Origin of the sequence: Pseudomonas sp. NCHU5216, from assembly GCF_052156495.1 — a bacterium.
Classification (GTDB): Bacteria; Pseudomonadota; Gammaproteobacteria; order Pseudomonadales; family Pseudomonadaceae; genus Aquipseudomonas.
Genome location: NZ_JBQLIX010000007.1, coordinates 1 through 57,671, shown reverse-complemented (window position 1 = coordinate 57,671; position 57,671 = coordinate 1). Strand labels below are relative to the sequence as shown.

Sequence of the window (57,671 nt, the reverse complement as noted above, 5' to 3'; positions counted from 1 at the left end):
CTTCAAGAAATGCTTGCGGTAATGCTGCAGCTCGGCAATGGACTCGCGGATGTCATCCAGCGCCTGGTGGGTGGCAGTCTTCTGGAAGCTGTCCTTGACCTCCGGCGCCCACATGCCAGCAAGGATCTTCAGGGTGGAGACATCCAGGTAGCGGTAGTGGAAGTAGGCTTCCAGCGCCGGCATGTACTTGTACAGAAAGCGCCGATCCTGGCCGATGCTGTTACCGCAGATCGGCGACTTGCCCTTGGGCACCCATTGCTCGAGAAAGGCGATGGTCTGCGCCTCGGCCGTGGCGGTGTCGATGCGGCTTTCACGCACGCGCTGGGTCAGGCCGCTCTGGCCATGGGTGCGAGTGTTCCACTCGTCCATGCCAGCCAGGGTCTCGTCGCTCTGGTGAATGGCGATCACCGGGCCTTCGGCCAGCACGTTGAGTTCGCTGTCGGTGACGATGGTGGCCATCTCGATGATCACGTCGCGCTCCGGCTCCAGGCCGGTCATTTCCAGGTCGATCCAGATCAGGTTGTTGGGGTTCTGCATGATAGAGGGCTCCTTGGCTCAGACGCGCAGTCTAACAGGCCGTTGAAAAACTACCTGCTAACGGATATCGGCAGCCTTGATCTGCCACAGCAGCAACTGGGTCTGCCGCCCCTCGTTGATTGCCAACAGCCGCTCGGCCGGCACACCGGGAATCTCGAAGCTGTTGCTGATCAACCAGCTCCCCGGGCGCATCTCGGCCTGCGCCTTGGCCCACAGGCGCGGCATGGGCACGGGGGAGAGGAAGCAGTAGACGACATCGAAATCGGCCAGATCCACCTGCCATAAGTTCAAGTAGCGAATGCTACAGTTGCCCTGCAACAGGCAACGCAGCCAGGCGCAGAGAAACACCAGCGGCGCCGTCTCGACGCCGACGAACTGGCCACGCGGAAAACGCCGCGCCAACTGCAGCAGGGTGCCGGCCGTGCCGCAGCCCAGGTCGATGAAACGCAATGGCGGCTCGCGCTCGCCCAGCAAGTCCTGCAGATGCTGCTGTGCACGCCGCCCGCTGAGGTACAAGGGCACCTGTTCGCGCAGGCTGTTCCAGTTGACCAGCAGCAACACCACGAAGCCCAGCAGATAGACCCAGCCGGGCAGCCCGAAGCGCTGCATGACCAGCAGCGCCGGCACGAAGGCCAAGTTGATCCAGCCCCACCAGCGCGACAAGCCCAGACGCCAGCCGATCAGCGCAGCCAGCGCCCCCTGCAGCACGGCCACCGACAGCCACGACAGGCGCCAGGGCCACAGCGCCAGCAGATAGACCAGCACCACCACCAGTGCGACAGCGACGCCCTGCGCCAGCAAGGCTCGCATCACCGGCAGGTGTACCAGGCTCATCCGCTCATCTGTCTGCATTGCACATCCTCGATCAAGGCGACCGAATCGGCGCCAGAGCGCCATGCTAAACTCGCCGCGACCGACACTCCACCACCCGGACGCTCCATGGCCAAACGCCAACTCAACCGCCGCCAGAGCTGGCGTATCGAAAAGATCCAGGGCGAACGCGCCGCCCGCGCCGCCAAGCGCGAATCTCGTGCCGTAGAAGCCCTGGAAGGCGGCGATCTGGGCCCCGAGCAGACCGGCCTGGTAATCGCCCACTTCGGCGTACAGGTGGAAGTCGAGGCGCTGCAGGGCGAAAGCAGCGGTCAGGTGTTTCGCTGCCACCTGCGCGCCAACCTGCCAGCCCTGGTGACCGGCGATCAGGTGGTGTGGCGCCCTGGCAACCAGGGTGACGGCGTGATCGTCGCGCAACTGCCGAGAAACAGCGAGCTGTGCCGCCCGGACATGCGCGGCCAGCTCAAGCCGGTGGCGGCCAACGTCGACCAGATCGTCATCGTCTTCGCGCCCCTGCCCGAGCCCCATGCCAACCTGATCGACCGCTATCTGGTAGCCGCCGAACATGCCGGCATTCAACCCTTGCTGCTGCTGAACAAGGCCGACCTGATCGACGCCGGCAACAGCGAAACACTAGGCGCCCTGCTCGAGGTCTATCGCCAGTTGGGCTACCCGCTGCTGGAGGTGTCGGCGCGCCAGGGCGGCGGCATGGAGCGACTGCAGGAGCGCCTGAACGGCCATGTCAGCGTCTTCGTCGGCCAGTCCGGGGTGGGCAAGTCATCGCTGGTCAACAGCCTGCTGCCGGGCGTCGACACCCGCGTCGGCGCGCTGTCCGAGCTGACCGGCAAGGGCACCCACACCACCACCACGGCACGCCTGTTCCACTTCCCCGGCGGCGGTCAGTTGATCGACTCCCCCGGCATCCGCGAATTCGGCCTCGGCCATGTCAGCCGCGACGACGTGGAGGCAGGTTTCATCGAGTTCCACGATCTGCTCGGGCGCTGCCGCTTCCGCGACTGCAAGCATGATCGCGAACCGGGCTGTGCGCTGCTGCAGGCCCTGGAAGACGGGCGCATCCAGCCGCAACGCATGGCCAGCTACCGCCACATCATCGCCAGCCTGCCGCAGGACGATTACTGACGGTTGAGCTGGTCGAGCGAAGTGCCGCCGCTGTCGAAGATATTCAGACGCTGACGTAGCTGGTCGGCGGGCAATGCGTCAGCCTCGGGAGCGCCCTTGGCGCCGTTGGCCGGCGCACTGCCAGGTGCGTCTGCTGGCGCTGCTCCCTCTGGTGCAGGCGCAGCCTCACTACCCTGCTCACCCTCGATATCGCGCTGGGCACGCTTGGTCAGCACGACGATATCGATGCGCCGATTGACCGGATTGAACGGATCTTCCCGGTCGAACAGCGCCGACGAGGCATAGCCCACCACCCGCGCCACCTGGTCGTCCGGGTAGCCACCGGCGACCAGGGTACGCCGCGCCGCATTGGCGCGGTTGGCCGACAGCTCCCAGTTGCCGAAGTCGCCGCGCCCGGCGAAGGGCTTGGCGTCGGTATGGCCGCTGATGCTGATCTTGTTCGGCACGGCCTTGATGGTGTCGGCCATGGCCAGCAGGATGTCCTCGAAGTAGGGCTGCAACTCGGCACTGCCAAGGGCGAACATCGGCCGGTTCGCGGCATCCATGATCTGGATGCGCAGGCCGTCCTGGGTGATCTCGAACAGGATCTGATCCTTGAAGCGTTGCAGCTCGGGGTTCTCCTCCACCTTGTTCTGCAACTCCTGCAGCAACAGCTCCAGCCGCTCGCGCTCCATCTTGTCGGCCAGGGTCTCGACCTGATCGGCGCTGACGCTGGTTTCATCCGGCTGGCTTTCTGGCGTTTCGGAGATGTCCGGATTGAGGGTGCGCTCGGGGGCCGGCGTCGGCGTGCCGCCCAGGTCGATGGCGTAGGGGCTGGCGCTTTCGGTGAAGCCGATGGGATCCTGGAAATAACCGGAGATGGCCTTCTTCTGCTCGGGCGTGGCCGAGGTCATCAGCCACATCACCAGGAAGAACGCCATCATGGCGGTGGCGAAGTCGGCGAAAGCGATCTTCCAGGCACCGCCATGGTGCCCGCCAGCGGTTTTCTTGACCCGCTTGACGATGATGGGTTGGTTGTTCTCCATCGCTTAGCTGCCGCGCATGGCCTGCTCGAGCTCGCTGAAGCTCGGGCGATGCGCCGGGTACAGCACCTTGCGACCGAACTCCACCGCCAGCGTCGGCGGCATGCCGGAAGCAGAAGCGACCAGGCTCGCCTTGATCGCCTCGTAGAGATTCACCTCTTCCTTGGCATCATGCTCGAGCGCGTTGGAAAGCGGGCCGAAGAAACCGTAGGAGGCGAGAATGCCGAGGAAGGTCCCCACCAGTGCCGTACCCACCTTCTCACCGATCTGCGCGTTGTCCGCCTCGGCCAGGATCGACATGGTGATCACGATACCCAGTACCGCCGCCACGATACCCATGGCCGGCATGCCGTCGGCCACCTTGGCCACGGCATGGGCCGGGTGTTCGAGTTCTTCCTTGAGGCTGGCCAGTTCCATGTCGAACAGCCCCTCCAGCTCGTGCGGCGCCATGTTGCCGGACGACATGATGCGCAGGTAGTCGCAGATGAACGCGGTCATGCGCGCATCCTTGATCACTCCGGGGTACTTGCTGAAGATCGCGCTGGCGCTGGGATCCTCGATATCGGCCTCGATGGCCATCATGCCTTCGCGGCGGCTCTTGTTGAGAATCTCGTAGAGCAGCTTGAGCACTTCGAGGTAATAGGTATGGGTGAAGCGGCTGCCGAACATGCTCAGGGATTTCTTGAACACCAACATGAACATGTTGCCGGGGTTGGATTGCAGGAACGCCCCCAGTGCCGCACCGCCGATGATCAGAACCTCGAACGGGTGGATCAATGCCATGAACTTCCCGCCCGAAAGTATGAAGCCACCGAGCACGCAGCCAAAAACGACAATGATGCCTATGATTTTTACCATGGAATAAACGCTTGCAGAGCCTAGTGGACGGGTTATTGAAAACAACCCTTCTAATTATCGGAACTTATACGCCAGACTATAGCCAGTTAAGGTCAAAAGCCAGTTTGGCTCACGTTGAAGATGCCGACCCCCAAACCCATGCCGCGCAGTCTCGATGCCTGGTTGCAGCTACTGGGCCCTTTACGCCTGCCTCTCGAGCAGACGCAGCATGCGCATCTGTGCCGCACCCTGGCCGACAGCCGCAAGACCTGGCGCGACATGGCCGACCAGATAGAGCTTAGCCCAACCTTCGCCCTGCTGATATTGCGTGAGGCCAACCAGTCCGGCAGCAGCCTGAGCGAGCCGGTCGACAGCCTGGAAGCCGCCCTCGCCCGCCTCGGGCTTGGCCGCTGCGAGGCCCTGCTCAAGCAGACGCCCTCGGTGCCGGAAGCGGAAACCCCCCAGTCCCTGCGCCAGCTCCTGCTGATCAGCCAGCATGCCAGCCAACAGGCGCGCGGCCTGTTCGGCACGCGCCTGGCCCGGCTATGGAATGAGCTGCATGGTTGCAGCCTGCTGTTTCTCGCACCGCTGTGGCCCCTGCTCAGCAGCTACCCGCACCTGTTCACCACCTGGGAGCAGCGCGTGCTGGTCAAGGGCGAGCCGGCCAGCAAGGTCGAACACGAGCTTCTGGGTGTTTCGCTGATCCAGCTCTGCTTGAAGCTGGCCGAGCGCTGGCGCCTGCCGGAATGGATAGTGCGCAGCTACCAGCTGCTGGCCCGCGATCGCCGGCAACTGGTCAAGGCCCTGCATATCGCCCGTGACAACGAACATCCTCTGCATCAGCAGCAGATGCTCGACGCCGACATTCCCCTGCGCCACTGGCTGACCCAGCCCAGCAATTGCGTGCTGCTGGCCAACGGCCTGGCCGTGTCGGCGCACCATGCCTGGAACACCGATCACAGCCTGCGCTGGCAGCGCCTGGTCGGGCTCTACCTGCAGATACCGCTGAGCGACGTGCAGCAGCAGGTACACCAGCACGCGGTCAGCAGCGCCAGAACCGGGCATGACCCCAGCCTCTGGCACCCGGCGCAAGCCCTGCTGTGGCCCTGGCAGGCACGCCATCTGGTGGCGGCCGAGCCGCGCGCGGGCGCGAGCATGACCAAGCAAGCCGTGCCCGAGACCTGGCGCCAGCAGTGCATGCGCCTGATTCGCGAGCCCAGCGACTTCAGCAACTCGCAACAATTGATCGCCTGCGCTCGCGACGCCCTGCAGGCCTGTGGTCTGCAGCGCATCCTCCTGCTCCTCGCCGACCGCCAACATACGCGCCTGCAAGCGCAACAGAGCGCTGGCCTGGACAAGGCCGCGCAAGGGCTCAACCTCGACCCGGCGAAGAGCCAGATCCTGCGCCGCCTGCTCAGCCAGCCAGGGCAGTTGCGCCTGACCCCGGACAATGCCGCGCAGTATTCGGCCCTGCTACCCGGTGAACTCAAGGCGCTGTTCGTGGGCGAGCACCTGCTGCTGCGCTCACTTGCCAACAATGGTCGAGTGGTCATGCTGCTGCTCGCCGACCAGGGCGGGCAGCCGTTCACCGAGAGTGGCCTGCAGGCCTTCGCCAAGACGGTGCAGTGCATCGAGCGCGCCCTGAGCAACTTCAGCAAACGTTCACGCTGAGGGCAAAGCCCACAAGCCTGGCAACCTTTCCGCTACAATCGGCCTCTTTCCATTGCGGGAGGCCCCATGTCCCCCTTCGCCGATCTGCCGCTGGTCATCGAACCCGCCGAGCTCGCCGCGCGCCTAGATGCGCCAGACCTGATCCTGGTCGATCTCAGCAACGCCGCGCGCTATGCCGAAGGGCATATTCCCGGCGCGCGCTGGGTCGATAGCAAGCGCACCCAGCTCGGCCAGCCCCCGGCCCCTGGGCTGGTCCCGGAGCTGGCGCAGTTGCAAGCGCTGTTCAGCGAGCTGGGCCATCGTCCGGAGGCTACCTACGTGGTCTATGACGATGAAGGCGGCGGCTGGGCCGGCCGCTTCATCTGGCTGCTGGACGTCATCGGTCATCCCCGCCAGCACTTTCTCAACGGTGGCTTGCGTGCCTGGATCGGCGAGGGCCGCCCGCTCAGCCAGAGCGTGCCCCAGCCCGGCAATGCGCCCGTGCAACTGAGCCTCAGCACAGCCCCGACAGCCACGCGCGACTACCTCCAGTCGCGCCTGGGTGCAGCCGATCTGGCCATCTGGGATGCGCGCAGCGCCGAGGAATACCGCGGCGACAAGCTCAACTCGGCAAGGGGCGGGCATGTTCCCGGCGCGATCAACTTCGAGTGGACGGCCGGCATGGATGCCCAGCGTGATCTGCGCATCCGCACGGACATGGCCGAGGTGCTCGGCGCACTCGGCATCACCCCGGACAAGGAAGTGATCACCCACTGCCAGACCCACCGCCGCTCCGGCTTCACCTATGTGGTTGCCAAGGCGCTCGGTTACCCACGAGTCAAGGCCTATGCCGGCTCATGGTCGGAATGGGGCAACCTGCCCGATACGCCGATCGAACGCTGAACCTTCAAGGACACACGATGAAACAACGCCTGTTCATTCTCAGCCAGTACCTGCTGCCTCATCACCTGCTCTCGCGCCTGATCGGCTGCGTGGCCGAATGCCGCATCGGCTGGCTGAAGAATCCGCTGATCGACTGGTTCGCCAAGCAGTACCGCGTCGACATGAGCGAGGCCCAGGTCGAAGACCTGCATGCCTACGCGCATTTCAACGCCTTCTTCACCCGCGCCCTGAAAGAGGGTGCGCGCCCATTGGACGAGACGCCGGGCGCCGTTCTCTGCCCGGCCGATGGTGCCATCAGCCAGCTCGGCGCCGTCGAGCATGGCCGCATCTTCCAGGCCAAGGGGCACAGCTTCAGCGCCGTGGAACTGCTCGGTGGCGACACCGAGCGCGCCGCCCCCTTCATGGGCGGCCAGTTCGCCACCGTCTACCTGTCGCCCAAGGACTACCACCGCGTCCATATGCCGCTGGCCGGCACGCTGAAGGAAATGGTCTACGTGCCGGGGCGCCTGTTCTCGGTCAACCAGACCACGGCAGAGAACGTGCCCGAGCTGTTCGCCCGCAACGAGCGCGTGGTCTGCCTGTTCGACACCGAGCGCGGCCCGATGGCCGTGGTGCTGGTAGGCGCGATGATCGTCGCCAGCATCGAAACCGTTTGGGCCGGCCTGGTCACACCGCCCAAGCGTGAACTCCGGAGCACCCGTTACGACGCCGAGGCACGCGCCCCGATCGAGCTGGCCAAGGGGGCCGAGCTGGGTCGCTTCAAACTCGGCTCCACCGCCATCGTCCTGTTCGGCCCGCAGCAGGTGCAGTGGGCCGAGGCCCTGGGCGCTGGCAGCAACGTGCGCATGGGGCAACGGCTGGGCCAGGCACACGACGCTACCTGACGAAACGGCGTCTGCGCCGGGCAATCCCACGTCAGCCCATCACCCAACCCAGGATAGGGCGCCTCTAAAAACGTAGGCGAGGCAGTCAGCACCAGGCAAAAACAAGCGAAAAAGCGGAGTTTACGAGTTGTAAATGAGCATTTTGAGCTTGTTTTTAACGCAGTGATGGCAACGCAGGTAGTTTTTGGAGGTGCCTGGTATGGGCTGCCATGAGCGACAGATGCTGCTAGAGTGCAGGGAAACATGAGGTCGCCGAACCTCGAAGCCGCTCGCCTTTTTCAGTGGCCTGGAGCATCCAAGCTTTATGGATAGACAGAGTCCTCACCTGCTTTCATTACGCGTGCCGACCCCAAGCAAAGAGCGCCTGGGGTTCTGCGACGGGACACCGCGCGACCTGAAACGCTGGATCGCTGGTCTACCCAAGGCCAACATCGGTGAAACGGCACGCCAGCTCTATCAGAGCCTGGTGGAGATCAATCAGCTTCTGACGCCCTCCGAGAACCGCCTGCAACTGCTGGAACTGCTGCGTCCGGAAATCTACTTCGTCTGCCAGCATCTGGAGCGTCACTTCCTCAACCAGGCCATCGTCCTCGACGAGCGTCCACGCAAGGTGGCGAACCTCTGCCAGGCCCTGCAAAACCACCTGGCCATCGGTTACAAGCTGATCATCACCCGCACCATCAATCGTAGCGGCAAGGAGCGCGAACAACTGCTGGCCGTGGCCCTGCAGCGCGCCATGCATAGCCTGTACAGCCCACTGATCCGCGCTAGCCAGCTCTATTGCCCGGTGCCGGAAGGGCTGTGGCTGGAGCTGCACCAGCTCTATCAGATTGCGCTCGAGCAACGCATGCAGAGCCTGGTCATCCGCGACCCACTGGCACGCCAGACGCAAGGCCTGAGCACCCAGCAGACGTACAGCATGGCCCTGCTGCTGGGCTGCGCGCGCACCAACCAGATGCGCCAGAGCGGCATCGCCCGCCTGGCCGAAGCGCTGGAGCCTTGGAGCGCACTGGTACGCCTGCAACCTGGCGATCAACCCAGCAGCCTGTTCGTGCTGGCACCACAGGTCGACGGCCCGCCGCGTTACAAATCGCTCTATCAAAGTGGCGAGTTGCCCAAGCTGCTGGGCATCGATCCGCAGCCGCTGGTCGACACCATCAAGGATTACCTGACGCAACCCGAAGAGGAGCGCAAGAAGTCGCTTCTGCCAATGCCCGAAGGTATCAGCCTGGATCTGCTGCAACATGTCGCAGCCGCCTGGGGCGATATCGCCGAGCGCACCTTCCAGCGCACGCCCGGCCAGGGCAACCTGACGCTGTGCATCGGCATGACCGCCCTGCACTTCTTCCTCTCCGGGCAGCGCTCGTTCGCCGAAGTGCTCAGGCGCCCGGTGGAAGTCGGGGCTGCCGTGTTCAAGCCCAGCACGGGCGAGCCGGATATCTGGTCGAATGCCTTCGATGCCCAGCGCACGGCCAGCGACGAGATCCACTTCGAGGAAATCCAGTACAGCAAGACCACCCCCGGCGAGCAGGAGCCAGCGGCCAGCGTCGAGGAAGGCTACCCCACCTACCCGCTGCTGATCGTCAACCACAGCCCGGGCGGCTACTGCCTGTCCTGGGTCAAGGACGTGCCCAGCCAGCTTCAGGCTGGCGAGTTGCTCGGCGTCCAGGACAACCCCAGCCAGGGCTGGAGCGTGGCCATCGTGCGCTGGATTCGCCAGGTGCGTGGCGGCGGCACGCAAATGGGCATCGAGCTGATCGCGCCGCATGCGCAACCTTGCGGCCTGCAATTGCTGCGCAAGACCGAGCAGAACAGCCAATACCTGCGCGCCTTGCTGCTGCCGGAGATCGCCGCCATTTCCCGCCCGGCCAGCCTGATCACACCCCGCCTGCCCTTCCAGGAAGGCAGCAAGGTGCTGATCAACAACCAGGGCGTGGAGCATCGCGCCACCTTGACTCGGCGCCAGCTCAGCACCGGCAGTTTCAGCCAGTTCGAGTACCACCGCGCCAATCAGGAAGAGGCCATGGGCGGGACTCCCGTCACAGCCTCGCAAAGCCAGACGCCTGCTGGAGAGGAAGATTTTGACTCGCTCTGGAAGTCGCTGTAGGCTGCCGAAACTTCACCATTCGTCGCCTTTTCGCGCCCGTTCGGCGCGGTATTGACCCTCCCCTATGGCCATCGACAAGAAAACCATCCGCCTGCTGATCCTTGAGGATTCGCAGAACGAGGCTGAGCGCCTGGTCAGCCTGTTCCGCAACGCCGGCCATGCCACCCGCGTGCACCGCCTGGTCTCCAGCGATGACCTGGCCGAAGCCTTGCAGAACACCTGGGATCTGCTGATCTGTGCGCCAAGCAGCGAACTGCTGGAGCCCAGCGAAGCGATCACCGCCATTCGCCGCCTGGCCAAGGACATTCCGGTGATTCAGCTCGTCGCCGACAACGAGTCCGAAGCCATTACCGAGGCCATGATGTTCGGCGCTCAGGATGCGCTGCCCCAGGGCGAGGACGAACGCCTGGTGCTGGTGGCCAAGCGTGAGCTGGCCAACCTGGCGGAACGCCGTGCCCGCCGCGCGGCCGAACTGGCCCTGCGCGAGGCGGAGAAACGCTGCCAGTTGCTGCTGGAAAGCTCGGTGGACGCCATCACCTACGTGCACGACGGCATGCACATCTATGCCAACCGTGCTTATCTCGAGCTGTTCGGCTACAGCGATGCCGACGAGCTGGAAGGCATGCCGATGATCGACCTGATCGCCAGTGCCGACCACGGAGCGTTCAAGGACTTCCTCAAGCATTACCAGAACGACGAAGGCGCCGCCGACCTCAGTTGCCACGGCGTGCGCGCCGACGGCAGCAGCTTTGCCGCGCAGATGAGCTTCTCCCCTGCCACCTACGATGGCGAACCCTGCATTCAGGCAGTCATCCGCGCAGAAACCTCGAATGCCGAGCTGGAGGAAAAACTGCGCGAGATCAGTAGCCAGGATCTGGTGACCGGCCTGTTCAACCGCATGCACTTCATCGAGCTGATGGATGCCGCCGCCGAACGCGCGGTCAAGGGCGAACAGCCGGCCACGCTGGCCTATATCCGCGTCGACCGTTATGCCAGCCTGCAGGGTGATATCGGCCTGGCCGGCATCGACCTGCTGCTGACCGATCTCGCCGGCCTGCTGCGCACGCACTTCTCGGTGGAAACCCAGCTGGCTCGCTTCGGCGACGATGTGTTCGCGGCGCTGCTACCCGGAAAAACGCCGGAACAATGCACGCCAGTACTCAAGGAGCTGCTGAAGAAGGTCGAAGGGCACCTCTTCGACATCAGTGGGCGCACGGCGCAAACCACGCTGTCTATCGGTGTCGCCGGCCTCAGCGAGAAGACCGCCAAGGCGCAGGAAGTCATCGAGCGCGCCCATCGCTGCGCCGATGAGCTGAGCGACGGCAATGCCATCAAGATCTTCAACCCCGCCGAGGAACTGGCCGCCGCCGCCAACCGTGGCAACCTGCAGGCCATGGTGCAGCAGGCGTTGGAGAACAACAGCTTCCGCCTGCTGTTCCAGCCCATCATCAGCCTGCGTGGCGACGCCCACGAACACTACGAAGTGCTGCTACGTCTGCTCAACCCACAAGGTGAGGAGGTGCCGCCGCCCCAGTTCATGGCCGCTGCCCGCGATGCCGGCCTGGGCGAGAAGATCGACCGCTGGGTGATCCTCAACTCGATCAAGATACTCGCCAGCCATCGTGCCAAGGGCCACAACACCCGCCTGTTCGTGCACCTGTCCACCTCCAGCCTGCAGGATCAGACCTTGCTGCCCTGGCTCAGCGTGGCGCTCAAGGCCGCCCGCCTGCCATCCGACTGCCTGGTGTTCCAGTTCAGCGAACCCGATGCCATCGCCTACCTCAAGCAGGCCAAGGCGCTCACCCAGGGCCTGGCCGAGCTGCACTGCAAGGTCGCGCTGAGCCAGTTCGGCTGCGCGATCAACCCGTTCAATGCGCTCAAGCACCTGCATATCGACTTCGTCAAGGTGGATGGCTCCTTCACTCAGGATCTGGGCAAGGCGGAGAATCAGGAGGCGCTCAAGACGCTGCTCGCCAGCCTGCATTCCCAGGCCAAGCTGACCATCGTGCCCTTCGTCGAGAGCGCCAGCATGCTGGCGACCCTGTGGCAGGCCGGGGTCAACTTCATCCAGGGCTACTACCTGCAGGGCCCCAGCCAATCCATGGATTACGACTTTTCTGCCGGCGACGAATAGCGCTGTTGCTCACGCAGAAAAAAGCCGCGCAATGCGCGGCTTGGTGAACTGTGCTGAACAACGGCTCAGGCGGAGTTGCGCGACTCCTCGAGCTGATTGGCCAACAACTGCACCAGTTGTTTCTGGTGTACCAGCTCGGCCTCGCAATCGACCGACCGCTCCAGGCGGAAGACGATTTCGCTATTCATGCTGCGATAGTTGTATTCAGCTTTCTCGTGTATCTGATTACGTAGCTGCTCGGGCATTCGTAGTACGAACTTGTCAGTGATTTTGGGCATAGAGACTCCATTATGAGTGTCGTTACCGACTGCTGAGCGGCAACGAAAGACCCCTTGCGGATTCGCTATGGTCTCTCCACCTAGCACCTCTCCGCGCATGAAATTCGGCTCGGCCGATCATCCACTCGGCAGCCAAGGTTTATTTCTCTTGTCTATACAGTCGAGTGCTCAAATACCCAGGGGTTCAGTAAAAATTCGTGCCAGACACCATCGACACCCCTGCTCGAAGCCCTGTATCTGGGCTGTTCAAGGGTTCTTGCCGGCTGGATTTTAGCGGTGCCGCGCGGCTGTATAGACGCCCAACCTCGGGCCATACAGCCAAGCCAAGGAGGGACGCACAGGGCAGCATTGACCGCACCTCTGGCAGACGCGGTAATGCCGCTGGTCTTTACACCGCATACCCCAGCACGCGCGGCAGCCACAGGGCGATTTCCGGGAAGATCGCCACCAGCAGCAAAGCGCTGGCCATCACCACGACGAACAGCGCGGCCCACCCCACCGTCTGCTCCAGGCGGATCTTGGCGACTTCCGCCGTGACCATCAGGTTGATCGCCACCGGCGGGGTGAACTGGCCGATGGCGATGTTCATCGCCAGCAGGATGCCGAACCACACCGGGTTCCAGCCAAAATGCTGCATCACCGGAATCAGGATCGGCATCAGGATCAGGTAGATGGAAATGGCATCGAGCAGCATGCCGGCCAGCAACACGGCGAGCATCACCAGCGCCAGCAGCACCCAGCCGTTGTCCGACAGCGAGATCAGCCATTCGGCCAGGTGGCGGAAGGTGCCGAGCAGGGTGCCGGCCCAGGCGAAGATACCGGCCAGGGCGATGATCAGCATGACCACGCCGGAGATTACCGCCGCCTCGCCGCACAGGCGCCAGAGGCTGCGCCAATCCAGCTCACGGGTGACGAACAGGCCGATCGCCACGCCATAGGCCACGCCGACCACGGCGGCTTCGGTGGGGGTGAACAGGCCACTGCGCAGGCCGCCAAGGATCAGCACCGGGGCGAACAACGCCGGCAGCGCCTGCCTGAAGCTTTCGCCGATGGCCGGACGCTCGCCCTGCTCCGGGGACTCCCAACCATAACGACGCGACAGCAGCCAGGCCGGCAGCAACAGCACCAGGCCGGCAATGATGCCGGGGAACAAGCCGGCAGCGAACAGCGCGCGCAGATCGACGCCCGGCACCACGATGGAATAGAGAATCAGGGCAATGGACGGCGGAATCAGGATCGCGGTCGAGGCGGAGGCCGCGATCAGCGTGGCCGAGAACGGCTTGGGGTAGCCCGCCTTGGTCATGCTCGGCAGCATCACCATGGCCACGGCGGCGGCGTCGGCCGGCCCGGAACCGCTCATGCCGCCCATGATCAGGCACACCAGCACCGCGACCAGGGCCAGGCCGCCATGCCGTGGGCCGATCAGCGCCTGGGCGAAGCGCACCAATCTGAGCGCCACGCCGGCCTTCTCGAACACCAGGCCGGTGAGGATGAACAGCGGAATGGCGATCAGCGGGTACTTGGCCACGCCGTTGTAGGTGTTGGTGCCCAGCGTGGCGAGCATGTCCGGCGACAGGCCGGCGATGATGCCGATGGCGCCGGACAGGCCGAGGGCGAAGGCCACCGGCACACCCAGCGCCAGCAGCACGACGAAGCTGAGGATCAGCCAGAGATCAGGGCTCATCGCTGATCCTCCCGCGCAGGCGATCCAGGGTCATCTGGGTCAGGCGCACGAACACCAGCAGCGCCAGGATCGGCAGCCAGATCACGTACCACCAGTTGGGCAGACCGAGACCCGGCGATTCGGAATCCCACTGGAATTCCTCCCAGGCGAACTGGCCGCCATACCAGCACACCAGAGCCAGCACCAGCACGCCGGCCAGCCACTGCAGCAGGATCAGCGGCGTGCGCAGGCGCGGGAACATCCGCTCCAGCAGGCCGATACGGATGTGTCGGTTGCTGCGCATGGCCACCGCAGCACCGGCGAAGGTGAGGATGACCAGCAGGAACACCGAGATCTCCTCGGTGAAGGCGAAGGATGCATCGGTGAAATAGCGCACCACGACGTTGGCCAGGCTGATCAGGCTGATGATCACCAGGGCCAGGGTGGCGAGCACGCGCTCCAGTGGCGCGTCGACTTGCTTGCTCATAAGAACCTCAGTGGCCAGGGCAGTTGCGCCCTGGCCATACAACGGATCGCGAATGAATTCGCGCCTACACGATCCACATCGGCGTGGTCATGCCTGACGAATCAGGGCTGGGCCACGGCCTTGCGTGCGGCGTCCATCAGCGCGTCGCCGATGCGCGGCGCCCACTTCTGCTGCACGCTGGCCGTGGCCTCGACAAAGGCGGCGCGCTCGGCGTCGCTCAGCTCGATCACCTCCACGCCACGCTCGCGGATGTCGGCCAGGCGCTTGGCCTGGGCACCGCGCGATAGCTCGATTTCCCATTTGCCGGCATCGCGTGCCGCCTGGCTGAGCAGTTCGCGATCGGCCTCGGGCAGGGATTTCCACACGCGCTGGTTGACCGCGAAGATCAGCGGATCGGCCATGTAGTCCCAGAGGGTCAGGTACTTCTGGCCGACCTGGTCGATACGCGCCACGTCGAATACCGACAGCGGGTTTTCCTGGCCGTCCACCGCGCCAGTGGTCAGCGCCGGCTTGGCATCGGCCCAGCTCATTTGCGTGGGGTTGGCACCGAGGGCGGTGAAGGTGTCCTGGAACAGCGGCGAGCCGACCACACGGATCTTCAGGCCGGCCAGGTCGGCCGGGCTGCGCACCGGCTTGGCCGAGTTGGAGAGCTGGCGGAAGCCGTTCTCGCCCCAGGCCAGCGGCACGATGCCGCGCTGCTCGATGGCGGCGAAGGCCAGCTTGCCGGCTTCGCCCTGAGTGATGGCGTCGAGGTCGGCGTCGTTCTTCATCAGGAACGGCAGGGAAAACAGGTTGAGCTCCGGCACCTGCGGTGACCAGTTGATGGTCGAACCCACGGCCATGTCGATCAGGCCCGAGCGCATGGCGGAGAATTCCTTGGTCTGGTCGCCGGCGACCAGTTGCGCGTTGGGGTACACGCGCAGGGTGATGCGCCCTTCAGAGCGCTCCTTGACCAGGTCGGCCCACTTCTGCGCGGCCTGCCCCCAGGGGAAGGCGTCCGACAGTACGGTGGAAACGGAGTATTCACGCGCCTGCGCGGTGGCGCACAGGGCGGTCAGCGCAGCGCCGGCGACGAGCGCGGAGAAGAGTCGCTTGAGTTTCATGGGGCGTCCTTGTGTGGATCTTGGTGTTGTCGTTGTGGCACCGGCACAGCGGTGCGGATCCAGCGGCGGGCGGATGGCTCGCCAGGCATGCCCGGTCGGCACGCGAAAGGGACACGGCAGGTGTCTCGACTGCCGGGCAGGCCTTGTGGGCATTCGGCAGGCGCCGGCGGGTTACGCGCAGCCGCCCAACTATTCCAGAAGCGCGCGGCGATTGCCATTGTCCGATGTCCGCGGACATTGCCCGGCCTGATCGGCGCTGCCCATAATCACCGGCATCTCACTGACGGACATTCGCCCATGGCCATCTCCCGCGACGACCTCGACCAGCACGGCCTGATCATCGGCGTGTCGCCCGAGCGCTTCCGCGCGGTGGCCATGCCGCTGCTGTTCGATCACCTCGATGCCCAGTGCGAGGGCACCATCGCGGTCAATCGCCAGGCGCGCATCGTCTGGATCAACGACAAGTACGCGCAGAAGGTGGGCATCGCCGACGCGCGCACCGCGCTGGGCAAGGAGATCGAGGAGGTGCTGCCGGCCAGCCGCCTGCGCGAGGTGGTGGAAAGCGGCCAGCCGAGCATGCTCGACCTGATGGCCTTCGGTGACGAACACTTCGTGGTCACCCGTATTCCACTGCGCGACGAGGACGGCACCCTGGTCGGCGCGCTGGGCTTCGTGCTGTTCGACCGCGCCCGCCATCTCAAACCGCTGATGGCCAAGTACGCCAACCTGCAGAGCCAATTGCTGGCTACCCAGCACGAACTGGCCAAGGCGCGCCGTGCGCGCTACACCATCGCTGGGTTCATTGGCGCCAGCGCTGCAGCCAGCGAGGTCAAGCGCCAGGCGAGACGCGCGGCGCAGCTCGACGCCACCGTACTGATTCGCGGCGAGACCGGCACCGGCAAGGAGCTGCTGGCGCAGGGTATCCACAACCTGTCGCCACGGGCCAATGGGCCGTTCGTCGCGGTCAACGTTGCGGCGATCCCGGAAACCCTGGTCGAGGCCGAACTGTTCGGCACCGCACCGGGCGCCTTTACCGGCGCCGAACGCAAGGGGCGCATCGGCAAGTTCGAGGTGGCCAACGGCGGCACGCTGTTTCTCGACGAGATCGGCGACCTGCCGCTGCCGTTGCAGGCCAAGCTGCTACGTGTGCTGCAGGAACAGGAGGTGGAGCCGCTCGGTTCCAACCAGGTCAAGCCGCTCAATGTGCGGGTGATCGCGGCGACGCATATTGACCTGGAAGCCAAGGTGGCGGCCGGGCAATTTCGTGACGACCTTTACTACCGCCTCAACGTGCTGGCCCTGCGCGTGCCGCCGCTGCGTGAACGGGCCAGCGACATTCCGGCGCTGATCGAACACCTGCTGGACGACCTGGCCAACCGCTCCGGCCTGGCGCCCATGGAGCTGACAGAAGACGCCCTCGCCCTGCTCTGCGCGCAGCCGTGGAAGGGCAACGTGCGTGAGCTGCGCAACCTGCTGGAGCGGGCACAACTGGCGGTCGATGGGCGGCTGGATGGTGAGGTCTTGCGTGGTTTGCTGGTCGATCCGGTCGCACCGAGTGAGCCACTACCGGCTGCGCCAGTGATGGCGAGTACGACGCAGACATTGGCCGCACAACTGGCGCAGGCCGAGCGCCAGGCGCTGCAGGCGGCATTGGCGGCGTGCGACGGCAATCGCCAGTTGGCCGCCGAACGCCTGGGGATTTCCCGCGCCGGTTTCTACGCCAAGTTGGCGCAGCATGGGCTGGGGCGCAGGGGCTGATGCTGGCGAGTCGCGGCTAAAGCCCCCTCCCACCAAAAGCGTGGTGGGCCGCAATCGTAACCCAGATGAAATCCGGGGATCAGCCTCGACAAAAGCCCCGGATTGCATCCGGGCTACGCGTCCAGATTTCTGGAATCACGCACAAGAAGAATCTAAAAACCTGGACTAAATCCAGAAAACTGGACAGCTACCCATATCCGGTCTGACTGCTCTGCGCTCGGCATAAACGGCTGAAATCCGCTGTCCACAAGCCTTCCCGCCCTATCGGCCAAGATCTCAACCCACCCTGGCACGACTCTCGCTCTATATCCGGCAAAGGTGCGCCGCCGCATCCGCGCCTTCCCGATAAAACGGCCACGAGCCACTAGAACAACAACAAAAGGAATCACCCATGGGTACCCTCGGTATTCTGCTGTCCCTCGCCTTGTTGATGTACCTCGCCTATCGCGGCATCAACGTGCTGATCCTCGCCCCGCTGCTGGCCTTGCTGGCGCTGCTGTTCGCCGGTGACATCGGCCTGCTGCTGCCCACCTACACCCAGGTGTTCATGAAGGCCATGGGCGGCTACGTGATCCAGTTCTTCCCGCTGTTCCTACTCGGCGCGCTGTTCGGCAAGCTGATGGACGATTCGGGATCGGCCCGTGCGATTGCCCACGGCATCGTCGCCAAGGTCGGCAGCGAGCGCGCCATCCTGGCCATCGTGCTGGCCTGCGGCATCCTCACCTATGGCGGCGTGTCGTTGTTCGTGGTGGCCTTCGCTGTGTATCCGATCGGCGCCGCGCTGTTCCGTGAAGCCGGCATTCCCAAGCGCCTGATCCCCGGCGCCATCGCCCTTGGCTCGTTCACCTTCACCATGACCGCGCTGCCCGGCACCCCGGCGATCCAGAACGCCATCCCCAACCCCTTCTTTGGCACCGACGCTTTCGCCGCGCCAGGCCTGGGCGTGATTGCCGGGCTGATCATGTTCGGCCTCGGCACCTGGTGGCTCACCGCGCAGTCGCGCAAGCTGATGGCCGCAGGCGAAGGCTACGGCGAGCACCGCGATGACCCAGTTGTCGAAGAGCGCCGCGACATTCCCGGCTTCTGGCTGGCACTGCTGCCGATCTTCGTGGTGATCGGCCTGAATTTCCTGATGGCCAAGCAGATTCTGCCGGCGGTGGACACCGGCTACCTGGCCAAGCCGGAATACGGCGGCCTGCAGGATGCCAAGTCGCTGATCGGCATCTGGTCGATCATCGCTGCCCTGGGCACGGCCATCGTGCTGCTGATCGCCCTGCACTGGAAGCGCTGGATGGATCTGAAGAAGAGCGTCAACGACGGTGCCTTCGGCTCCATGCTGCCAATCCTCAATACCGCCGCCGAGGTGGGTTACGGCACAGTGATCGCCTCGCTGGCCGGCTTCGTCGTCATCCGTGACCTGGTGCTGGGTGTGTCCAGCAACCCGCTGGTTTCCGAAGCGGTGGCGGTGAATATCCTCGCCGGCATCACCGGCTCGGCCTCGGGCGGCATGTCCATCGCGCTGAAGACCCTCGGCGAACAGTACCTGACCATGGCCAACGCCGCCGGCATCAGCCCCGAACTGCTGCACCGCGTCGCCGCCATGGCCTCGGGCTGCATGGACACCCTGCCGCACAACGGCGCGGTGATCTCGCTGCTGGCGATCTGCAAGCTCACTCACCGCCAGTCGTACAAGTTCATCTTCGTCAACACAGTCGCTTTCCCGATGGTGGCGCTGGCAGTGGTGATCACCCTGGGCACCCTATTTGGAAGCTTCTGATGACCGCTCCAAACATCCGTATTCACGAGTACCCGCAATGAGCAAGATCATGACCGCCGCCGAAGCCGTGGCGCGTATCCCGGACAACGCCAACGTGGCCACCGGCGGCTTCGTCGGCATCGGTTTCGCCGAGCAGATCGCCATCGCCCTGGAGCAGCGCTTCATGGCTGAGCAGGCGCCGCGCGACCTGACCCTGGTCTATGCCGCCGGCCAGGGCGACGGCAAGGGGCGCGGCCTCAACCACCTGGCTCATGAAGGCCTGGTGCGCCGGGTGATCGGCGGCCATTGGGGCCTGGTGCCAGGGCTGCAGAAGCTGGCGGTGGACAACCGCATCGAGGCCTACAACCTGCCGCAGGGGGTGATCTCGCAGCTGTTCCGCGATATCGCCGCTGGCAAGCCAGGGCAGCTGTCGCGCGTCGGCCTGGGCACCTACGTCGACCCGCGCCACGGCGGCGGCAAGCTCAACGCGCGCACCACCAACGACCTGGTGCGGCTGATGCCCATCGATGGCGAGGACTACCTGTTCTATCCGAGTTTCCCGATCCACGTCGGTATCGTTCGAGCCACCAGCAGTGACCCAGACGGCAACCTCAGCTTCGAGCGCGAAGCACTGACCATCGAGAGCCTGGCCATCGCCATGGCCGCGCGCAACTCGGGCGGCCTGGTGATCGCCCAGGTCGAACGCATCGTCGAGCGCGGCTCGCTGAATGCGCGCCAGGTGAAGATCCCCGGCATCCTCGTGGACTGCGTGGTGGTGGCTGAGCCAGCCAACCACCAGCAGACCTTCGCCACAGCCTACAACCCGGCATTCGCCGCCGAAACCCGGGTGGAAATGGACAGCCTGGCGCCGATGCCACTGGACGTGCGCAAGCTGATCGCCCGCCGCGCCGCGCTGGAGCTCAAGGGTGGTGCGGTGGTCAACCTCGGCATCGGCGTGCCCGAGGGTGTGGCGGCGGTGGCCGCCGAAGAAGGCGTGATCGAGCGCCTGACCCTGACCGCCGAGCCCGGCGTGATCGGCGGCGTGCCGGCCTCGGGGCTGGATTTCGGCGCGGCGAGCAACCACAGCGCCTTGCTCGACCAGCCTTACCAATTCGACTTCTACGATGGCGGCGGCCTGGACATCGCCTTCCTCGGCCTGGCCCAGGCCGACGCTGCGGGCAACCTCAACGTGTCCAAGTTCGGCAGTCGGCTGGCGGGGGCTGGCGGTTTCATCAACATCAGCCAGAACGCCAAGCAGGTGGTGTTCGTCGGCACTTTCAGCGCTGGCGCGCAGGATATCCGCATCGAAGGCGGCCAGTTGCGCATCGTTCAGGACGGTGAACTGCGCAAGTTCGTCGCCGAAGTGGAACACCGCACCTTCGCCGGCCGCCTGGCCGCCGAGCGTGGCCAACCGGTGCTCTACGTCACCGAACGCTGCGTGCTGCGCCTGACACGCGAAGGGCTGGAACTGATCGAAGTCGCGCCGGGTGTGGATATCGAGCGCGACATCCTCGCGCGCATGGACTTCGCCCCTATCGTGCGTGAACCGAGATTAATGGATGCGCGGTTGTTCAAGCCCGAGCCCATCGGCCTGGCGCGGTGCCTGCAAAGCCTTTGAGCGTGAACTTGCGGGCCTGAACAGGCCCGTTTTTTTGCCGCTACAGGCAGCACAAGAGAACCGAGCCGTGCCGGGCAAACAACCTGAACCATCTCCCGCGAGCCTTCGTCGTAACTAACAAGACGAGCCTGGGAGGTGCTTATGAAACCCCACTTCAAACCCTACCGCGGCCCTTCGGGCGGCTGGGGCTCGGCCCGCGCGGTCGGCAATATTCTGCTGCGCGAACGGGCGCCGCTGACCGGCGCTGCGGCGCTGCTCAAACAGAACCGCCCGCTCGACGGCTTCGCCTGCGTCAGTTGCGCCTGGGCCAAACCCCATCCGTCCCGCCCGCTGGCCTTCTGCGAGAATGGCGCCAAGGCCACCGCCTGGGAAAACACCAGCCTGCGCTGCACGCCCGAGTTCTTCGCCCGCCACAGCCTCGCCGAGCTGCGCAACTGGAGCGACTTCCAACTGGAACAACAGGGCCGGCTCACCCATCCGCTGCGTTGGGATGCCAGCAGCGACCGCTACCTGCCGGTGAGCTGGGAAGAGGCCATCGACGACATCGCTGCCACGCTCAAGGCCCTCGATGCCCCCGATCAGGCAGTGTTCTACACCTCCGGCCGCGCCGCGCTGGAGACTTCCTACCTGTGGCAACTGTTCGCCCGCGCTTATGGCACCAACAACCTGCCCGACAGTTCCAACATGTGCCACGAAAGCACCTCGGTAGCCCTGCCAGAAAGCATCGGCGTGCCGGTAGGCACCGTGACCCTCAACGACTTCGCCAAGGCCGACGGCCTGCTGATCTTCGGCCAGAACACCAGCAGCAACAGCCCACGCATGCTGCACGAGCTGGACGAGGCCCGCGAGCGTGGGGCGCCGATCATCAACTTCAACCCGTTGCGCGAGCGCGGCATGGTGCGCTTCAGCAACCCGCAATCGCCCACGCGCATGCTTACCGGCAGTTCGCAGGTGATCAGCAACCACTATCACCAGGTCGCCACCGGCGGTGATGCGGCGGCCATCGCAGGCATGTGCAAGGCGCTGCTGGCCATGGACGACGCGGCCATGGCCAGCGGCCAGGAGCGCGTGCTCGATATCGCCTTCATCGAACAGCACACCCAGGGCTTCGCCGAGTTCGAGCAGACCATCCGTGGTTATGCCTGGGAGAGCCTGGAACGTCGCAGCGGCCTCAGCCGTGGCGCCATGGAAGGTGCGGCGCGGATCTATGCCGGCTGCGAGCGGGTCATCGCCATCTATGGCATGGGCCTGACCCAGCATCGTCATGGCGTGCTCAACGTGCAGATGCTGGTCAACCTGCTGCTGATGCGCGGCAATCTCGGCAAGGAAGGCGCCGGCATCTGCCCGGTGCGCGGCCACTCCAACGTGCAGGGTCAGCGCACCGTCGGCATCACCGAGAAGGCGGCCAAGGTGCCGGCGGAAAATCTGCGCCAGCAATTCGACCTGCAGGTGCCCCAGCACGATGGCACCAGCACGGTGGATGCCTGCGAGGGCATCATCGACGGGCGGATCAAGGCCTTCCTCGCCCTGGGCGGCAATTTCGCCCGCGCCACGCCGGACACCAGCCGCATGGAGGCAGCCTGGAGCGGGCTGAAGCTGACAGTGCAGATCGTCACCAAGCTCAACCGCAGCGCCCTGGTGCACGGCGAGAAGGCCTATATCCTGCCCTGTCTGGGTCGCACCGAAATGGATATCCAGGCCAGCGGCCCGCAGCAGCACACCACCGAGGACAGCACCTCCTGCATCCGTGCCTGGCAGGGCGTGGTCAAGCCGGCGGGCGAGCTGCTGCGCTCGGAACCGGCCATCGTCGCGGCCCTGGCCAAGGCCACGCTGCCGGCGAATCCGCGCCTGCCCTGGGATGCCTGGGTGGGCGACTACGGCCTGATCCGCGACGCCATCGCCGCCACCTACCCGGAGATCTTCCACGACTTCAACACGCGCATGCTGGAGCCTGGCGGCTTCCACCGCCCGCTGCCGGCCAGCCGGCGCGAATGGAGCACCGCCAGCGGCAAGGCCAACTTCGTCACCCCCGAAACCCTGGCGATGGACGACGACGTCGAGCCGTCCCCGGAGCGCCGCGACGTGCTGAACCTGATGACGCTGCGCAGCAATGACCAGTTCAACACCACGGTGTATGGCTATGACGACCGTTTTCGCGGCGTGCATGGCACCCGCTCGGTGATCTTCATGCACCGCAACGACATGGCCCGCCTGGCACTCGATGAAGGCGACATGGTGCAGGTGAGCACCGCCGTCGACGACGGCGTTACCCGTTCGCTGGGGCCGCTACGGGTGACGCCGCACGATCTACCGGAAGGCTGCTGCGCCGGTTACTACCCGGAATGCAACGTACTGGTGCCCCTCTGGCACCACGAGAAAAAGGCCAAGGTTCCTGCAGCCAAGTCGATCCCGGTGACGCTGCGCCGGGTGATCGCCACAGCCTGAGCCAGGCTTCAGCCTTCGCCATCGACCTTATGCCGTGCGGCGTACAGGCAGATCATCTCCATCGCCAGGGTGGCGCCGGCCAGGGCGGTGACTTCGGCGTGGTCATAGGGCGGCGCCACTTCCACCACGTCCATGCCCACCAGGTTGATGCCACGCAGGCCGCGCAGGATTTCCAGCGCCTGATGGCTGGACAGGCCGCCACAGACCGGCGTGCCGGTGCCAGGGGCGAAGGCCGGGTCGAGGCAGTCGATGTCGAAGGTCAGGTACACCGGATGCTCGCCCACCCGTGCACGGATACGCTCGGCAATCTGCTGCGGCGTGCTGCGGTGCACCTCGCGGGCATCGAGCACCTGGAAGCCCATCACATCATCGTTGGTGGTACGCAGGCCGACCTGCACCGAGCGCGCTGGGTCGACCAGCCCCTCTCGTGCCGCGTGGTAGAACATGGTGCCGTGGTCGATACGCTTGACCTCCTCGTCCGGCCAGGTGTCGCTGTGCGCATCGAAGTGGATCAGCGCCAGCGTACCGTGCTGCTTGGCATGGGCCTTGAGCAGCGGGTAGCTGATGAAGTGATCGCCGCCCAGGGTCAGCAGTGCGCAGCCCGTCTCGAGAATGCCCGTGGCATGCTCCTCGATCGCCAACGGGATGTCCTGCGGCGTGCCGTGGTCGAAATAGCAGTCACCATAGTCGACGCAGGCGAGCACATCGAAGGGGTCGAACTCCCAGGGAAAGTGCCGCGCCCAGGCCGACTGGATGGATGCTGCACGGATCGCCCGTGGGCCGAAACGGCTGCCCGGGCGGTTGGTGGTGGCGGTGTCGAACGGCACGCCGCTGATGGCCAGATCCACGCCGGACAGGTCGCGACTGTAACGCCGGCGCATGAAGCTGGTGATACCGCCGTAGGTGGGCTCGGCGGCAGTGCCGTAGAGGCTGGTGCGGGTGATGGCCTGGTCGTTGTCGAAGGCTTGGTTCATGCTCGGGTACTCGTTTCGTAGGAGTCGTTGCAGGGGCCTGGGCATGCCTGCTGGCGACACCCTTGGCACCGGGGTGCTCGCGAGCAGAGCTCGCTCCTACAGGCTCAATACTGGCTGCGGAAGGCGATCCACAGGCGGGTGCGCTGGCGTTGCTCGCGCAGGCTCAACGCCTGTTCGGCAAACAGGCGCGCACGCATGGCCTCGGGCGGGTAGATATCCGGGTCGCCGCGCACCGCTTCGTCCAGCAGCGGCGTGGCGGCACGGTTGGCGTTGGCGAAGTAGAGGGTGTTGGTCAGCTCGGCGATGGCCTCCGGCTGCAGCATGAAATCGATGAAGGCTCGAGCGTTCTCCGGGTGCGGCGCATCGACGGGAATGGCCAGGGTGTCGAACCAGATCAGCGTGCCTTCGCGAGGAATACGGTAAAGCACCTCGAACGGCTGCTCCGCCTCGGCGGCACGGGCGGCGGCCATACCGGCGTCGCCGGTGTAGGTCAGCGCCAGGCAGGTTTCGCCCTTGGCCAGGTCGTCGATCTGCCGGGCATTGCCGATGTAGCGCAGGTTCGGCTGCAACTTGGCAAGCAAGGCGCCGGCGGCATCCAGGTCGGCGCTGCTGGCCCTGTAGGGTGGCTTGCCCAGGTAGTTGAGGGCAATGGCGACCACCTCCTGCGGCGAATCGAGCACGGAGATGCCACAGTCCTTCAACTTGCTGGCGTATTCGGGTTTGAACAGCAGATCGAGGCTGTCCAGGGCCACGCCGGGCAGGCGCTGCTCCACGGCCTGCTTGTTGATGGCCAAGCCCACCGTGCCCCAGGTATAGGGCACGCCATACTGGTTGCCGGGGTCGACGCTGGCCAGCTTGGCCAGCAGCTCGGGGTCGAGGTTGCCGGCATTCTTCAGCGTAGCAACGGGTTGCAGGGCCTTGGCCTGGATCGCCCGCGCCAGGACGCTGGAAGCGGGCACGACGACGTCATAACCACTGCCCCCGGTCAGTAGCTTGCCTTCCAGCACGTCAGGGCTGTCGAAGGTGTCGTATTTGACGCGGATGCCAGTCTCGGCCTGAAAGCGCGCCAGCGCCTGCGGCGCCACGTAATCGGCCCAGTTGTACAGGTTGAGCTGCTTGGGCTCGGCCGCCAGGGGCGTGGCGATGGCCAGGAGCAGCAGGCTTGCAGCAAGACGCATGGTGGACTCCTCGGGCAGAAGCGGTGGGCCGTGCCTCTCTGCTGGAGGCTGGGCATGACGGCATCCTGCACCCAGCGTTGCTTCGGATAAATACGAAGTGCTCTACTCCAACATCGATATTCATCAATGTATGGAGCCGTCATGCTCAGCCAACTGCGTGACCTCGATCTGCAACTGTTGCGGCTGTTCGTCACCGTGGTGGAGAGCGGCGGTTTCAGTGCCGCGCAGGGCGAACTGGGCATCGGCCAGTCGACCATCAGCACGCAGATGGCCAAGCTGGAAACGCGCCTGGGTTTTCGCCTGTGCGAACGCGGCAAGGCCGGCTTCCGCCTGACGCCCAAGGGCGAGCAGGTGCTGGCTGCCACGCGCAAGCTGTTCGTCGCCATCGAGGCCTTCAGGGGCGAGGCCCAGGGCATGGCCGACAAGCTGCTCGGCGACTTGCGCATTGGCCTGTCCGAAGCGCTTTCAGACGAGATACTGGAATGCATCAGCGAGGCCATCGGGCGTTTTCGCCAACGCAACCAGGCCGTGCAGATCGAATTGCTCAGCGCCATGCCCGCCGAACTGGAACGGCGGCTGTTGCAGGATCAACTGCAACTGGCCATCGGCTATTTTGCCGTCAGCCAGAGGGCGCTGGATTACCAGCCCCTGTTCGAGGAGCGCCAGCGCCTGTACTGCGCGCGCCGGCATCCGCTGTTCCGGCGTGAAACGCTGAGCGCCGACGACCTGCAGGGCTGCGACCGCGTGGTGCACCCCTACCGTTTCATTACCGCGGACGAACCCTGGCAGGGCGATATCAGCAGCGCCCGCTGCGAGCAGGTTGAAGGCAGCCTGGCGTTCATTCTCTCCGGCGCGCACCTGGGTTACCTGCCCGAGCATGTCGCCCAGCCCTGGGTCGACCGCGGCCGCTTGCGCGCCCTGCCCGGCACCTGGGATTTCAATGTGCGATTTCATCTGGCCAGCCACCGCGGCCATCCCGCCAGCGAGGCACAGAAGGCCTTCACCGAGGATCTGCTGGGCGTATTCAGCGGGCGATGAGGCGGGCGCTCTGCACCTGCTGAAAAATCCGGGGTCTATAGTGGTTGTTCATTCCCCATCACAGCCTCTGGAGTACACATGAGCAAGACCTACAACGTCGCCGTCCTGGTCGGTAGCCTGCGCAAGGCCTCCATCAACCGCAAGCTGGCCCAGGCATTGGCCGATCTGGCGCCCGCCTCGCTGAAGCTGGAAATCCTCGAGATCGGCGACCTGCCGCTGTACAACGAGGACGCCGATGGCGACAACGCTCCGGCTTCCTACGCGCCCTTCCGCAGCAAGCTGAAGGCCGCCGATGCGTTGCTGTTCGTCACCCCCGAATACAACCGTTCGATACCCGGCGCGATGAAGAATGCCATCGACGTCGGCTCGCGCCCCTATGGCCAGAGCGGTTTCAGTGGCAAGCCCGGCGCCGTGCTCAGCGCCTCCCCCGGTGCCATCGGCGGCTTCGGCGCCAACCACCACCTGCGCCAGTGCCTGGTGTTCCTCGACGTGCATGTGCTGCAGCAACCGGAGGCCTATCTCGGCGGCGCCGGCAACTTCTTCGATGACGAGGGCCGGCTCGGCGACGACATCAAGCCCTTCCTGCAGAAGTTCATCGACGCCTATGCGGCGTGGGTGGCCAAGCACGCCTGAACGATCACGCCGCCCGCTGGGCGGCGCCTCCATGCCGATATGCCCTGATTCATGGCTGGTATGACCCTGGCCACTAGACCGACCGGTCTACATACTCCAGGCCATGACCATCACCACTCGCGACAAACTGATCGACGTCATGATCGCCGCCCTGCAGCGCAAAGGCCTGCATGGCGTCGGTCTGAGCGAACTGCTGGCCACCGCCGATGTGCCCAAGGGCAGCCTTTACCATCACTTTCCGGGCGGCAAGACCGAGCTTGCGGTGGCCGCCATAGAGCGCGTCGGCCAAGGTGCCGAGCAGGCTTTCGCCGCGCTCTTCGAGCATCAGCCCGACCCGCTCGATGCATTGAGTTGCTGGCTGCACAATGCACTCGGCCAGCTACAGGAGAGCGCTTTCGAGCAAGGCTGCCCATTGGCCGCCGTCGCCCTGGAAAGTGGCCCGGAAGATCTCCAGATTCGTGCAGCCCTGGCCAACGCCTTCGCCGCCATTCGCCAGACACTGCAGCAACAGTTGCACCGTCATGCCTATCCACAGCCACAGGGCCTGGCTGCCTTGTTCGTCTCGCTCTATGAAGGGGGGCTGCTACAAGCGCGTGTCGCTGGCAGCAGCGAGCCCCTGCAACAGGCCATGACCACCCTGCTGCACCTGATCCGCCAGCACCGCATGGAGTCCCTGTCGCCATGAACACGCCCATTCGCCGCGAAACCCAGCCTCTGCTCGCTCTGGACGATTACCCACTGACCGCCACCTGCTATCACGCCGAGCAGCCTCGGGCGCAGTTGCTGATCGCCGGCGCCACCGGCGTACCGCAGGGCTTCTACCGACGCCTTGCCGAGTACGCAGCCAGTCGTGGCTTCAGCACTCTGACCCTGGACTATCGAGGGATCGGCCAGTCGAAGCCAGCCAGCCTGCGCGGTTTCGAGATGGACTATCTGGACTGGGCCCATCTCGATCTGGCCGCGGCCGTGGAACAGCACCGACATGCCGAGCGCCCGTTGTTCATGATCGGTCATTCCTTTGGCGGTCACGCTTTCGGCCTATTGCCCAACCACGACCAGGTCGCCGGCTTCTATACCTTCGGCACTGGTGCGGGCTGGCATGGCTGGATGCCCAAGGCCGAGCAGGTTCGCGTGTTGACCATGTGGCGGCTGATAGGCCCGCTGGTGACGCGCTACAAGGGCTATCTGGCGTGGAGCAAGCTGGGCATGGGCGAGGATCTGCCGCTGGGCGTCTACCGCCAGTGGAAGCGCTGGTGTCGCTTCCCTCGCTATTTCTTCGACGACCCGCAGATGCCAGGACTGGCCGAGCGTTTCGCCCAGGTACGCACGCCCATCGTGGCGTTCAACGCGCTGGACGACCTGTGGGCGCCCCCCTCGTCGCGCGACGCTTTCATGGCCGCTTACGTCAACGCACCGTACCAGGCGCGCACGCTGGACTCGCAGGCAGAGGGCCTGGGCACCATCGGGCACATGGGCTATTTCCGTCCGGCAGCGCAGCGTCTGTGGGACGAAACACTGGAGTGGTTCGAGCAGCGAATGGCGGGACAGGCGGCAGCCTGACCGTCATGGGAAGCCCAAAAAAGAAAACCCCGCGTTAGCGGGGTTCTGCAGACTGTTGTCCTGACGTCCTTGATCTGCTCACCATCCTGGTGGCTGTCCAGTGTGTCCTTGATCGTCGATGCGCTTCCTGCGCCGAATCCATGGGGTGCACAGTACGCCCGTACCGAATGATCCGAAAGCAGCGATCTTCGCGACAGCATGTAAGCCATGGCTTACATGACCTCGAACCACGACGCCTTCACGATCGAGCCGTGACCCAGCCCGCAGCATGGCGAGCCATACCCTAGGATTGGCTATGGGCGAGGCGCGTTTATTCCCTACAAGCCTCTTGCTAGACTGCCTGCGTCGCAGAACAACAACAGACCACCGACCACGGCGGTCACCGAGGCTAGAGCATGCGCGTCGTCACCCTGCTTCTGGGTTGCCTGGCAACCTGCATCGGCACTGCCGTCCTGGCCGGTGGCCAGAATCAGCTAAGTGACCCCAAACAGGCCATCGCCCAGGCCTTCTGGAAAGAGCTCTACGGCCAGGGTGGCAGCACGCTCTATTGCGGTAAGACCTTCACCGGTGAAGACGGTACTCTGGTCGCCAGCCCGATCTACAGCATCAAGCAGCTCAAGCGCGCGATGCGCTGCATCACCGAACGCCAATGCACCATCATGAATCCGCGCTATCCCTACATCGAGGCGGATCTGCACAACCATTACCCGGCCCTCGCGCGGGTCGAACTGAAGCGGCGCAACGCGCAATTCGCCGAACTTAACGACGAGGTGCCAAGCGCCTTCGCCGATATCGACTGCGACATGAAGACCAGCTACCAGTTGGTGGAACCGCGTGACGAAGCCAAAGGCAATATCGCTCGGGCGATCTTCTACATGCACGTCGAGTACGACTTGCCCATCGTCGGCCTGGTGCCGATGTACAAGGCCTGGCACCGACTGGATCCACCGGACGATGACGAACGTGCGCGCAATGATCGGATCGAGGCACTGCAGGGCACGCGCAATCGCTTTATCGACGATCCTTCACTGGTGGATCAGTTGATCGGCGATTGAGGTCTCGCTGTTTTCGATATCGCCGCCACGTAGGGTGCGCTGTGCGCACCACCGGCAACCGAGGGCGTGGTGCGCACGGCGCACCCTACAGCGGTCATCCTCGCCGCTTGTGCAGCGAGCGCAGCTTGTAGCGCTCGCCGGGGTGGATCAACCGCGCGTAGCTGATCAGGTGATCGCCGGACCAGGTGCGGCGGATCACGCTGAGGCAGGGCATGGCCGGGTCGATCTGCAGGTGTTCGGCCGTCTGCCCATCCACCAGCACGGCCTCGACCACATGCTCCACGTCCGACATCGGGCTGCTGGCCACCAGCACCTCGTTGGGCGTGCGCTGGCTGAAGTCGGTCTGCAGGTAGTCAGGCACCCAGCGCGGGTTGACGAAGCGATCCTCGAGCTGGATCGGCAGGCCGTCCTGCAGGTGCACCAGCACGCTGTGGAACACCTCGCTGCCGAGGCGCACGCCAAGGCGCAGGGCCACCTCGTCATCGGCGGCAATGGCTTCGCAGCGCAGCACACGGTTGGCATAAATATGGCCGCGTCCGCGCACTTCGCTGGCGATGTTCATCACCTCATGCAGCGGCGACTCGGCCTTGCGGTCAGTGACGAAGGTGCCCAGACCCGCCTGGCGCATCAGGTAGCCCTGCTGCACCAGGTTCTGGATGGCCTTGTTGGCGGTCATGCGGCTGACGCCGAAGTCGCGCGCCAGTTGCTCCTCCGGTGGAATCTGATGATTGACCGGAAACGCGCCACTCTGGATGCGCTCCAGCAGGAATGCCTCGATGGCCTTGTAGCGCGGGGTGGTGGTCACGAAAGCTCCTTGGCAAGACCGAGTGCGCGGATGATAGCGGAGCCAAGCGCTCCGCTCCCAGCACCGTAGCCCGGATGCAATCCGGGAGCCTCAAACCCAGGCCCCGGATTACATCCGGGCTACGCAGTTCAGCTCACGGAAGGCAACATGCCAGCCGGCAGCAACGGCGTCAGCACGCGCTCGGCCAGCAGCTCGTCGGCGGCGGCGATGTCCGGGGCGAAGAAGCGATCCTCGACATAGTACGGCACCTTGGCGCGCAGCGCCTGCCGGGCCTGCTCCAGAGCCGGCGTGCTCTTCAGACCTTCGCGGAAGTCCAGCCCCTGGCAGGCGCCCAGCCATTCCACGGCGAGGATGCCACGGGTATTGGCGGCCATTTCCCACAGACGCTTGCCGGCGCCCGGCGCCATGGACACGTGATCTTCCTGGTTGGCCGAAGTGGGCAGGCTGTCGACGCTGTGTGGGTGGGCCAGCGCCTTGTTGTCGCTGGCCAGGGCGGCGGCGGTAACCTGGGCGATCATGAAGCCGGAGTTGACCCCGCCATTGGCCACCAGGAATGGCGGCAGTTGCGACATGTGCTTGTCCATCATCAGCGAGATGCGGCGCTCGGACAGCGAGCCGATCTCGGCGATGGCCAGGGCGATATTGTCGGCAGCCATGGCCACCGGCTCGGCGTGGAAGTTGCCCCCGGAAATCACCTCGCCTTCGGCGGCGAACACCAGCGGGTTGTCCGATACCGCGTTGGCCTCGACGGCCAGCACTTCGGCGGCCTGGCGCAACTGGGTCAGGCAGGCGCCCATGACCTGCGGCTGGCAGCGCAGTGAGTACGGGTCCTGCACCTTGTCGCAGGCGGCGTGGGAGCGGCCGATCTCGCTGCTGTCACCCAGCAGATGGCGGAAGGCGGCCGCCGCGTCGATCTGCCCGCGCTGGCCACGGGCAGCATGGATGCGCGCATCGAAGGGCGAGCGCGAACCCAACAGCGCCTCGACACTGAGCGCGCCGCAGACGCTGGCGGCGGCGTACAGATCTTCACCCTCGAACAGGCCGCGCAGGGCGTAGGCGGTGGACACCTGGGTGCCGTTGAGCAGGGCCAGGCCCTCCTTGGCGGCCAGGGTCATCGGCTCCAGGCCGGCGATGGCCAGCGCCTCGCTGGCCGGCAGCCATTGGCCCTTGTGCCGCGCCTGGCTTTCGCCGAGCAGCACCAGAGACATATGCGCCAGCGGCGCCAGGTCACCGGAGGCGCCGACCGAGCCTTTCAGGGGGATATGCGGGTAGACCTCGGCGTTGACCAGGGCGATCAGCGCCTCGATCACCTGGCGGCGGATGCCGGAGAAACCACGCGCCAGGCTGTTGATCTTGAGCAGCATGATCAGGCGCACCATGGCGTCGCTCAGCGGCTCGCCGATGCCGGCAGCGTGGGACAGCACCAGCGAACGCTGCAGCTTTTCCAGATCGTCGTTGGCGATACGGGTCGAGGCCAGCAGGCCGAAACCGGTGTTGATGCCGTAGGCGGTGCGGCCCTCGGCAATGATCTGGTTGACGCAGGCGACGCTGGCGTCGATGGCCTGATAAGCGCTGGCGTCCAGAGTCAGATGCACGGGGGCCTGGTAGGCGGCGCGCAGGTCGGCCAGGGTCAGTTGACCGGGTTTCAGGTTCAGGGTGTTCATGTTCTGTTCTTCCACGGGGTGAGTTCGCGCCTGGCGAAGCAGAGCCGAATAATGGCTGAAGTCGCGATACGTGCAGTGATTGATGCGCCGGCCCATAGGGCCGGCGTCGAACTTGTCTTAACCGATCATCGGCAGGTTCAACCCCTGCTCCTTGGCACAGTCGATGGCGATCTGGTAACCGGCATCGGCATGACGCATCACCCCGGTGCCCGGGTCGTTGGTCAGCACGCGGGCAATGCGCGCGGCGGCTTCGTCGGTGCCATCGCAGACGATGACCATACCCGAATGCTGGGAGAAGCCCATGCCCACGCCGCCGCCATGGTGCAGCGACACCCAGGTGGCGCCGCTGGCGGTATTGAGCAGGGCGTTGAGCAGCGGCCAGTCGGACACAGCATCGGAGCCGTCCTGCATCGCTTCGGTCTCGCGATTGGGGCTGGACACCGAGCCGCTGTCCAGATGGTCGCGGCCGATGACGATGGGCGCACTCAGCTCACCGGAACGCACCATCTCGTTGAAGGCCAGGCCGAGCTTGGCGCGCTGGCCCAGGCCGACCCAGCAGATACGCGCCGGCAGGCCCTGGAAGGCGATGCGCTCGCGGGCCATGTCCAGCCAGCGGTGCAGGTGGGCGTCGTCGGGGATCAACTCCTTGACCTTGGCATCGGTCTTGTAGATGTCCTCGGGGTTGCCAGACAGCGCCGCCCAGCGGAACGGGCCGATGCCACGGCAGAACAACGGGCGGATATAGGCCGGGACGAAGCCGGGGAAGTCGAAGGCGTTGGCCACGCCCTCCTCTTTCGCCATCTGGCGGATGTTGTTGCCGTAGTCGAAGGTCGGCACGCCCATTTTCTGGAAGTCGAGCATGGCCTGAACGTGCACGGCCATGGACTGTTTGGCGGCCTTGACCACACCCGCCGGGTCGGTGGCTGCACGATCCTTGTATTCGGCCCAGCTCCAGCCGATCGGCAGGTAGCCGTTGAGCGGGTCGTGGGCGCTGGTCTGGTCGGTGACCATATCCGGGCGAACCCCGCGCTTGACCAGTTCCGGCAGGATCTCGGCAGCGTTGCCCAACAGGGCGACGGAGATGGCCTTGCCTTCTGCGGTGTACTTGGCGATGCGCGCCAGGGCGTCGTCCAGATCCGTAGCCTGCTCGTCGACGTAACGGCTACGCAGGCGGAAGTCGATGCTGCTCTGCTGGCATTCGATGTTCAGCGAGCAGGCGCCGGCCAGGGTGGCGGCCAGCGGCTGGGCACCGCCCATGCCACCGAGGCCAGCGGTCAGCACCCAGCGGCCCTTGAGGTTGCCGGCGTAGTGCTGGCGACCGGCTTCGACGAAGGTTTCATAGGTGCCCTGAACGATGCCCTGGCTGCCAATGTAGATCCAGCTACCGGCGGTCATCTGGCCGTACATGGCCAGGCCCTTGGCATCCAGCTCGTTGAAGTGCTCCCAGCTCGCCCAGTGCGGCACCAGGTTGGAGTTGGCGATCAGCACGCGCGGCGCGTTGCTGTGGGTCTTGAACACGCCGACCGGCTTGCCGGACTGCACCAGCAGGGTTTCGTCGTCGTTCAGCTTGGTCAGGCTCTCGACAATCTTGTCGTAGCACTCCCAGTTACGCGCGGCGCGGCCGATGCCGCCGTACACCACCAGCTCCTTGGGGTTCTCGGCCACGTCCAGGTCGAGGTTGTTCATCAGCATGCGCAGCGGCGCTTCGGTCAGCCAGCTCTTGGCGGTGAGCGTGGTGCCGCGCGGGGCGCGGATTTCGGTGTCGCGATATTTGCTGGTCACAGCGGTTTCCTCTTGTTGTTCGGGGCTCAGAGGCTGAGCAGATGAATCAGCCGCGCCGCCACCTTGGCGGCGCGGTTGTCGATGTCGTATTCGGGATTGAGCTCGGCCAGGTCGGCCAGGCGCAGCTTGCCGCTGGCCTTGAGCCGTTCGAGCAGCGGCTCGAGCAACTCCAGGCGCACGCCACGGGCGGCCGGCGCGCTGACGCCCGGCGCTTCGCAGGCCGGCAGCACGTCGATATCGATGGTCAGGTAGAGCGCGTCGCACTCGGCAGCGAAGGCGTCCAGCTCGGCACCGATGGCATCGAGGGTCGACTCGCGAACTTCATGATCCTCGCGCACCAGCACGTTCAGCTCGGCGGCGCGGGCAAACAGCGCGCGGGTGTTGCTGGCGCGGCTGACGCCGAGGCAGGCGTAGCGGAACGGCCAGCCGCGTGCGGCGCACTGCTCGGCGATCTGCGCGAAAGGCGTGCCGGAGGAATGCACATGGGCCGGGTCGCGCAGGTCGAAATGGGCGTCGAAATTGACGATGCCGATACGTGGGGCGGTTTGGCCGCTCAGGTGCTCCGCCAGGCCCGACCAGCTGCCGAAGGCCACTTCATGCCCACCACCGATCACCAGCGGCAGATGGCCGGCGTCCAGCAGTGCGCAGACATTTTGGCCGAGGCGCGCCTGGGCGGCTTCCAGGTCGCCGTCCTCGCAGGTGACGTCACCGGCGTCATAGGCCGGCGCCTGACGATGCCAGGCCAGGTTGGCCAGGGCCTTGCGCACGCTTTGCGGCGCAGTGGCAGCGCCGACGCGGCCATGGTTGCGACGCACACCTTCATCGCAGGCGAAACCGAGCAGAGCCAGGCCAGGTTGGCTGTTTTCGGCCAGCGCCTGGATGCGCTGGTGCCAACGCGCGCTGTCGGTTTCCGGGTCGGTACGGCCGCTCCAGGCGGCCATGCTGTGACGATCAGCGAGCATAGGTCACGACTCCGTTGAACACTCGCTGGCGCAGGCGCCCGGCCTGCACCGCGTAGGCCAGTTCGGCCGGTTGCTGGATATCCCACAGGCACAGATCCGCCGGCGCGCCGACGGCGATGCGGCCCAGGTCGGGCAGACCAAGGGCGCGGGCACCATGGGCGGTCATGCCAGCCAGCGCTTCACGCGGGGTGAGGCGAAACAGGGTGCAGGCCAGGTTGGCCATCAGGGTCGGCATGCAAATCGGCGAGGTGCCGGGGTTGGCGTCGCTGGCCACGGCCATGGGCACACCGTACTGGCGCAGCAGTTCGATGGGCGGCAGCTGGGTTTCGCGCAGCACGTGGAAGGCGCCGGGCAGCAGCACCGCTACGGTGCCCGCCTCGGCCATGGCGCGCACACCGGCTTCGTCGAGGTATTCGATATGGTCGGCGGACAGCGCGCCATAGCTTGCAGCCAGGGCACTGCCGCCGAGGTTGGACAGTTGCTCGGCATGCGCCTTGATCGCCAGACCGTGGGCCTGGGCTGCCTGATAGATGCGCTCGCACTGCGCCGGGGAAAAGCCGATACCCTCGCAGAACACGTCCACCGCATCGGCCAGCCCTTCACGAGCAGCGGCCGGGATCATCTCGTCGCAGACCAGGCTGACGTAGTCATCGGCGCGGCCGGCATATTCCGGCGGCAGGGCATGGGCGCCGAGCAGCGTGGTCAGCACCCGCACCGGACGCATCTCGCCGAGGCGACGGGCCACGCGCAGCATCTTCAGTTCGTCGGCAAGGGTCAGGCCGTAGCCGGACTTGATCTCCAGCGTGGTAACGCCATCGGCCAGCAACGCATCGAGACGCAGCAGGCTGGCGGCGATCAGTTCGTCCTCGCTGGCGGCGCGGGTGGCGCGCACGCTGCTGATGATGCCACCGCCATTGCGGGCGATGGTTTCGTAGCTGACGCCTTCCAGACGCTGCTCGAATTCACCGGCACGATTGCCGGCGTAGACCAGGTGGGTGTGGCAATCGACCAGGCCGGGAGTCATCACGCCGCCACGCCCTGCTTCGACCGCGCCCTCAGCCAGCGCCTCGTCGAAGGTGCACGACGGCCACAGGCCGGCAATGCAACCGTCCTCGACCAGCACATTCATCGCCTCGTCCAACTGCGCCAGGCCATCGAAGACCTGCACATCGCGCCAGAGCTGTTTCGCGGTGGGTTGCATCGGCATGGGATTCTCCAGGCTTTATTTGTATATACATTATGAGTGAGTTGAATGGACGTCAAGCAACATCCGTCTGGATCGACAATCTCCGATAAGCCATGCATCACAGAAAATTTCTCAGTGTCTGCTGCAGGAAGGACATCCCTGGAGACGAAGGCCAAGAACTATATGTATATACATTAAAAGAAATAAGCCTACCGCGTCAGTCCACGACCAGCCGCCCTGCCTGGCGACAGGAACGCAGCCCCTGAATATAGAAAGGTCAGCGCCTTTTAGAGGGAATGCTTGGTTGATGCCGGACTGGCAAGTTTGTGTTGGCTTGCTGGCTGTTCGGGTGTTTGTTCCGCATTGCCGCGTTTCTGTGTGCTGTTTTTGGTTTCGCCTTCCCAGGCGAGTCACTTTGCGGGCAAAGTAACCAAACCCTCCGCCCTTTCATCCGGCCCTGGCTGCGCCAGGGTTCGCTCACTCCATCGCCGCTCCAGAGGCCCGCCACGGTGGGCCATCCATGGCCCATCGTGGCTTTCGCGACATCCATGTCGCTCAACCTCTTCCACGACGATTCCGTTCGCCCTCCTGGGCGGGCTCTGCACGCGCCTGAACCCTAGGTAACCCAGAATTAGTGTGGAGTACTTGAATATGACGTCAGCCGTAGGGCGGACTCAGGAGCGCCAGCGAACAGTCCGCCGGGCCATGCCGAGTTCGGCACCACAACCTACGTCCCGTACTCCCTGCGCGAATGAAAGTTTTGGTTTAACTCCACGACCACATCGCAACTTCATAGCTACCAGAGCATGCCTGGCATACCTTGGAATGCCAGGTCGTTCAGGCGCGCGAATGGCCCCTTCAGGAGGGTGAGTGGAATCGTTGCGCAGAGGGGCGAGCCGCAGGGATGCGGCGAGAGGCGTAATGGGCCAGGGATGGCCCATGTACGCCGACCCTCGGAGCGACGATGGAGCGAACGAACCCCGGCGCAGCCGGGGCCGGATGGCGGGGCCAAGCCTTTTTGCCTTCTTTTGTGGCGTCTGACAAAAGAAGGTCGCCGGGGGCGAAACAGGAGACGTCAGCTAAACGCCAATAAGCAGCTTGAACACCGAAACAACCGAAACCAACACACAAACTTGCCAGTCCAGTATCAAGACTGACTTCCCCGTGAGCCGCACGAATAACCCATAAAAAACCCCGGCGCGAAGGCCGGGGTTCGGGACACAGCGACAGTGCTCAGAACTGCGCAGCATCCAGCAGATACAGCGACTCGCTACCCGCCTTGACCGACGCACTCAGCGAATGAATGCGCGGCAGCAGACGCGCAAAGAAGAAACGCGCGGTGCCCAGCTTGCTGGCGTAGAACTCATCCTGCCCTTCCTTGCCCAGCGCGGCACGCGCCATCAGCGCCCACATGTAGGCGTAGGCGGTGTAGCCGAAGACCTGCAGGTATTCGACCGAGGCCGCACCGATCTCGTTGGGGTTGTTCTTGGCCTGCTCCAGCACCCAGGTGGTCAGCCCGTCGAGGTTCTCCACGGCAGCCGCCAACGGCTGGGTGAACTCGGCCAGGGAAGCGTCAGCCGAGGCGACGAAGGCCTTGATCTCGTCGGCGAAGTGCTTGTAGAAGCTACCGCCGCTGCCGACGATCTTGCGCCCCATCAGATCCAGCGACTGAATGCCGTTGGTGCCTTCGTAGATCTGGGTGATACGGCAGTCGCGCACCAGCTGCTCCTGGCCCCACTCGCGGATGAAACCGTGGCCACCGAAGATCTGCTGGCCATGTACGGTGGTTTCCAGCGCCATGTCGGTGAGGAAGGCCTTGGCCACCGGGGTGAGCAGCGCCACCAGTTCGTCGGCGCGCTGGGCGGTGGCCTTGTCCTCGCTGTACTTGGCGGTATCGAGCTGCATGGCGACGTAGCTGGAGAAGGCACGACCACCCTCGTTGAGCGCCTTCATGGTCAGCAGCATGCGGCGCACGTCCGGATGCACGATGATCGGGTCGGCCGCCTTGTCCTTGGCCACCGGGCCGGTCGGCGCGCGGCTCTGGATGCGCTCGCGGGCGTATTCGATGGCGCTCTGGTAGCTACGCTCGCCGAGGGACAGGCCCTGAATGCCGACGCCCAGACGTTCGTAGTTCATCATGGTGAACATGGCCGCCAGGCCCTTGTTCACTTCGCCCACCAGGTAACCGGTGGCGCCGTCGAAGTTCATCACGCAGGTGGCCGAGGCCTTGATGCCCATCTTGTGTTCGATGGAGCCGCAACCGAGGGCGTTCTTCTCACCCAGCGAGCCGTCGGCATTGACCATGATCTTCGGCACCAGGAACAGCGAGATGCCTTTCGGGCCGGCCGGTGCGTCCGGCAGCTTGGCCAATACCAGGTGAATGATGTTCTCGGTCAGATCGTGCTCACCGCCGGTGATGAAGATCTTGGTGCCGCTGATCTTGTAACTGCCATCGGCCTGGGGTTCGGCCTTGGTACGAATGATGCCCAGGTCAGTGCCAGCGTGCGGCTCGGTCAGGCACATGGAGCCGGCCCATACGCCGGCATACATGTTCGGCAGGTATTGCGCCTTCAGTTCCTCGCTGGCGTGGTTGAGGATCGACAGGCAGGCGCCAGCGGTCAGCATCGGGTACAGGCCGAAGGACAGGCTAGCCGAGTTGACCATTTCCTCGACCTGGGCGCCGATCACCTTGGGCATGCCCATGCCGCCGAACTCCGGCGAACCACCGACACCGACCCAGCCGCCTTCGGCGTATGTGCGGTAGGCCTCGGGGAAGCCGGCCGGGGTCTTCACCACGCCGTTGTCCCAGGAACAGCCTTCCTCGTCGCCGCTGCGGTTCAGCGGGGCGATGCTGCCGGCAGTGACCTTGCCGGCCTCTTCGAGAATGGCATTGGCGGTGTCTTCGTCCACCACCTCGGCCAGGGCCGGCAGCTCGGCCCAGAGCTTGGAGACCTCGAATACTTCATTGAGCACGAAGCGCATGTCGCGCAGGGGGGCTTTGTAATCGGCCATGGCATATCCTCGGGAAACGGACTGACGACAGAAGGCCGAGCTTAATACAACAACTCGACAGACACATAGGGTCGTGTTGTGACCAGTGATCCAGCATCAGTATGCGTTTTGCCAGCACGGGAGAACGCCGCCCGATTCAGTCCCCGTCCACCACCACACGCACCGCGCCACGTCGCTGCGCGGCACTACGAATGCAGTTGCGCCCGGCCGCCTTGGCACTGTACAGGGCCTTGTCCGCCTCCTTGATCACCTCCTGCGGGCGGCGCTGCTGCGCCTGGCGCTCGGCCGCGCCCATGCTCACGGTCACCGAAACCTCGTTGGCACTCTTGCCGGTACGATGTTGCTTGCCCTGACGATCGTCGCGCGGCCGATTCTGCTTGTCACGCAACTGCATGCGGTACTGCTCGATGGCCAGACGCACCGCCTCCATGTGCGGCATGCACTGCTCCAGACTCTTGCCGGGAAAGAGCAAGGTGAACTCCTCGCCGCCATAACGATAGGCCTTGCCACCGCCGCCCACCTTGCGCAGCAGACTGGCGACCAGGCGCAGCACCTGATCGCCGACGTCATGGCCGTGGGTGTCGTTGAATTTCTTGAAATGATCGACGTCGACCATGACGATCACGTAGTCACGCCCCAGACGCTGCAGGCGCTCGTTGAGGGCACGGCGCCCGGGCAGGCCGGTGAGTTCGTCGCGAAAGGCCATCTGGTAGGCCTCGTGAGCCACGGCGGCGACCAGCACGAGCATCACCATGCTGCTCATCACCTGCAATGCATGGGGCAGGATAAACACCTGCGGCAGCATCCACAGCAGGCCGAGCAGCCCCACCAGTTGCGCGGCATGCAGCGGCCTGGGTAGACGCAGGTACTGCACCGACAGGGCGATGAAGGCGATCAGGAACATGCCATAGCTCAGTTGCGCCAGGCTCATCCAGCTACCGTGCAGCGCCGGCCAGTGCACCTGCACCAGCCAGTCGGCGATGCCCTGCGGATAGCGTCGCGCCAGGCCGAGCGCCACCGCGCCGACCGCCAGCAGCACCAGTGCCCGGGCGAACAGATCCTGCAGCAGGTGCGAGCGCTCCTGCCAGCAGCCATACAGGGCATAGAGCGCAGGCAGCAGCAGGCAGATCAGATGGAACACCAGCACCGCATCGCTGCGCACCTGACCATGCTCGCGGAAGTGATCGACCTGGATATCGAGCAGGAAGTAGCCGATATAGAGCAGCGCCAGCAGCACCACTTCGCGCTGCCGACCATAGACCATGCAGAAGGCGCCACCGAGCAGCAACAACAGGGTCGGCAACACGTTGAACAGGGAAATGAAGAACTCGTTGAGCACGGGCAGGCGCGCGGCCACCATGCCACCGAGCAGAAACGGCAACGACGAGACGAAATGGCTGAAGCGCAAGCGGGCCAGACGAATCACGGCGGCACCCGAGATGGAAGATACAAGCATTCTGCCTGCTTCCCAGGAGGAAAACAGCGACGGAATGCGACATTCCTAGCAGGCCGTTGAAAAACGTAAGCGAGGCAGGCAAGACAAGGCGCAACGACCAACGGGAGTAACAGCCAACGGCTGGCCCGAAGGGTGAGCGCTAGCGAATCAAACAGCCGAAAAAGCGGAGTTTACGTGCTGTAAATGAGCATTTTGAGGCTGTTTTTAACGCAGTATTGCCAACGCACGACTGCATGGATGCAGGAGGTAGAGCGACGCAGGAAGCCAAAGCCGAGGTAGTTTTTCAACAGCCTGCTAAGGCAGAAACGGGAACGCCGCCCAATGGGCGGCGCTCCTCTTGCAGCAGGCTGAAACTTAGAAGCCGAGCGCGAAGTGCTCTTCGTCCATGTCCATCAGGTTGCTGGCACCCGAAAGCATGGCTTCGACATGGGTGCGGGTACGCGGCAGGATGCGCGCGAAGTAGAAGCGCGCAGTCTGCAGCTTGGCCTGATAGAACGCGGCATCGCCTTCGCCGGCTGCCAGTTTCTCGGCGGCCACACGCGCCATGTCGGCCCAGAAGTAGGCCAGGCAGGCATAACCGGAGTACATCAGGTAATCCACCGAAGCGGCCCCGACTTCCTCGCGATCCTTCATCGCCGCCATGCCGATCTTCATGGTGACGTCGCCCCACTCCTTGTTCAGCTTGGCCAGCGGCTCGACGAATTCCTTGACGGCTTCGTTGCCTTCGTTGGCCTGGCAGAACTTGTGCACGATCTTGGTGAAGTTCTTCAGCGCGCCGCCCTGAGTCATCAGCACCTTGCGGCCCAGCAGGTCGAGCGCCTGAATGCCGGTGGTGCCTTCGTACATCATGGAGATGCGGCAGTCGCGCAGGTTCTGCTCCATGCCCCACTCGGCGATGAAGCCGTGGCCACCGTAGATCTGCATGCCGTGGGAGGCAGACTCGAAGCCCACTTCGGTCATGAAGGCCTTGGCGATCGGGGTGAGGAAGGCCAGCAGTTCGTCAGCGGCCTTCTTCTCTTCTTCGTTCTGGCTGTACTTGACCACGTCCACCTGCTTGGCGGTGAAGTAGACCATGGCGCGGTTGCCTTCGGCGAAGGCCTTCATGGTCAGCAGCATGCGGCGCACGTCGGGGTGCACGATGATCGGGTCAGCCGCCTTGTCCGGCGCTTTCGGGCCGGTCAGCGAACGCATCTGCAGACGCTCGCGTGCGTACTTGATGCCACCCTGGAAACCGGCTTCGGCATGGGCCAGGCCTTGCAGCGCGGTGCCCAGGCGAGCGGTGTTCATGAAGGTGAACATGCAGTTCAGGCCCTTGTTGGCCGGGCCGATGAGGAAGCCGGTGGCGCCATCGAAGTTCATCACGCAGGTGGCGTTGCCGTGAATGCCCATCTTGTGCTCGATGGAGCCACAGGCCACGGCGTTGCGCTCACCCACGCCGCCTTCGGCATTGGGCAGGAACTTGGGCACGATGAACAGGGAGATACCCTTGGTACCGGCCGGTGCATCGGGCAGGCGCGCCAGCACGATGTGCACGATGTTCTCGGCCATGTCGTGCTCACCCGCGGAAATGAAGATCTTGGTACCGCTGACCTTGTAGGTGCCGTCGGCCTGAGGTTCGGCCTTGGTGCGCAGCATGCCCAGGTCGGTGCCGCAATGCGGCTCGGTCAGGCACATGGTGCCGGTCCACTCGCCGGACACCAGCTTGGTCAGGTAGGTGTGCTTCTGCTCGTCGGTGCCATGGGATTCGATGGTGTTCATCGCACCATGGGACAGACCGGGGTACATGCCCCAGGCCCAGTTGGCGGTGCCGACCATCTCGCTGACGGCCAGGCCGAGGGATTCCGGCAGGCCCTGGCCACCGTGCTCGACGCTGTGCGCCAGGCTCGGCCAGCCACCTTCGACGAACTGCTGATAGGCTTCCTTGAAGCCGGTCGGGGTCTTCACGCCGGACTCGCTCCAGGTGCAGCCTTCGGTGTCACCCACGCGGTTCAGCGGAGCCAGTACCTGCTCGCAGAACTTGGCGCCCTCTTCGAGGATGGCGTCGACCATGTCCGGGGTGGCGTCCTGACAACCTGGCAGGCTCTGATAGTGAGCTTCATAGCCCAGCAGCTCGTCACGAACGAAACGAATGTCACGCAAGGGGGCCTTGTAGTCAGGCATAACGGTAAACCTCTGCGATGGAGTCAGTTGTCAGGATGACCGGATTCTCGGTCTCTGCGGGATCGCTCCCGGCTGCCTAGCCACAGAAAGCGGGCCGGCAATCAAACAGGCGTTTGAAACATACGTTTAGGGCTCCCCCTTTGTCAAGCGCTGGCATTCGGCCGGTCAGGCGACCTGATCGATACGCGATACCACCGTCTGCTCGGCGCCGATACGCCGGTATAGCTCAAGACTAGGCGCTGCCGTGGAGGGCTGCTGGGAATCGCCGCTGGCGGGCTTCTCGCCATCCGCCGCCGGCTCCTTGCCCTGCTGCGTTTCGTCGCTGGCTTCGGTGGCTTCTTCGCGACGCTGTTGTGCCAATTCCACGCGCGCCTGGGCCGCCTGAGCCTGGGCCATGGCGGCAACGCTCAGATCCTGGGCGGAAGGTTCGGCCGGGGCCAGCGCAGCACGCCGGACGATTTCCATTTTCTGCAGGGTCGCTGCGGGATCGTTGGGCACCGGGCTGACGTCGATGCTGACTTCACCGGATATCGCATAACGCTGGCCATCGGGCCCACGCTTGAAGTCGTACGTGGGGGCACCGGCGTATTGCCCACCCACGGCAGCGTGCGCCTGCTCGTGCGCACGCACCTCGCGGTCACGGCGGCTCAGTTGGGAGATTTCGGCTTGTTCCTGGCGCAGTTGCTGCTCGCGCCTGGCGGACTGCCCATCTGTAGGGGACTGATCGGCCTCTTCGCGGGGCGAAGCGGCATTATCGGCCTGCGCCTCCTGCGTCGGCGCGGCCGGAGCCAGATCGGAACGGGCGAGATCGGGAGTGGCGTCGGAAGGAAGCGGCCGTGCCGCTGAGGCTAACGGCTGGGCGGGGATATAGGCGGTACTGCTGGCAATCTGCATCTGCGCCTGCCTTCCCGCATGACAGCCAACGAGCGGGGCACGAGGCCGCCGCCGTCAGGCGCGGGTATCGATCAGGGTGCCCAACGCCTCGTCGGCGGTCTTGACCACCTTGGAGTTGGCACGGACTTCGTTTTCGGCAACGCGCAGCGAGACCAGGCTTTCGGTCAGATCGGGGCTGGTCGGCTCGGCGCTCTGCCGGGTCGGATTGACCTGATTCTGCGCAGGGTTCGGGTTCGCCGGCTGGGCAGCGGGCAGGCTGTTGCCGGCAATTTCGACGGCGGCTTGCTCAGCGCGGCGCTGACCGGACTGAATGCCACTGAGGCCGGAACTGAATGCGCTAGAAGAAATTTCCATATGAGCGCCCTCGCGGGGTTGGAAGCTGATGAGCTGTATTGAAGCAGAAACTGCCTAAAAAATGTACAGAGAAATGGCTATGGTCGCGTTACCGCTTATTACGATAGCGACAGGCCATCAAGGCACAGGTGCTCAGCCACCGCTGCCGGCGTGGGTTGCGCCAGCCAGGGCACCTGCCCCAGACAGGGGGCTAGCAGGCGTTCGCCCAGGGTCGCGAGGTTGTCCGCAAGGCGCGAGGTATCAGGATCGACGATATTGGCCACCCAACCCGCCAGATGCAGGCCGTCACGGGCGATGGCCTCGGCACTGAGCACCGCGTGGTTGATGCAACCGAGGCGCACGCCCACCACCAGAATCACCGGCAGGTTCAAGGCCACGGGCAGATCGGACAGGGTCTGCTGCCCGGCCAGCGGCACGCGCCAGCCACCTGCGCCTTCCACCAGGGTGAAATCCGCGTCACGGTCGAGCACGGCCTGCACCGCCTTTTGCAGCGTGGTGACATCCAGCAACACACCGGCTTCGCGCGCCGCCAGATGCGGGGCGATGGCCGGGGCGAAGGCCAGCGGGTTGACCTCCTCGTAACGCAGCGCCAGCGAGCACTCACCGAGCAAGGTCAGGGCGTCGTCGTTGCGCAGCCCCTGCACCGTCATCACGCAGCCGGAGGCCACCGGCTTGGCCGCTGCGGTACTCAGGCCGCGCAGGCGCGCGGCATGCAGCAAGCCGGCGGCGATGGTGGTCTTGCCGATCTCGGTGTCGGTGCCGGTGACGAAATAGGCACGGGGCATGGGGGACTCTCGCAGGCTGGGTCAGTGGGGTTTGCGCAGGACGCCATAGACCACCTGGTAGGTGACCGGCAGGCCGTCTGTCTCGCGATAACGCTCGTAGGCCGCCAGCAGCGCGGCGATGCGTGCGCGGCCGGTGAGGCCATCCGGGCGGCCGGGGTTGAGGTTGTGCGCGCCGATGTCCTTGAGCGAACGGGTCAGGCTGCGCAAATCGGCAAAATGCAGGCGCTGGGCCTGGCGTTGCAGGCTCAGCACCTGCAGCTCGCTGGCTGCGCACAGACGCTGGTAATCCTCGAAGTGTCGGAAACGATTGACGTGGACGAAGCCATCGACCGCCTGCCAACTGTCGCGCAACTCCTGCAGGGTACCGACGCACAGGCTGGAAAAGGCCAGCACACCACCTGGCTGCAAGACCCGCGCGGCCTCCTGCAGCACCAGGGCGAAGTCGGCGCACCATTGCAGCGCCAGGCTGGAGAACAGCAGGTCGAGGCAGGCGTCCTGCAAGGGCAGCGCCTCGGCATCGCCAGCGATGAAATGCGTAGCGCCCCCCTGGGGCCTGGCGTGGCGCAACATACCTTCGGCGATATCCAGGGCCAGGCCTTCGGTGCCGTCGAAGCGCGCGGCCAAGGCCCGGGTGAAATGGCCGGTGCCGCTGCCCAGATCCAGCCAACGCCTTGGCTGCACATCCGTCGGCAAGCGCGCCAGCAACTCGCCACCGACACGGCGCTGCAATTCGGCGACGGCATCGTAGCTGGCCGCCGCCCGGGAGAAGGACGCCGCTACCTGGCGTTTGTCCGGCAGCAACCCGGGCGGAGCTTCCTGAGATTCAGGCAGCCGGTGCGCAGGGCGCACCCTACAGGTCGCCATCGGCAGCCTCGCGGATGAAGTCGAGCATCAGGGCGGCGACGCTGGCAGCCTGCTCCAGCACGAAGGCATGGCTGCAACCTTCCAGCACGTCCACCTCGCCAGCCGGCAGCAGCGCCAACAAGGCTTCGCCGGCTGCCGCCGGCACCAGGGCATCCTGCTCGGCCAGCAGGTGCAGTTGCGGCCCGGAGTAGCTCGCCAGAGCGCTGCGATTATCCAGCCGGGCCAGTACTTCGAGCCCGGCGAGCAGGTGCTCGTCTGCGTTGCTCTGCAGATGAGCCTGCAACTGCCGGGACAGGCCACGCGCATCGGCAGCACCCTGAGCACAGAGCATGGCGAAGCGCTTGAGCGTGGCAGCGGGGTTGGCTTCACAGCCCTGTTGGAACACGGCATGAGTCTCCGCGAGCATGGCCGTAGGCCAGGCCTCGCTGGCCACAAAACAGGCATTGCTAGCCAGGCCGATCAACCCGCGACAGCGCGCACCACGGCGCGCCGCCAGGGCACTGGCAAGCATGCCGCCCAGCGACCAGCCGGCCAGCCAGCAATCGCTGGGCAACCGCGCATCCAGCTCATCGAGCCAGGCGCCGGGGTCTGCGGTGGTCAGCCTTGGCAATGGCGCAATCGCCACCTGCAGGGTATCGCCCAGGGCTTCGGCCAAGGGTTGTAGCAGCGCGCCGTCCAGGCCCCAGCCTGGCAACAGGATCACTCGTTCAGTCATCGGGGCTCACCAGCGGCCAGCACTCGGCCAAGGCTTCCAGCAGCCGTTCGAGCTGCGCCTCGCTGTGCGCGGCGGACAGGGTGACACGCAGCCGCGCGCTGCCCGTCGGCACGGTGGGCGGGCGGATGGCACCCACCAGCAGGCCACGATCCTTGAGCAGAGCGGAGAGCTGCAACGCACGGGCGCTGTCGCCCACCAGAATCGGCTGGATCGGCGTGAAGCTGTCCATCAGGCTCAGGCCGATTTCCGCAGCGCCCTGACGAAAGCGCGTGATCAGGCGCTGCAGGTGTTCCCGACGCCAGCTTTCGCTGCGCAGCAGCTCCAGACTCTTCAGGGTGGCGCAGGCCACCGCCGGTGGCTGGCTGGTGGTGTAGATATAGGGCCGGGCGAACTGGATCAGGGTCTCGATCAGTTCCTCGCTGCCAGCGACGAAAGCCCCGGCCGTACCGAAGGCCTTGCCCAAGGTGCCGACCAGCACCTGCACATCGTCCTGACCCAGGCCGAAGTGCTCGACGATACCGCCGCCCGTGGCGCCCAGCGGGCCGAAGCCATGGGCATCGTCGACCATCAGCCAGGCCTGGCGGGCACGCGCCTCGGCGCACAGAGCCGGCAGATCGGCCAGATCGCCGTCCATGCTGAACACCCCATCGGTCACCACCAGGCAGTTGCCGCTGGCCTTGCGCAGACGATTGGCCAGGCTGACCGCATCATTGTGCAGATAACGCGAGAAGCGCGCGCCGGACAGCAGCCCCGCGTCGAGCAGCGAGGCGTGGTTGAGACGATCCTCCAGCACGCTGTCACCCTGCCCCACCAACGCGGTGACGGCAGCCAGGTTGGCCATGTAGCCGGTAGAAAACAGCAGCGCACGCGGGCGCCCGGTGAACGCAGCCAGCGCCTCTTCCAGCTCATGGTGCGGCGTGCTGTGGCCGATCACCAGGTGCGAGGCACCGCCGCCAACACCCCATTTCTCCGCACCCTGCTGCAGCGCGCGAGTCACTTCGGGGTGGTTGGCCAGGCCAAGATAATCGTTGGAACAAAAGGCCAGCAGCGGCCGACCGTCGACCCGCACCTGCGGCCCCTGCGGGCTGTCCAGCAAGGGTCGTTGGCGAAACAGATCAGCAGCCTGGCGTTCGGCGAGGCGAGCAGCAAGATCAAAGCTCATGCACGGTTTCCGTAGGAGCGAGCGTCGCGAGCGAAAATACAGGACAAGGTGTCATTCGCGAGCAGAGCTCGCTCCTACATAAAAGGAATCAGGCCGAGGCCGCGTTGTAGAAAAGTTGCGAATCGCGCTGCTCGACCAGCGCCTGCTCGATGGCGGCCTGGTGCACCTCGTCGGCGTGCTCCTCGCGCTCCTCTGGCTTGATGCCGAGGCGCTTGAACAGGGCCATGTCCTTGTCCGCCTGGGGATTGCCGGTGGTCAGCAGCTTCTCGCCGTAGAAGATCGAGTTGGCGCCGGCCATGAAGGCCAGGGCCTGCATCTGCTCGTTCATCTGCTCGCGGCCAGCAGAGAGGCGCACGTGGGATTTCGGCATCATGATGCGCGCCACGGCCAGTGTACGGATGAAGTCGAAAGGGTCGACGTCCTTCTCCTCGGCCAATGGCGTGCCCTTGACCTTGACCAGCATGTTGATCGGCACCGACTCAGGGTGCTCCGGCAGGTTGGCCAACTGGATCAAGAGGCCTGCGCGGTCGTCCAGCGACTCGCCCATGCCGAGAATGCCGCCGGAGCAGATCTTCATCCCCGCCTCGCGCACGTAGGCCAGGGTCTGCAGGCGCTCGCCATAGGTGCGGGTGGTGATGATGTTGCCGTAGAACTCCGGCGAGGTGTCGAGGTTGTGGTTGTAGTAGTCCAGGCCCGCTTCGGCCAGCGCCTGGGTCTGCTCCTGGTCGAGGCGCCCTAGGGTCATGCAGGTTTCCAGGCCGAGCTTCTTCACGCCCTTGACCATCTCCAGCACGTAGGGCATGTCCTTGGCCGACGGATGCTTCCACGCCGCGCCCATGCAGAAGCGCGTGGAGCCGATGGCCTTGGCCTCGGCGGCCGCCTCCAGCACCTTCTGCACTTCCATCAGTTTTTCCTTGTCCAGGCCGGTGTTGTAGTGGCCGGACTGTGGGCAGTACTTGCAGTCTTCCGGGCAGGCGCCGGTCTTGATCGACAGCAGGGTGGAAACCTGCACGCGGTTGGGGTCGAAGTGCTCACGATGCACGCTCTGCGCCTGGAACAGCAGGTCGTTGAACGGTTGCTCGAACAGCGCCCGCACTTCGGCGAGCGTCCAGTCGTGGCGGGTGGTGGTGGCGGTTGCGCTCATCAGCGAAGTCCCTCGACGCTTGCTTGCGTCTGTTGTCGGGCCCATGGGGGCATTCAGGCTGAGGCCATCATAGAAAGCCTTGGAACGCTGTCAACCACTAAAAAGACACAGGTTTACACATGAGCAAAAAATAACCACAGAACTTCCCTGATGGCCCAAGGCCCAATGATCAACGCAGAACAGGAAGCATGACATGCAGGTAGAAGGTTTCTTCGAGGGACTGGGCGAGGCGCTCGGCCGGATCATCCGCTTCGTCGTCGACATGCTCTCCGGCGCGCTGAGCGCCGTGGCCGATGCCATCGACGACTTCCTCCATGGACTGGCCAACGCCATCGGCATGGACAGCTCGATCTTCAGCATCCTCCTGCTGATCATTGGTCTCTTGTTCCTCTACAACGGCGTGCGCGCCCTGCTCAGGCGCTCCATCATCGGCGGGGTGATCTGGCTGTTGCTGGGGCTGATGGTGATGGGTTGGCTGATTCGCTGATGTGCGACTAGGCTCAGGACTCCGCTGCAAGGACGCGCGAACATGCCCCTGCTACCACTGCCCGCCTGGCTGAAGGTGCGCCGTCACTGCCAGTTGTGCGACGAAGCCACGGATCATCCGCACCACGGCATCTGCACTGCCTGCGAAGCCGAGCTGCCCTGGCTCGGCAGTCACTGCCAGGTATGCGCACTGCCCTTGCCCGCTCAGGGCATGATCTGCGGCGCCTGCCAGAAAAAGCCACCCGCCTTCGCCCGTGTCGAGGCGCCCTGGCGCTACGCCTTCCCGGTGGACAACCTGATCACCCGCTTCAAGCATCAGGGGCAATGGCCCTTCGGCCGCCTGCTCGGCGAGCTGCTGGCCGAACACCTGCAGCATGCCTACGACGAAGGCCTGCCTCGGCCACAGGCGCTGCTAGCCGTGCCCCTGGCGCGCAAACGTGAGCGCCAGCGCGGCTTCAACCAGGCGCGCATGCTCGCCGACTGGCTGAGCCGCGCCTTGCAGATTCCCGCGCACGACGACTGGCTGCTGCGCACGCAGGACACACCCGCCCAACAGGGCCTGGACGCCGCCACGCGCAAGCGCAACCTGCGCCAGGCCTTCCAGGTGGTCGACGCCACAAAGATCGCAGGGCAACATCTGGCCCTGGTCGACGACGTGCTGACCACCGGCGCTACCGCCAATACCCTCGCCCGCCTGTTGCTGCGCGCAGGCGCCGCGCGGGTGGATGTCTACTGCCTGGCGCGCACGCCGCCACCCGGGGACTGAACCAGACTTGGCGATTGGGTATGCTTGTCGCCCCACCTTTGCCGACCCCACCCGCCATGCCGCAGCTCGACCCTCTCGCGCAGATGCTCAACCGCCGCCCGCAGCGCCTGGCCCTGCTGGAACAGATCGCCACGCAAGGCTCGATCACCCGCGCCGCCAAGGCCGCCGGGCTGAGCTACAAGGCCGCCTGGGATGCCATCGACGAGCTGAACAACCTGGCCGACCAGCCGCTGGTCAGCCGCAGCGTCGGCGGCAAGGGCGGCGGCGGTGCCAGCCTGACTCCCGCCGGCGCCCGGCTGCTGGCGCTGCACCAGCGGGTGCAGGCCCTGCAGGCGCAGTTGCTGTTGGCCGCCGAGGATGATGCCGACCTGCAACTGCTGGGGCGCCTGATGCTGCGCACCAGCGCGCGCAACCAACTGGCCGGGCGAGTACGCGGCATCGAGGCGCAGGGGCATAACCAGCTTATCGACATCGAACTGCCTGGCGGCCTGAGCCTGCGCGCACAGATCACCCGCGACAGCACGGAGCGCCTGCAACTGCTGATCGGCAGCAGCGTGGTGGCGCTGATCAAGGCTGGCTGGCTGGAACTGCAGCCTGTCTCGCCAGTTACTGCGGATGCCGACAACTGCCTGGAGGGACTGATCGAGCAGATCCTGCCGGCCAGCGACGGCCCCAGCGAAGTGCGCATCGCCTTGCCCAATGGCCAGACCCTCTGCGCTCAGGCCGATGCCGAGCGCTTGCAGCGCCTGGGGCTCACAGTTGGCACACAGGTAAGCGCACAGTTCGCCGCCAGCCAGGTGCTGCTGGGCACGCAGTTGTAGCCCGGATGCAATCCGGGAAGCGCCCCGCACAATTGACACCGGACTGGCAAGTTTGTGTGTTGGCTCGTGTTGGTTCGTTGGGTGTTTTGGACGCCGCTTCGGCGTTTGCTGGGGCTTCTTGTTTCGCCCCCTCGGGCGACTGACTTTTCTTTGAAATGCGCAAAGAAAAGTAAGCAAAAGAAACGCACCCCCGCCATCCGGGTCTCGCTTCGCTCGACTTCCCTCACTCCGGCACTGCTCCGGGGTCGGCGTACATGGGCCATCCCTGGCCCATCACGCCTCTCGCGGCATCCATGCCGCTCGCCCCCTGCGCAGTGCCTACGTTCGGCCTCCTGAAGGGGGCATTTGCGCGCCTGAACGAACAGGTATGCCAGGTTAGTCCTGAGTGCTCTGAGAGCTGTGAAGTCGCGATGTGGCCGTCGAATTAAACCAATAGTTTCATTCACGTAGTTTCATGCGTTTGGATAGCTTGCCGGCTTTAAGCCGGCATTCTGGTCAGCCCTAAGGCTGACCTAATGCTCAACCACTCCCAGCTAGACCTGAGTTACCTAAGGTTCAGGCGCGTGCAGAGCCCGCCCAGGAGGGCGAACGGAATCGTCGTGGAAGAGGTTGAGCGACATGGATGTCGCGAGAGCCGCGATGGGCCAGGGATGGCCCACCGCGGCGGGCCTCTGGAGCGATGATGGAGTGAGCGAACCCTCGCGTAGCGAGGGCCGGATGAAAGGGCGGAGGTTTTGGTTACTTTTGCCCCAAAAGTGACTCGCCCGGGAGGGCGAAACCAAAACTTTCAACAAAAACGCGGCAATTCGGAACAAGCAACAAGCAACAAGCAACAAGCAACAAGCAACAAGCACTCACACAAACTTGCCATCCCGGTGTCAACCAGGCATCGCCCATAAAATAGGATGAACCCTAATTTTCCGCGAAGCGAACCCGTGCCCCTGCCAAGCCGCTAGACTGTGCAGCCATGCCCTAGGAGCCCGCCATGAGCCATCCCTTCGCCACCCTCACCCCGGATCTGGTGCTCGATGCCGTGGAGAGCCTCGGCTATCTGAGCGATGCCCGCGTGCTGGCACTGAACAGCTACGAAAACCGCGTCTATCAGGTGGGCATCGAAGGGGAAACGCCGCTGATCGCCAAGTTCTACCGCCCGGATCGCTGGAGCGATGCGGCGATTCGTGAAGAGCATGCCTTCAGCCAGGAACTGACCGAGCACGAAGTGCCAGTGGTGGCGCCCCTGGCGCGCGATGGCGAGACGCTGTTCGCGCATGGCGGCTTTCGTTTCGCCCTGTTCCCGCGCCGTGGCGGGCGCGCGCCCGAGCCGGGCAACCTGGATCAGCTCTATCGCCTCGGCCAACTACTCGGGCGCATGCATGCCATCGGTGCCAGCCGCCCCTTCGTCCATCGCGAAACCCTGGGTGTGGACAACTTCGGTCACGCCGCTCTGGCCTCGCTGCTCGATGGCGGTTTCGTGCCCAAGAGCCTGCTGCCGGCCTACTCCTCGGTGGCGCGCGATCTGCTGGCGCGCCTCGATCAGCTTTTCGCCGACGTGCGCTACCAGCCCATTCGCCTGCACGGTGACTGCCACCCTGGCAACCTGCTGTGCCGCGACGACGCCTTCCATATGGTCGACCTCGACGACTGCCGCATGGGCCCGGCGGTACAGGACTTGTGGATGATGCTGGCCGGCGAGCGCCATGAACGCCTCGGCCAGCTCGCCGAACTGGTGGACGGCTATCAGGAGTTCCACGATTTCGCCGCCCGCGAGCTACCGCTGATCGAAGGCCTGCGCGCCCTGCGCCTGATGCATCACAGCGCCTGGATCGCCAAGCGCTGGGATGATCCGGCCTTCCCTCTGGCCTTCCCCTGGTTCGCCGGCGAACGCTATTGGGGCGACCAGATCCTCGCCTTGCGCGAGCAGTTGGCGGCGCTGGACGAGGAGCCGCTGCGGCTGTTCTAGCGCTGGGCGCTCAGAGCGACATGGCGTGCTGCCGACGCCGCCGGCTGACCAACTGGCTCTGCAGTTCGACCAGGCTATCGATGCCCTGGCGCCGCGCCTTGCTGAACAGCATCAGGGCCAGTTCGGCGGTGACCAGCGCATCGGCGCTGGCATGGTGACGCTGCTGCACCTGCAGGCCGAAGGCATCGACCCAGGCGTCCAGGCCGCGGAGCTGCGACGCGTTGTCGGGGCACAGCAGCGGCGCGATCTCGGCGACGTCGAAGAAGTGATGCTGCAGGCGATAGTCCAGGCTCTGCTTGAGCGCGCGGGCCAGCATGCGCTGGTCGAACCCGGCGTGAAACGCCAGCAGCGGGCTGTCGCCGACGAACTCCATGAACTCCAGCAGCGCCTGCGCCGGATCGACGCCACGCGCCACCTCGCTGGGGGCGATGCCATGGATCAGGGTGCTGACGCTGGCCTGGTGATTCGGCCGGCACAGGGTGCACTCGAACTGCTCGGCGAAGTCGATGGCGCCGTTGTCGATCACCACCGCGCCGATGGCTAGCACCAGGTCACGGCGCAGGTTCAGGCCGGTGGTTTCCAGATCGAGGACGACGAAGCGCTGCTGATGCAGCGGGCGCTCGTCCAGCGGTGCCGGCAGCGCCAAAGCCTGGCGCCGCTCAATTTGCTGCTGGGTCAGGGCCGGGCCACGGCCACTGAACCAGGTGAACCTGCTCATAGCTGATACCTCATGCTCAGGCTGCTCTGCAGGCGCTGCGCCTGGCGAAAGGACTCGCGCAGGATGCGCCGATCCAGCAGATTGAGGCTGTCGGGGTCGAGACGGTTGGAATATGGCAACTCATCGCGCGCCTGCAATTGGTGCTGCTGCATGCGCGTCTGCTGGATGAAATGATAGGCCTCCTCGAAGGCTGCGCCGTCCTGTGCTTCGATCACCCCACGGCTGACCAGGGCACGCAGACGCTCCAGCGTACCCACGGCGCCGATGCCATTGGCCAGCGCCAGCAGCCGCGCACCGTCGACGAAGGGCGTCAGGCCCTGCACCTTGAGGTCGAGGGTATCCTTGTCGGCGCCCGAGCGGGCCACCACGAAGTCGCGGAATCGTCCCACGGGCGGGCGCTGGCGCAGGGCGTTCTCGGCCAGCATGCGCTGGAACAGGCTGTTGCCGGCGACCCGTTCAAGCAGCTCGCTGCGCAGTTGCTCGCAGCCCTCGACCGGCCCCCAGACGCTGCGCAGGTCGAAGTAGATCGACGAGCGCAAAAGGTTTTCCGGCGTGGCCTCGCTGACGAAACGGGCGAAGCGCCGCGACCACTCCTGGCGTGACAGGCACAGCTCGGGGTTGCCGGCCATGATGTTGCCCTTGCACAGGGTGAAACCGCATTGCGCCAGACGCTGGTTGATCTCGGCAGCCAGAGGCAGCAGGCGCCCGCGAATGGCGGCGGCTTCGGCAGCATCGGCGGCCTCGAAGAGAATGCCGTTGTCCTGGTCGGTGTGCAGGGTCTGTTCGCGACGACCTTCGCTGCCGAAGCACAGCCAGGTGAAAGGCACGCCGGGGTCGCCCAATTCTTCGAGAGTCAGCTCGATCACCCGGCACACGGTGTGGTCGTTGAGCAGGGTGACGATATGGGTGATCTGCGTCGAGCTGGCGCCGTGGGCGAGCATGCGATCGACCAGCAGGCGGATATCGCTGCGCAGCCCGGCCAGGGTCTCGATCTTGCCGGCATGGCGGATGGTGCGTGCCAGGTGCACCAGATCGACCCGTTGCAGGCTGAACAGGTCGCGCTCGGAGATCACCCCACAGAGCTGCCCGTTCTCCACCAGGCAGACGTGGGCGATATGCCGTTCAGTCATGGCGATGGCGGCGTCGAAGGCGCTGGCATCGGGGGGTAGATGGAAAGGCTCGGCGGTCATCAGCGCGCTGATCGGCTGTGCCAGGTCGACGCCGTCGGCCACCACCCGACGCAGGTCACGCAGGGTGAAGATGCCCTGCGGGCGGCGCTGTGGGTCGAGAATGACGATGCTGCCGACATGCTGTTCGTGCATCAGCCGCACGGCATCGCGCACTGAGGTATCCGGGGCGCAGCCGACGGGTTGGCGCATGGCCAGCTCGCCCAGGCGGGTGTCCAGCGAATATTGCGCGCCGAGGGTTTCCACGGCACGCAACTGCACCTGCTGGTTGACCTGATCGAGCAGGCTGCTGACGCCGCGCAGGGCGAAGTCGCGCAACGGGTTGGAAATGGCGAACAGCTTGACGAAGGCGTGCTTGGCCAGCAGCAGGCAGAAGGTGTCTTCGGCGGCCAGGTGTTCGGTGCGCGTGGCCCGCTCGCCGATCAGCGCGGCCAGGGGGAAGCACTCGCCGGCGGTGATCTCGAAGGTGGTCTCGGTGCCGCGCCGAGCCGAGTGTGGACGCTCGCCATGCACGCGGCCCTGCTTGACGATATAGAAGTGCTCGACCGGGCCATCGCTGGGCTTGATGATCGAATCACCTTCGGCATAGAAGCGCAGTTGGCAATGCTCAACCAGAAACGCCAGGTGCGCAGTGTCCATCTGGTTGAAGGGCGGAAACTTCTGCAGGAACTCCATGGTGCCGTGGATGTTCTGCAGCACCGCCGTCCTGCCCGCCTGGGCGAGCGTGTCCGCTTTGCTCATGGCGCGGTCTCGTGATCTTGTTTGCCTGCATTGTGCCCGTTGTCCGGGCAATTGCCCATTGCACCTAAGTCGCAGCGGTCGGCAGGATGATATGGCGGCATTCTTGACGAAATTTTGACGTGCGCTCGGACAGACTGGATACACCCTCGTCTTTCCTGAAGAGCACGTCAATTCCATGCAGTCATCCGCCCCCGCAGTCCGTGAGACGGCCCCGGTCAGTGTTGCCAGCCATCTGGCATTCATCTTCGGCAGCGCGTTGTGCATGCTGCTGCTATTCGCCCTGGCCCGAGTCGGCCTGCTGGCCTACAACCACGCGATGATCGGGCAGACACCGCTGGCTAGCTTCGTCGAGGCCTTCTGCAACGGCGCACGCTTCGACCTGCGTCTGATCGTCTATCTCTGCCTGCCGCTGACGCTATCGCTGTTCAGCGTGCGGGCCATGGCCGCGCGGCACTTGCACGTGATCTGGCTGACCGTCGCCACCAGCCTGTGCCTGTTCCTGGCAGTGGCGGAGCTGAACTTCTACCGCGAGTTTCACCAGCGCCTGAACAGCCTGGTGTTCCAGTACATGCAGGAAGACCTCGGCACCGTGTCGAGCATGATCTGGAACGGCTTTCCGGTGCTGCGCCTGCTGCTCGCCTGGGCAGTGGCCACGGCCCTGCTGGCCTGGCTGTTTCGCCGCATCGAACGTGCCACACGGGCGCAAAGCAACGCTCAGACGCCACGCTGGCCGGCACGCACGGCGGTGTTCGTGGTGCTCCTGCTGGTCTGCGTGGTGGCCGCCCGCGGCACCTTGCGTTCCGGCCCGCCACTGCGCTGGGGCGATGCCTATACCACCGAGTCGATGTTCGCCAACCACCTCGGCCTCAACGGCACCCTGACTCTGGTGAGCGCCGCCAGTTACTTCTTCTCCGACCAGGGCGACAACCGCTGGAAGGCGACGCTACCTGAAGCCGATGCGCTGCAAACGACGCGCAAGCTGCTGCTGACGCCGAACGACCGGCTGATCGATGCCGACCAGGCGGCGATCCGTCGCGTCACCACGCCGCCTGCCGCTGGCCGCCTGCCACAGGTGCGCAATGTGGTGGTGATCCTCATGGAGAGCATGGCGGGCCGCTATATCGGCGCCATGGGCAATGCCGACGGCATCACCCCGAACTTCGACGCCCTGGCCAAGCAAGGCTTGCTGTTCCAGCACTTCTTCTCCAATGGCACCCATACCCACCAGGGCATGTTCGCCACCATGGCCTGCTTCCCCAACCTGCCGGGGTTCGAGTACCTGATGCGCATGCCCGAGGGCGGCCACCAGTTCTCCGGGCTGCCGCAGCAGCTCAGCGTTCGTGGTTACGATGACGTCTACGTTTATAACGGCAGTTTCGCCTGGGACAACCAGTCGGGCTTCTTCGCCAACCAGGGCATGCGCAACTTCGTCGGTCGTGAGGACTTCGTCGACCCGGTGTTCATCGACCCGACCTGGGGCGTATCCGACCAGGACATGTTCGACCGCGCAGCCGACGAGCTGGCCAGCCTGGACAAGAAAGGCAAGCCCTTCTATGCCCTGCTGCAGACCCTGTCCAACCACACGCCTTATGCCCTGCCGGACAACCTGCCAGTGGAGCGCGTCACCGGCCATGGCTCGCTGGACGAGCACCTGACCGCCATGCGCTACGCCGACTGGGCGTTGGGCCAGTTCTTCGCCAAGGCGCGCCAGGAGCCGTACTTCAAGGACACCCTGTTCGTGATTCTGGGCGACCACGGCTTCGGCAACGACGAACAGATCACCGAGATGGACCTGTCGCGCTTCAGCATTCCGCTGCTGCTGATCGGCCCTGGTGTGCAGGAAACCTTCGGCAGCAGCCGAGACACCGTCGGCAGCCAGATCGACGTGGTGCCGACCATCATGGGCCGCCTGGGCGAGCCGACGCAGCAGCAATGCTGGGGGCGTGACCTGCTCAGCCTTCCTGAAGGCGATGCCGGTGTGGCGGTGATCAAACCGTCGGGCAGCGACCCGACCGTGGCATTGGTCAGTGGCGAGCACATCCTGGTCAAGCCGCGTGATCGCGAGGCACATCTGTACCGCTACTGGCTGGGGCGTGAGGCCGGTGGCAAGGTGGTCGATGAGCCGCAACTGCGTAGTGAGATGGAGCACAAGCTTTCGGCGCTCGAGCAGACGGCTACCGATAGCCTGATCAATAACACCACGGGTGCTCATGCGAAGCAGGTGCCGGGTAATCGGTGAGGGGTGGTTTTGGGTATCAGAAGAGGTTCTTCGGAATCTCTCTGATAGTGGGCTGGAAAAATTGTGTTTTGGCTTGCCTTGGTGTCCTTGCCGCCGCTCCGGTGTTTTCAGGTATTACGGGTTTCGCCCCTCGGCGACTGACTTTTCTTTGAAATGCGCAAAGAAAAGTAAGCAAAAGAAACGCACCCCCGCCATCCGGGTCTCGCTTCGCTCGACT

Annotated in this window: 47 protein-coding genes (1 of these 47 running past the window's edge); 20 read left to right on the top strand and 27 right to left on the bottom strand. The window is 64.9% G+C overall.

Annotated elements, in window-relative coordinates:
• Positions 1 to 537, bottom strand: the 5' portion of a protein-coding gene (gene orn / locus ACSVIK_RS07770; RefSeq protein ID WP_442443776.1) for an oligoribonuclease. It extends 6 nt beyond the left edge of the window; the window shows 537 of its 543 coding nt (coding positions 1–537); the start codon lies at positions 535 to 537; its stop codon lies beyond the left edge, outside the window.
• A gap of 57 nt (positions 538 to 594) precedes the next feature.
• Complete coding sequence (locus tag ACSVIK_RS07765; RefSeq protein WP_442443775.1) at positions 595 to 1,389, bottom strand: class I SAM-dependent methyltransferase; 795 nt, start codon at positions 1,387 to 1,389, stop codon at positions 595 to 597.
• Between the two features lie 87 nt (positions 1,390 to 1,476).
• Between ACSVIK_RS07765 and rsgA the strand changes: the two genes are divergently transcribed.
• The gene (gene rsgA / locus ACSVIK_RS07760) at positions 1,477 to 2,508 is read left to right on the top strand and encodes a small ribosomal subunit biogenesis GTPase RsgA (RefSeq protein ID WP_442443774.1); all 1,032 of its coding nucleotides are present in this window, start codon (positions 1,477 to 1,479) and stop codon (positions 2,506 to 2,508) included.
• Here the strand turns inward: rsgA and motB are convergent.
• Both motB and motA read right to left on the bottom strand, forming a co-directional pair.
• Entirely contained in the window at positions 2,502 to 3,533 is a 1,032-nt protein-coding gene (gene motB, locus ACSVIK_RS07755) for a flagellar motor protein MotB (protein ID WP_442443773.1), read from the bottom strand. The two genes, rsgA and motB, sit on opposite strands and share 7 nt — an antisense overlap.
• Before the next feature lie 3 nt (positions 3,534 to 3,536).
• Positions 3,537 to 4,388 (bottom strand): flagellar motor stator protein MotA, encoded by an 852-nt coding sequence (motA, locus tag ACSVIK_RS07750; RefSeq protein WP_442443772.1) that lies wholly within the window; start codon positions 4,386 to 4,388, stop codon positions 3,537 to 3,539.
• 120 nt (positions 4,389 to 4,508) lie between these two features.
• Here motA and ACSVIK_RS07745 point away from each other — a divergent pair, with 120 nt between their 5' ends.
• The 5 genes from ACSVIK_RS07745 (at position 4,509) to ACSVIK_RS07725 (ending at position 12,045) form a co-directional block, all read left to right on the top strand.
• Positions 4,509 to 6,038, top strand: a complete 1,530-nt coding sequence (locus ACSVIK_RS07745; protein ID WP_442443771.1) for an HDOD domain-containing protein — start codon at positions 4,509 to 4,511, stop codon at positions 6,036 to 6,038.
• A gap of 66 nt (positions 6,039 to 6,104) precedes the next feature.
• Positions 6,105 to 6,920: a rhodanese-like domain-containing protein gene (locus ACSVIK_RS07740; protein ID WP_442443770.1), complete on the top strand. Its 816-nt coding sequence runs from the start codon at positions 6,105 to 6,107 to the stop codon at positions 6,918 to 6,920.
• Between the two features lie 17 nt (positions 6,921 to 6,937).
• Complete coding sequence (gene asd, locus ACSVIK_RS07735) at positions 6,938 to 7,804, top strand: archaetidylserine decarboxylase (protein WP_442443769.1); 867 nt, start codon at positions 6,938 to 6,940, stop codon at positions 7,802 to 7,804.
• Positions 7,805 to 8,108: 304 nt separating this feature from the next.
• Positions 8,109 to 9,911: a molecular chaperone gene (locus tag ACSVIK_RS07730; RefSeq protein WP_442443768.1), complete on the top strand. Its 1,803-nt coding sequence runs from the start codon at positions 8,109 to 8,111 to the stop codon at positions 9,909 to 9,911.
• 64 nt (positions 9,912 to 9,975) lie between these two features.
• Complete coding sequence (locus ACSVIK_RS07725) at positions 9,976 to 12,045, top strand: EAL domain-containing response regulator (RefSeq protein ID WP_442443767.1); 2,070 nt, start codon at positions 9,976 to 9,978, stop codon at positions 12,043 to 12,045.
• A 65-nt stretch (positions 12,046 to 12,110) separates the two neighbouring features.
• Here the strand turns inward: ACSVIK_RS07725 and ACSVIK_RS07720 are convergent, their stop codons facing one another.
• From ACSVIK_RS07720 to ACSVIK_RS07705, 4 genes are all read right to left on the bottom strand, one after another.
• The gene (locus tag ACSVIK_RS07720; protein ID WP_442443766.1) at positions 12,111 to 12,323 is read right to left on the bottom strand and encodes an Arc family DNA-binding protein; all 213 of its coding nucleotides are present in this window, start codon (positions 12,321 to 12,323) and stop codon (positions 12,111 to 12,113) included.
• Positions 12,324 to 12,711: 388 nt separating this feature from the next.
• Positions 12,712 to 14,007, bottom strand: coding sequence for a TRAP transporter large permease (locus ACSVIK_RS07715; RefSeq protein WP_442443765.1), 1,296 nt, complete (start codon positions 14,005 to 14,007; stop codon positions 12,712 to 12,714).
• Positions 13,997 to 14,473 carry a TRAP transporter small permease gene (locus ACSVIK_RS07710; protein WP_442443764.1) on the bottom strand — a complete coding sequence of 159 codons (477 nt, stop codon included), beginning with the start codon at positions 14,471 to 14,473 and terminating at the stop codon, positions 13,997 to 13,999. The genes ACSVIK_RS07715 and ACSVIK_RS07710 overlap by 11 nt, the downstream gene beginning before the upstream one ends.
• Positions 14,474 to 14,574: 101 nt before the next feature.
• A complete protein-coding gene (locus tag ACSVIK_RS07705; RefSeq protein WP_442443763.1) occupies positions 14,575 to 15,576 on the bottom strand; it encodes a DctP family TRAP transporter solute-binding subunit in 1,002 nt (333 codons plus the stop codon).
• A gap of 297 nt (positions 15,577 to 15,873) precedes the next feature.
• Between ACSVIK_RS07705 and ACSVIK_RS07700 the strand changes: the two genes are divergently transcribed.
• The 4 genes from ACSVIK_RS07700 (at position 15,874) to ACSVIK_RS07685 (ending at position 23,153) form a co-directional block, all read left to right on the top strand.
• Positions 15,874 to 17,334 carry a sigma-54 interaction domain-containing protein gene (locus ACSVIK_RS07700; RefSeq protein ID WP_442443762.1) on the top strand — a complete coding sequence of 487 codons (1,461 nt, stop codon included), beginning with the start codon at positions 15,874 to 15,876 and terminating at the stop codon, positions 17,332 to 17,334.
• A gap of 391 nt (positions 17,335 to 17,725) precedes the next feature.
• Complete coding sequence (locus tag ACSVIK_RS07695) at positions 17,726 to 19,111, top strand: GntP family permease (protein ID WP_442443761.1); 1,386 nt, start codon at positions 17,726 to 17,728, stop codon at positions 19,109 to 19,111.
• Positions 19,112 to 19,148: 37 nt separating this feature from the next.
• The gene (locus ACSVIK_RS07690) at positions 19,149 to 20,708 is read left to right on the top strand and encodes an acyl CoA:acetate/3-ketoacid CoA transferase (protein WP_442443760.1); all 1,560 of its coding nucleotides are present in this window, start codon (positions 19,149 to 19,151) and stop codon (positions 20,706 to 20,708) included.
• Between the two features lie 141 nt (positions 20,709 to 20,849).
• Entirely contained in the window at positions 20,850 to 23,153 is a 2,304-nt protein-coding gene (locus ACSVIK_RS07685) for an FdhF/YdeP family oxidoreductase (RefSeq protein WP_442443759.1), read from the top strand.
• A gap of 8 nt (positions 23,154 to 23,161) precedes the next feature.
• Here ACSVIK_RS07685 and speB read toward each other — a convergent pair whose 3' ends face one another.
• Both speB and ACSVIK_RS07675 read right to left on the bottom strand, forming a co-directional pair.
• Positions 23,162 to 24,127, bottom strand: a complete 966-nt coding sequence (speB, locus tag ACSVIK_RS07680) for an agmatinase (protein WP_442443758.1) — start codon at positions 24,125 to 24,127, stop codon at positions 23,162 to 23,164.
• 104 nt (positions 24,128 to 24,231) lie between these two features.
• Positions 24,232 to 25,305, bottom strand: coding sequence for a polyamine ABC transporter substrate-binding protein (locus ACSVIK_RS07675; protein ID WP_442443757.1), 1,074 nt, complete (start codon positions 25,303 to 25,305; stop codon positions 24,232 to 24,234).
• A gap of 141 nt (positions 25,306 to 25,446) precedes the next feature.
• Between ACSVIK_RS07675 and ACSVIK_RS07670 the strand changes: the two genes are divergently transcribed.
• From ACSVIK_RS07670 to ACSVIK_RS07650, 5 genes are all read left to right on the top strand, one after another.
• Positions 25,447 to 26,343: a LysR family transcriptional regulator gene (locus ACSVIK_RS07670; RefSeq protein ID WP_442443756.1), complete on the top strand. Its 897-nt coding sequence runs from the start codon at positions 25,447 to 25,449 to the stop codon at positions 26,341 to 26,343.
• Between the two features lie 78 nt (positions 26,344 to 26,421).
• Entirely contained in the window at positions 26,422 to 26,976 is a 555-nt protein-coding gene (locus ACSVIK_RS07665; RefSeq protein WP_442443755.1) for an NADPH-dependent FMN reductase, read from the top strand.
• 103 nt (positions 26,977 to 27,079) lie between these two features.
• On the top strand, positions 27,080 to 27,661 hold the full coding sequence (locus ACSVIK_RS07660) for a TetR/AcrR family transcriptional regulator (RefSeq protein WP_442443754.1): 582 nt from the start codon (positions 27,080 to 27,082) through the stop codon (positions 27,659 to 27,661).
• Positions 27,658 to 28,536 (top strand): alpha/beta hydrolase family protein, encoded by an 879-nt coding sequence (locus tag ACSVIK_RS07655; protein ID WP_442443753.1) that lies wholly within the window; start codon positions 27,658 to 27,660, stop codon positions 28,534 to 28,536. Before ACSVIK_RS07660 ends, ACSVIK_RS07655 begins: the two co-directional genes overlap by 4 nt.
• 395 nt (positions 28,537 to 28,931) lie before the next feature.
• A complete protein-coding gene (locus tag ACSVIK_RS07650) occupies positions 28,932 to 29,591 on the top strand; it encodes an endonuclease (protein WP_442443752.1) in 660 nt (219 codons plus the stop codon).
• Between the two features lie 94 nt (positions 29,592 to 29,685).
• On the opposite strand, the gene hutC is transcribed toward ACSVIK_RS07650, so the two are convergent.
• From hutC to bioB, 15 genes are all read right to left on the bottom strand, one after another.
• Positions 29,686 to 30,396, bottom strand: a complete 711-nt coding sequence (gene hutC / locus ACSVIK_RS07645) for a histidine utilization repressor (protein WP_442443751.1) — start codon at positions 30,394 to 30,396, stop codon at positions 29,686 to 29,688.
• Positions 30,397 to 30,524: 128 nt separating this feature from the next.
• Positions 30,525 to 32,060, bottom strand: a complete 1,536-nt coding sequence (gene hutH / locus ACSVIK_RS07640; RefSeq protein ID WP_442443750.1) for a histidine ammonia-lyase — start codon at positions 32,058 to 32,060, stop codon at positions 30,525 to 30,527.
• Positions 32,061 to 32,177: 117 nt separating this feature from the next.
• Positions 32,178 to 33,842: a urocanate hydratase gene (gene hutU, locus ACSVIK_RS07635; RefSeq protein ID WP_442443749.1), complete on the bottom strand. Its 1,665-nt coding sequence runs from the start codon at positions 33,840 to 33,842 to the stop codon at positions 32,178 to 32,180.
• Positions 33,843 to 33,868: 26 nt separating this feature from the next.
• Positions 33,869 to 34,804, bottom strand: coding sequence for a formimidoylglutamase (gene hutG / locus ACSVIK_RS07630; RefSeq protein ID WP_442443748.1), 936 nt, complete (start codon positions 34,802 to 34,804; stop codon positions 33,869 to 33,871).
• Positions 34,794 to 36,011 (bottom strand): imidazolonepropionase, encoded by a 1,218-nt coding sequence (gene hutI / locus ACSVIK_RS07625; protein ID WP_442443747.1) that lies wholly within the window; start codon positions 36,009 to 36,011, stop codon positions 34,794 to 34,796. The genes hutG and hutI overlap by 11 nt, the downstream gene beginning before the upstream one ends.
• 1,212 nt (positions 36,012 to 37,223) lie before the next feature.
• Entirely contained in the window at positions 37,224 to 39,002 is a 1,779-nt protein-coding gene (locus tag ACSVIK_RS07620; RefSeq protein ID WP_442443746.1) for an acyl-CoA dehydrogenase C-terminal domain-containing protein, read from the bottom strand.
• 136 nt (positions 39,003 to 39,138) lie between these two features.
• A complete protein-coding gene (locus ACSVIK_RS07615) occupies positions 39,139 to 40,428 on the bottom strand; it encodes a GGDEF domain-containing protein (protein WP_442443876.1) in 1,290 nt (429 codons plus the stop codon).
• Positions 40,429 to 40,812: 384 nt separating this feature from the next.
• The gene (locus ACSVIK_RS07610) at positions 40,813 to 42,618 is read right to left on the bottom strand and encodes a phenylacyl-CoA dehydrogenase (RefSeq protein ID WP_442443745.1); all 1,806 of its coding nucleotides are present in this window, start codon (positions 42,616 to 42,618) and stop codon (positions 40,813 to 40,815) included.
• Positions 42,619 to 42,783: 165 nt separating this feature from the next.
• Positions 42,784 to 43,512 (bottom strand): putative metalloprotease CJM1_0395 family protein, encoded by a 729-nt coding sequence (locus ACSVIK_RS07605; RefSeq protein ID WP_442443744.1) that lies wholly within the window; start codon positions 43,510 to 43,512, stop codon positions 42,784 to 42,786.
• 54 nt (positions 43,513 to 43,566) lie between these two features.
• Positions 43,567 to 43,866 carry a hypothetical protein gene (locus ACSVIK_RS07600; RefSeq protein WP_442443743.1) on the bottom strand — a complete coding sequence of 100 codons (300 nt, stop codon included), beginning with the start codon at positions 43,864 to 43,866 and terminating at the stop codon, positions 43,567 to 43,569.
• 98 nt (positions 43,867 to 43,964) lie between these two features.
• A complete protein-coding gene (gene bioD, locus ACSVIK_RS07595) occupies positions 43,965 to 44,651 on the bottom strand; it encodes a dethiobiotin synthase (RefSeq protein ID WP_442443742.1) in 687 nt (228 codons plus the stop codon).
• A 21-nt stretch (positions 44,652 to 44,672) separates the two neighbouring features.
• A complete protein-coding gene (gene bioC / locus ACSVIK_RS07590) occupies positions 44,673 to 45,515 on the bottom strand; it encodes a malonyl-ACP O-methyltransferase BioC (RefSeq protein ID WP_442443741.1) in 843 nt (280 codons plus the stop codon).
• Positions 45,502 to 46,230: an alpha/beta fold hydrolase gene (locus ACSVIK_RS07585; RefSeq protein WP_442443740.1), complete on the bottom strand. Its 729-nt coding sequence runs from the start codon at positions 46,228 to 46,230 to the stop codon at positions 45,502 to 45,504. Before ACSVIK_RS07585 ends, bioC begins: the two co-directional genes overlap by 14 nt.
• A complete protein-coding gene (gene bioF, locus ACSVIK_RS07580; protein WP_442443739.1) occupies positions 46,223 to 47,392 on the bottom strand; it encodes an 8-amino-7-oxononanoate synthase in 1,170 nt (389 codons plus the stop codon). The genes ACSVIK_RS07585 and bioF overlap by 8 nt, the downstream gene beginning before the upstream one ends.
• Positions 47,393 to 47,480: 88 nt before the next feature.
• A complete protein-coding gene (gene bioB / locus ACSVIK_RS07575; RefSeq protein ID WP_442443738.1) occupies positions 47,481 to 48,536 on the bottom strand; it encodes a biotin synthase BioB in 1,056 nt (351 codons plus the stop codon).
• A 193-nt stretch (positions 48,537 to 48,729) separates the two neighbouring features.
• Between bioB and ACSVIK_RS07570 the strand changes: the two genes are divergently transcribed.
• The 4 genes from ACSVIK_RS07570 to ACSVIK_RS07555 all read left to right on the top strand — a co-directional run bounded on the left by ACSVIK_RS07570 (position 48,730) and on the right by ACSVIK_RS07555 (position 52,569).
• Positions 48,730 to 49,023, top strand: a complete 294-nt coding sequence (locus ACSVIK_RS07570; protein WP_442443737.1) for a hypothetical protein — start codon at positions 48,730 to 48,732, stop codon at positions 49,021 to 49,023.
• Between the two features lie 42 nt (positions 49,024 to 49,065).
• The gene (locus tag ACSVIK_RS07565; RefSeq protein ID WP_442443736.1) at positions 49,066 to 49,788 is read left to right on the top strand and encodes a ComF family protein; all 723 of its coding nucleotides are present in this window, start codon (positions 49,066 to 49,068) and stop codon (positions 49,786 to 49,788) included.
• A gap of 56 nt (positions 49,789 to 49,844) precedes the next feature.
• A complete protein-coding gene (locus ACSVIK_RS07560; protein WP_442443875.1) occupies positions 49,845 to 50,609 on the top strand; it encodes a TOBE domain-containing protein in 765 nt (254 codons plus the stop codon).
• Positions 50,610 to 51,594: 985 nt separating this feature from the next.
• The gene (locus ACSVIK_RS07555; protein WP_442443735.1) at positions 51,595 to 52,569 is read left to right on the top strand and encodes a serine/threonine protein kinase; all 975 of its coding nucleotides are present in this window, start codon (positions 51,595 to 51,597) and stop codon (positions 52,567 to 52,569) included.
• 10 nt (positions 52,570 to 52,579) lie between these two features.
• Here ACSVIK_RS07555 and ACSVIK_RS07550 read toward each other — a convergent pair whose 3' ends face one another.
• Together ACSVIK_RS07550 and ACSVIK_RS07545 are read right to left on the bottom strand one after the other, a co-directional pair.
• The gene (locus ACSVIK_RS07550) at positions 52,580 to 53,287 is read right to left on the bottom strand and encodes a 3'-5' exonuclease (protein WP_442443734.1); all 708 of its coding nucleotides are present in this window, start codon (positions 53,285 to 53,287) and stop codon (positions 52,580 to 52,582) included.
• The gene (locus ACSVIK_RS07545; RefSeq protein ID WP_442443733.1) at positions 53,284 to 55,215 is read right to left on the bottom strand and encodes a putative nucleotidyltransferase substrate binding domain-containing protein; all 1,932 of its coding nucleotides are present in this window, start codon (positions 55,213 to 55,215) and stop codon (positions 53,284 to 53,286) included. The genes ACSVIK_RS07550 and ACSVIK_RS07545 overlap by 4 nt, the downstream gene beginning before the upstream one ends.
• A gap of 175 nt (positions 55,216 to 55,390) precedes the next feature.
• Between ACSVIK_RS07545 and ACSVIK_RS07540 the strand changes: the two genes are divergently transcribed.
• Positions 55,391 to 57,454, top strand: a complete 2,064-nt coding sequence (locus ACSVIK_RS07540) for an LTA synthase family protein (RefSeq protein ID WP_442443732.1) — start codon at positions 55,391 to 55,393, stop codon at positions 57,452 to 57,454.
• Positions 57,455 to 57,671 lie beyond the last annotated feature (217 nt).

Coding starts and splice junctions, on each gene's coding strand:
- ACSVIK_RS07765 (WP_442443775.1), bottom strand. CDS start 1,389: ATGCAGACAGATGAGCGGATGAGCCTGGTACACCTGCCGGTGATGCGA.
- rsgA (WP_442443774.1), top strand. CDS start 1,477: ATGGCCAAACGCCAACTCAACCGCCGCCAGAGCTGGCGTATCGAAAAG.
- motB (WP_442443773.1), bottom strand. CDS start 3,533: ATGGAGAACAACCAACCCATCATCGTCAAGCGGGTCAAGAAAACCGCT.
- motA (WP_442443772.1), bottom strand. CDS start 4,388: ATGGTAAAAATCATAGGCATCATTGTCGTTTTTGGCTGCGTGCTCGGT.
- ACSVIK_RS07745 (WP_442443771.1), top strand. CDS start 4,509: ATGCCGACCCCCAAACCCATGCCGCGCAGTCTCGATGCCTGGTTGCAG.
- ACSVIK_RS07740 (WP_442443770.1), top strand. CDS start 6,105: ATGTCCCCCTTCGCCGATCTGCCGCTGGTCATCGAACCCGCCGAGCTC.
- asd (WP_442443769.1), top strand. CDS start 6,938: ATGAAACAACGCCTGTTCATTCTCAGCCAGTACCTGCTGCCTCATCAC.
- ACSVIK_RS07730 (WP_442443768.1), top strand. CDS start 8,109: ATGGATAGACAGAGTCCTCACCTGCTTTCATTACGCGTGCCGACCCCA.
- ACSVIK_RS07725 (WP_442443767.1), top strand. CDS start 9,976: ATGGCCATCGACAAGAAAACCATCCGCCTGCTGATCCTTGAGGATTCG.
- ACSVIK_RS07720 (WP_442443766.1), bottom strand. CDS start 12,323: ATGCCCAAAATCACTGACAAGTTCGTACTACGAATGCCCGAGCAGCTA.
- ACSVIK_RS07715 (WP_442443765.1), bottom strand. CDS start 14,007: ATGAGCCCTGATCTCTGGCTGATCCTCAGCTTCGTCGTGCTGCTGGCG.
- ACSVIK_RS07710 (WP_442443764.1), bottom strand. CDS start 14,473: ATGAGCAAGCAAGTCGACGCGCCACTGGAGCGCGTGCTCGCCACCCTG.
- ACSVIK_RS07705 (WP_442443763.1), bottom strand. CDS start 15,576: ATGAAACTCAAGCGACTCTTCTCCGCGCTCGTCGCCGGCGCTGCGCTG.
- ACSVIK_RS07700 (WP_442443762.1), top strand. CDS start 15,874: ATGGCCATCTCCCGCGACGACCTCGACCAGCACGGCCTGATCATCGGC.
- ACSVIK_RS07695 (WP_442443761.1), top strand. CDS start 17,726: ATGGGTACCCTCGGTATTCTGCTGTCCCTCGCCTTGTTGATGTACCTC.
- ACSVIK_RS07690 (WP_442443760.1), top strand. CDS start 19,149: ATGAGCAAGATCATGACCGCCGCCGAAGCCGTGGCGCGTATCCCGGAC.
- ACSVIK_RS07685 (WP_442443759.1), top strand. CDS start 20,850: ATGAAACCCCACTTCAAACCCTACCGCGGCCCTTCGGGCGGCTGGGGC.
- speB (WP_442443758.1), bottom strand. CDS start 24,127: ATGAACCAAGCCTTCGACAACGACCAGGCCATCACCCGCACCAGCCTC.
- ACSVIK_RS07675 (WP_442443757.1), bottom strand. CDS start 25,305: ATGCGTCTTGCTGCAAGCCTGCTGCTCCTGGCCATCGCCACGCCCCTG.
- ACSVIK_RS07670 (WP_442443756.1), top strand. CDS start 25,447: ATGCTCAGCCAACTGCGTGACCTCGATCTGCAACTGTTGCGGCTGTTC.
- ACSVIK_RS07665 (WP_442443755.1), top strand. CDS start 26,422: ATGAGCAAGACCTACAACGTCGCCGTCCTGGTCGGTAGCCTGCGCAAG.
- ACSVIK_RS07660 (WP_442443754.1), top strand. CDS start 27,080: ATGACCATCACCACTCGCGACAAACTGATCGACGTCATGATCGCCGCC.
- ACSVIK_RS07655 (WP_442443753.1), top strand. CDS start 27,658: ATGAACACGCCCATTCGCCGCGAAACCCAGCCTCTGCTCGCTCTGGAC.
- ACSVIK_RS07650 (WP_442443752.1), top strand. CDS start 28,932: ATGCGCGTCGTCACCCTGCTTCTGGGTTGCCTGGCAACCTGCATCGGC.
- hutH (WP_442443750.1), bottom strand. CDS start 32,060: ATGAACACCCTGAACCTGAAACCCGGTCAACTGACCCTGGCCGACCTG.
- hutG (WP_442443748.1), bottom strand. CDS start 34,804: ATGCTCGCTGATCGTCACAGCATGGCCGCCTGGAGCGGCCGTACCGAC.
- hutI (WP_442443747.1), bottom strand. CDS start 36,011: ATGCCGATGCAACCCACCGCGAAACAGCTCTGGCGCGATGTGCAGGTC.
- ACSVIK_RS07620 (WP_442443746.1), bottom strand. CDS start 39,002: ATGGCCGATTACAAAGCCCCCCTGCGCGACATGCGCTTCGTGCTCAAT.
- ACSVIK_RS07610 (WP_442443745.1), bottom strand. CDS start 42,618: ATGCCTGACTACAAGGCCCCCTTGCGTGACATTCGTTTCGTTCGTGAC.
- ACSVIK_RS07605 (WP_442443744.1), bottom strand. CDS start 43,512: ATGCAGATTGCCAGCAGTACCGCCTATATCCCCGCCCAGCCGTTAGCC.
- ACSVIK_RS07600 (WP_442443743.1), bottom strand. CDS start 43,866: ATGGAAATTTCTTCTAGCGCATTCAGTTCCGGCCTCAGTGGCATTCAG.
- bioD (WP_442443742.1), bottom strand. CDS start 44,651: ATGCCCCGTGCCTATTTCGTCACCGGCACCGACACCGAGATCGGCAAG.
- bioC (WP_442443741.1), bottom strand. CDS start 45,515: ATGGCGACCTGTAGGGTGCGCCCTGCGCACCGGCTGCCTGAATCTCAG.
- ACSVIK_RS07585 (WP_442443740.1), bottom strand. CDS start 46,230: ATGACTGAACGAGTGATCCTGTTGCCAGGCTGGGGCCTGGACGGCGCG.
- bioF (WP_442443739.1), bottom strand. CDS start 47,392: ATGAGCTTTGATCTTGCTGCTCGCCTCGCCGAACGCCAGGCTGCTGAT.
- bioB (WP_442443738.1), bottom strand. CDS start 48,536: ATGAGCGCAACCGCCACCACCACCCGCCACGACTGGACGCTCGCCGAA.
- ACSVIK_RS07570 (WP_442443737.1), top strand. CDS start 48,730: ATGCAGGTAGAAGGTTTCTTCGAGGGACTGGGCGAGGCGCTCGGCCGG.
- ACSVIK_RS07565 (WP_442443736.1), top strand. CDS start 49,066: ATGCCCCTGCTACCACTGCCCGCCTGGCTGAAGGTGCGCCGTCACTGC.
- ACSVIK_RS07560 (WP_442443875.1), top strand. CDS start 49,845: ATGCCGCAGCTCGACCCTCTCGCGCAGATGCTCAACCGCCGCCCGCAG.
- ACSVIK_RS07555 (WP_442443735.1), top strand. CDS start 51,595: ATGAGCCATCCCTTCGCCACCCTCACCCCGGATCTGGTGCTCGATGCC.
- ACSVIK_RS07550 (WP_442443734.1), bottom strand. CDS start 53,287: ATGAGCAGGTTCACCTGGTTCAGTGGCCGTGGCCCGGCCCTGACCCAG.
- ACSVIK_RS07545 (WP_442443733.1), bottom strand. CDS start 55,215: ATGAGCAAAGCGGACACGCTCGCCCAGGCGGGCAGGACGGCGGTGCTG.
- ACSVIK_RS07540 (WP_442443732.1), top strand. CDS start 55,391: ATGCAGTCATCCGCCCCCGCAGTCCGTGAGACGGCCCCGGTCAGTGTT.